Annotated in this window: 37 protein-coding genes and 2 pseudogenes; 18 read left to right on the top strand and 21 right to left on the bottom strand. The window is 71.5% G+C overall.

Annotated features, from left to right (window positions below; translation table 11 throughout):
* Positions 1-153: 153 nt before the first annotated feature.
* From ABZU99_RS18545 to ABZU99_RS18535, 3 genes are all read right to left on the bottom strand, one after another.
* Positions 154-2,679 (bottom strand): SpoIIE family protein phosphatase, encoded by a 2,526-nt coding sequence (locus tag ABZU99_RS18545; protein WP_355952072.1) that lies wholly within the window; start codon positions 2,677-2,679, stop codon positions 154-156.
* Positions 2,680-2,883: 204 nt separating this feature from the next.
* Positions 2,884-5,388, bottom strand: coding sequence for an MFS transporter (locus tag ABZU99_RS18540; RefSeq protein WP_355952075.1), 2,505 nt, complete (start codon positions 5,386-5,388; stop codon positions 2,884-2,886).
* A 210-nt stretch (positions 5,389-5,598) separates the two neighbouring features.
* The gene (locus ABZU99_RS18535; RefSeq protein ID WP_355952078.1) at positions 5,599-6,042 is read right to left on the bottom strand and encodes an SRPBCC family protein; all 444 of its coding nucleotides are present in this window, start codon (positions 6,040-6,042) and stop codon (positions 5,599-5,601) included.
* Positions 6,043-6,203: 161 nt separating this feature from the next.
* On the opposite strand from ABZU99_RS18535, the gene ABZU99_RS18530 reads away from it, so the two are divergent.
* Complete coding sequence (locus ABZU99_RS18530) at positions 6,204-7,238, top strand: Rv2578c family radical SAM protein (protein ID WP_355952245.1); 1,035 nt, start codon at positions 6,204-6,206, stop codon at positions 7,236-7,238.
* A gap of 23 nt (positions 7,239-7,261) precedes the next feature.
* Positions 7,262-7,831, top strand: a complete 570-nt coding sequence (locus ABZU99_RS18525; protein ID WP_355952081.1) for a GNAT family N-acetyltransferase — start codon at positions 7,262-7,264, stop codon at positions 7,829-7,831.
* 25 nt (positions 7,832-7,856) lie between these two features.
* Here the strand turns inward: ABZU99_RS18525 and ABZU99_RS18520 are convergent, their stop codons facing one another.
* Positions 7,857-8,504, bottom strand: coding sequence for a HEAT repeat domain-containing protein (locus ABZU99_RS18520; protein WP_355952084.1), 648 nt, complete (start codon positions 8,502-8,504; stop codon positions 7,857-7,859).
* 391 nt (positions 8,505-8,895) lie between these two features.
* On the opposite strand from ABZU99_RS18520, the gene ABZU99_RS18515 reads away from it, so the two are divergent.
* The 9 genes from ABZU99_RS18515 (at position 8,896) to pssA (ending at position 20,157) form a co-directional block, all read left to right on the top strand.
* Complete coding sequence (locus ABZU99_RS18515) at positions 8,896-10,746, top strand: 3-hydroxybutyryl-CoA dehydrogenase (protein WP_355952087.1); 1,851 nt, start codon at positions 8,896-8,898, stop codon at positions 10,744-10,746.
* Positions 10,747-10,831: 85 nt separating this feature from the next.
* Positions 10,832-11,659, top strand: a complete 828-nt coding sequence (locus ABZU99_RS18510; protein ID WP_355952089.1) for a TetR family transcriptional regulator — start codon at positions 10,832-10,834, stop codon at positions 11,657-11,659.
* A 784-nt stretch (positions 11,660-12,443) separates the two neighbouring features.
* Positions 12,444-13,781 (top strand): crotonyl-CoA carboxylase/reductase, encoded by a 1,338-nt coding sequence (gene ccrA / locus ABZU99_RS18505; protein ID WP_355952092.1) that lies wholly within the window; start codon positions 12,444-12,446, stop codon positions 13,779-13,781.
* A complete protein-coding gene (locus ABZU99_RS18500) occupies positions 13,781-15,799 on the top strand; it encodes a protein meaA (protein WP_355952095.1) in 2,019 nt (672 codons plus the stop codon). The genes ccrA and ABZU99_RS18500 overlap by 1 nt, the downstream gene beginning before the upstream one ends.
* A complete protein-coding gene (locus ABZU99_RS18495) occupies positions 15,796-16,776 on the top strand; it encodes a CoA ester lyase (RefSeq protein WP_355952097.1) in 981 nt (326 codons plus the stop codon). Before ABZU99_RS18500 ends, ABZU99_RS18495 begins: the two co-directional genes overlap by 4 nt.
* A gap of 5 nt (positions 16,777-16,781) precedes the next feature.
* On the top strand, positions 16,782-17,288 hold the full coding sequence (locus tag ABZU99_RS18490; RefSeq protein WP_355952099.1) for a MaoC family dehydratase: 507 nt from the start codon (positions 16,782-16,784) through the stop codon (positions 17,286-17,288).
* A gap of 1 nt (position 17,289) precedes the next feature.
* On the top strand, positions 17,290-18,492 hold the full coding sequence (locus ABZU99_RS18485; protein WP_355952101.1) for an acyl-CoA dehydrogenase family protein: 1,203 nt from the start codon (positions 17,290-17,292) through the stop codon (positions 18,490-18,492).
* 170 nt (positions 18,493-18,662) lie between these two features.
* On the top strand, positions 18,663-19,310 hold the full coding sequence (locus tag ABZU99_RS18480) for a phosphatidylserine decarboxylase (RefSeq protein WP_355952103.1): 648 nt from the start codon (positions 18,663-18,665) through the stop codon (positions 19,308-19,310).
* A complete protein-coding gene (gene pssA / locus ABZU99_RS18475) occupies positions 19,297-20,157 on the top strand; it encodes a CDP-diacylglycerol--serine O-phosphatidyltransferase (RefSeq protein WP_355952106.1) in 861 nt (286 codons plus the stop codon). The genes ABZU99_RS18480 and pssA overlap by 14 nt, the downstream gene beginning before the upstream one ends.
* Positions 20,158-20,247: 90 nt before the next feature.
* Here pssA and ABZU99_RS18470 read toward each other — a convergent pair whose 3' ends face one another.
* The 3 genes from ABZU99_RS18470 to ABZU99_RS18460 form a co-directional block, all read right to left on the bottom strand.
* Positions 20,248-20,631 (bottom strand): hypothetical protein, encoded by a 384-nt coding sequence (locus ABZU99_RS18470; protein WP_355952108.1) that lies wholly within the window; start codon positions 20,629-20,631, stop codon positions 20,248-20,250.
* A complete protein-coding gene (locus tag ABZU99_RS18465; RefSeq protein ID WP_138916906.1) occupies positions 20,628-20,885 on the bottom strand; it encodes a hypothetical protein in 258 nt (85 codons plus the stop codon). Before ABZU99_RS18465 ends, ABZU99_RS18470 begins: the two co-directional genes overlap by 4 nt.
* 88 nt (positions 20,886-20,973) lie before the next feature.
* Positions 20,974-22,104, bottom strand: a complete 1,131-nt coding sequence (locus ABZU99_RS18460) for a glycerate kinase (protein WP_355952249.1) — start codon at positions 22,102-22,104, stop codon at positions 20,974-20,976.
* A 173-nt stretch (positions 22,105-22,277) separates the two neighbouring features.
* Between ABZU99_RS18460 and ABZU99_RS18455 the strand changes: the two genes are divergently transcribed.
* On the top strand, positions 22,278-23,363 hold the full coding sequence (locus ABZU99_RS18455; protein WP_356044665.1) for an ADP-ribosylglycohydrolase family protein: 1,086 nt from the start codon (positions 22,278-22,280) through the stop codon (positions 23,361-23,363).
* Between the two features lie 14 nt (positions 23,364-23,377).
* Here the strand turns inward: ABZU99_RS18455 and ABZU99_RS18450 are convergent, their stop codons facing one another.
* Positions 23,378-23,644 (bottom strand): hypothetical protein, encoded by a 267-nt coding sequence (locus ABZU99_RS18450; protein ID WP_355952114.1) that lies wholly within the window; start codon positions 23,642-23,644, stop codon positions 23,378-23,380.
* 42 nt (positions 23,645-23,686) lie between these two features.
* Between ABZU99_RS18450 and ABZU99_RS18445 the strand changes: the two genes are divergently transcribed.
* A complete protein-coding gene (locus tag ABZU99_RS18445; RefSeq protein ID WP_355952116.1) occupies positions 23,687-24,433 on the top strand; it encodes a Sir2 family NAD-dependent protein deacetylase in 747 nt (248 codons plus the stop codon).
* A 1-nt stretch (position 24,434) separates the two neighbouring features.
* Here the strand turns inward: ABZU99_RS18445 and ABZU99_RS18440 are convergent, their stop codons facing one another.
* The 3 genes and pseudogenes from ABZU99_RS18440 to ABZU99_RS18430 all read right to left on the bottom strand — a co-directional run.
* Positions 24,435-24,974, bottom strand: coding sequence for a methylated-DNA--[protein]-cysteine S-methyltransferase (locus ABZU99_RS18440; RefSeq protein ID WP_355952119.1), 540 nt, complete (start codon positions 24,972-24,974; stop codon positions 24,435-24,437).
* 20 nt (positions 24,975-24,994) lie between these two features.
* Positions 24,995-25,227: pseudogene (locus tag ABZU99_RS18435) on the bottom strand (DNA-3-methyladenine glycosylase); the annotation flags it as partial.
* A gap of 219 nt (positions 25,228-25,446) precedes the next feature.
* A pseudogene (locus tag ABZU99_RS18430) lies at positions 25,447-25,675 on the bottom strand (Ada metal-binding domain-containing protein); the annotation flags it as partial.
* Positions 25,676-25,802: 127 nt separating this feature from the next.
* On the opposite strand from ABZU99_RS18430, the gene ABZU99_RS18425 reads away from it, so the two are divergent.
* The gene (locus ABZU99_RS18425) at positions 25,803-26,204 is read left to right on the top strand and encodes a CU044_2847 family protein (protein ID WP_356044669.1); all 402 of its coding nucleotides are present in this window, start codon (positions 25,803-25,805) and stop codon (positions 26,202-26,204) included.
* A gap of 117 nt (positions 26,205-26,321) precedes the next feature.
* Complete coding sequence (hemC, locus tag ABZU99_RS18420; RefSeq protein ID WP_355952122.1) at positions 26,322-27,281, top strand: hydroxymethylbilane synthase; 960 nt, start codon at positions 26,322-26,324, stop codon at positions 27,279-27,281.
* A gap of 50 nt (positions 27,282-27,331) precedes the next feature.
* On the opposite strand, the gene ABZU99_RS18415 is transcribed toward hemC, so the two are convergent.
* The 9 genes from ABZU99_RS18415 to ABZU99_RS18375 form a co-directional block, all read right to left on the bottom strand.
* Positions 27,332-27,895: a dihydrofolate reductase family protein gene (locus ABZU99_RS18415; RefSeq protein WP_355952124.1), complete on the bottom strand. Its 564-nt coding sequence runs from the start codon at positions 27,893-27,895 to the stop codon at positions 27,332-27,334.
* A 195-nt stretch (positions 27,896-28,090) separates the two neighbouring features.
* Positions 28,091-29,503 (bottom strand): NAD(P)/FAD-dependent oxidoreductase, encoded by a 1,413-nt coding sequence (locus ABZU99_RS18410; protein ID WP_356044888.1) that lies wholly within the window; start codon positions 29,501-29,503, stop codon positions 28,091-28,093.
* Positions 29,504-29,547: 44 nt separating this feature from the next.
* The gene (locus ABZU99_RS18405; protein ID WP_355952125.1) at positions 29,548-30,375 is read right to left on the bottom strand and encodes an inositol monophosphatase family protein; all 828 of its coding nucleotides are present in this window, start codon (positions 30,373-30,375) and stop codon (positions 29,548-29,550) included.
* Between the two features lie 115 nt (positions 30,376-30,490).
* Positions 30,491-32,020: an NCS1 family nucleobase:cation symporter-1 gene (locus tag ABZU99_RS18400; RefSeq protein ID WP_356044674.1), complete on the bottom strand. Its 1,530-nt coding sequence runs from the start codon at positions 32,018-32,020 to the stop codon at positions 30,491-30,493.
* A 274-nt stretch (positions 32,021-32,294) separates the two neighbouring features.
* The gene (locus ABZU99_RS18395) at positions 32,295-33,296 is read right to left on the bottom strand and encodes a TIGR03842 family LLM class F420-dependent oxidoreductase (protein ID WP_356044676.1); all 1,002 of its coding nucleotides are present in this window, start codon (positions 33,294-33,296) and stop codon (positions 32,295-32,297) included.
* A gap of 22 nt (positions 33,297-33,318) precedes the next feature.
* A complete protein-coding gene (gene hydA / locus ABZU99_RS18390) occupies positions 33,319-34,719 on the bottom strand; it encodes a dihydropyrimidinase (protein WP_356044678.1) in 1,401 nt (466 codons plus the stop codon).
* Complete coding sequence (locus tag ABZU99_RS18385; protein WP_355952136.1) at positions 34,719-36,044, bottom strand: aspartate aminotransferase family protein; 1,326 nt, start codon at positions 36,042-36,044, stop codon at positions 34,719-34,721. The genes hydA and ABZU99_RS18385 overlap by 1 nt, the downstream gene beginning before the upstream one ends.
* Complete coding sequence (locus tag ABZU99_RS18380; RefSeq protein ID WP_355952139.1) at positions 36,041-36,883, bottom strand: nitrilase-related carbon-nitrogen hydrolase; 843 nt, start codon at positions 36,881-36,883, stop codon at positions 36,041-36,043. Before ABZU99_RS18380 ends, ABZU99_RS18385 begins: the two co-directional genes overlap by 4 nt.
* Before the next feature lie 552 nt (positions 36,884-37,435).
* Positions 37,436-38,635, bottom strand: coding sequence for a hypothetical protein (locus ABZU99_RS18375; protein WP_356044680.1), 1,200 nt, complete (start codon positions 38,633-38,635; stop codon positions 37,436-37,438).
* A gap of 62 nt (positions 38,636-38,697) precedes the next feature.
* Between ABZU99_RS18375 and ABZU99_RS18370 the strand changes: the two genes are divergently transcribed.
* Positions 38,698-39,252: an isochorismatase family protein gene (locus tag ABZU99_RS18370; protein WP_356044683.1), complete on the top strand. Its 555-nt coding sequence runs from the start codon at positions 38,698-38,700 to the stop codon at positions 39,250-39,252.
* 35 nt (positions 39,253-39,287) lie between these two features.
* Here the strand turns inward: ABZU99_RS18370 and ggt are convergent, their stop codons facing one another.
* On the bottom strand, positions 39,288-41,057 hold the full coding sequence (gene ggt, locus ABZU99_RS18365; RefSeq protein ID WP_356044891.1) for a gamma-glutamyltransferase: 1,770 nt from the start codon (positions 41,055-41,057) through the stop codon (positions 39,288-39,290).
* Positions 41,058-41,283: 226 nt separating this feature from the next.
* Between ggt and ABZU99_RS18360 the strand changes: the two genes are divergently transcribed.
* Complete coding sequence (locus ABZU99_RS18360; protein WP_355952147.1) at positions 41,284-42,045, top strand: hypothetical protein; 762 nt, start codon at positions 41,284-41,286, stop codon at positions 42,043-42,045.
* Positions 42,046-42,265: 220 nt separating this feature from the next.
* Positions 42,266-43,888 (top strand): alpha/beta fold hydrolase, encoded by a 1,623-nt coding sequence (locus ABZU99_RS18355; protein ID WP_356044686.1) that lies wholly within the window; start codon positions 42,266-42,268, stop codon positions 43,886-43,888.
* The last annotated feature ends 109 nt before the right edge of the window (positions 43,889-43,997 follow it).

The following is a 43,997-nucleotide window of genomic DNA, read 5'->3' as shown; positions in this document are numbered from 1 at the left end:
GGCCTCGTAGTGGGCCTACTCGGTCGATTCGGCAACGCCGCAGATGGCCGTGCCAGGGCGGCGAGCGGGGTGAACCTTGGCTGACGCGGCACTAGCTGACTACCGTCACCACCCGGCGCGGACAAGGGCGCCGGCGCATGCGGGGCAATACCCTCACCCGGTGTTCGAGCCCCGGCGCGCCGGGCGGGGCAGCGCCTGCTCGAACCACACCGTTTTGCCCCGTCCCGTGCGGCTCGTGCCCCACTCCCGCGCCAGTTTGCTGATCACCCGCAGCCCCCGCCCGAACTCGTCGTCCTCACCGGCGTCCAGCAGCGCGGGCAGCTCGTGGTCGTCGTCCGAGACCTCGCACAGCAGGGCCTCGGTACGGACCAGCCGCACCATCACATGGTGGGTGTGGGCGTGCCGGATCGCGTTGGTGACCGCCTCGCTCACCAGCAGCTCGGCGGTCTCCACCGCCTCCTCGAGCCCCCATCGGGTCAGCCGCTCCCGGACCAGCCGCCGCGCCCGCCCCACCTCGCACGGGTCGAGCGCCAGCCGCCACTGGGCGACATGGCCGGCGGGAACGCCGCCCAGCCGGGCCATCAGGAGCGCCACGTCGTCCTTACGGTCGCCATGGCCGTCCTTCTGCCGGGAAGAGGCGGCGAACGCGCGGATGATGGTGTCGCACGCGTCGTCCATCGAGGCCGCCGGGTGCGCCGCGGACTCGCACAATGCCGCGATCCCGGCCCCGATGTCCTGGCCCCGCACCTCGACCAGTCCGTCCGTGCACAGCACCAGCCGGTCGCCGGGCGCGACCCGCACCGTGGCCGTCTCGAAGGGCACCCCGCCCACGCCTATCGGGGCGCCGGTCGGCAGGTCCAGCAGCTCGCTGCGGCCGTCCCGGGCCCGGACCAGCACGGGCGGGACATGGCCCGCGTTGGAGATCAGCAGCTCGGAGCCGATCGGGTCGTAGACGGCGTACAGACAGGTGGCCAGATAGTGCTCGCCGAGCCGCTGCGCCAGATCGTCGAGGTTGCGCAGCAGCTGCGCGGGCGGCAGTTCGAGGGCGGCCATGGTCTGGACGGCGGTGCGCAACTGGCCCATCATCGCCGCCGAGTTCAGGCCGTGCCCCATCACGTCGCCGACGACCAGCGCGGTGCGCGAGCCGGGCAGCTTGATGGCGTCGAACCAGTCGCCGCCGACCCGCCCGAGGCGGGTCCCGGGCAGATAACGGGTGGCGATGTCGCAGCCCGCCATGCGCGGCGCCACCTGGGGCAGCATGCTGTCCTGGAGCGTGTCGGCGACGTTCTCCTGGTAGGTGTACATCCGGGCGTTGTCGAGCACGAGCCCGGCGCGGGCGGCGAGTTCGGCTCCGGTGGTGCGGTCCATGTCGTCGAACGGTTCGCGCCCGGGGCGGCGCAGCAGCACCATGAAGCCGAGCACCACATTGCGCGCCTTGAGCGGCACGATCAGGATCGACCGGCCGTTGATCAGCGGTCTCAGATCGCGCTTCTCGAACTGGCCGGCGATCCGGTCGCCCACCTCGTCGCTGATGTACGGGATCAGCACCGGCTCGCCGGTGACCATGCACTGGAAGAACGGGGTGTGCTCGGGGAAGGCGATGGACTCCCCGACCGGCACGGTGTCGTCCCAGCGGCCCGGTTCGTCGTTGTGCTCGACCCAGACGCGGTGCCAGACGGTGGTGACGTCCGGCGGCCCGTCGGGGAACCCCTCCCCCGCCAGCACCTGGGCGCGCAGATGCGTACCGGCGAAGTCCGCGAAGCGCGGGACGGCGGCGCTGGTCACCTCGCGGATGGTGCGGGCGAGGTCCAGGGAGCTGCCGATACGGCCGCTGACCTCGTTGAGGAACTCCAGCCGCTCGCGGACGGCGGCGTACTCCAGGTCGACGTCATCGGGCTCCACCGGTGCGTCGGGGGCGTGCGGGCGGCCCGGCGCGCCGCTCCCCGCGCCCGCGCGCCGACGTGCTGCCTCTTGGCGTCCCTGGCGTCCCTGGCGTTCCAGGCGCGCCTGGCGCTCGCGGTACCGGGGCATGCCCCAGTCCGGCGTCACCGGGACGCGCTCATAACGGCTGATCTCCAGCACGGGGTAGCCCAGTTCGAGCACCTGGGAGACGATCCGTCCGGCGGTGGCCGGGCCCATGTTGGGCAGGATGTCCGGCAGCCGGCCGGCCAGCCGCTCGGCGCCGGGGAACTCGGTGTGCAGCGCGAAACCGGGCGCGAACCGCTCCTGGTCTCCCGCCGCGTCCCCGGCCAGCCCCATGGCGTCCGCCGCCAGCACCAGCAGCCGCTCGGGACCGGGCCCCACCAGCGGATACGCCCACCACAGGACATCGACCCGGCCATGTGCGGCGTCCGCCATACGGGCCCGGCCGGCGGTGGGGTAATACGTCGAGCCGAGGAGCGAGTCGTCGAGCTCGGGCCCTGCTCCGTCCGACCCCAGATCCGCGCCGCGCAGGGCGCCCGAGACCGGCATCAGATCGACGGCCGGAGCGCCGACGGCCTCTTCCCGGCCGCGCCCGAAGAGCCTGCGCGCCCCGGAACTCCAGTGCGTGACGCGCCCGTCCGCGTCGACGACGACCACCGCGAGCGGCATCCGGCCGGGCATCCCGGCGTCCTGCTCCGGCACCGCGGGCACCCGGCTCAGCTCGTCGTCGCCGCCGCGTGATGTGCCCTGCTCCATAGGCGGAAGACTCCTTCGCACACAAGATCTGCGACACCGCTCCCCACGGTACGACCGATGCGGATGACCGCGTGGGGCAATACCCGAATAGGTGTCACGTGCTGATGCGTGCGACCGCCGCCGCCTTCGCCCCGCCCCGGCGCCGGGAGGCGCCCCCGTCGGGGGAGCCTCCCGGCGCCGGGGCGGCCAGGTCATGTCCGGGCCTCAGTCCTCGTGGCCGAGTTGGAGATCCCGTTCGGTGCGGCCGCCGCCCGCCACCTGCAGGACGGTCGCCACCGGTGGATAGCCCGCCGCGATGACCGTGTACTCGCCCGCCGACAGATCGATGAAGCGGAAGGCGCCGTCGGGGCCCGTGGTGGCCGTGTCGACCACATTGCCCGCCGCGTCCAGCAGGGTCACGCGGGCATCCTCCACCAGGCGGCCGGCGGTGGCCCGGACGACGCCGCGCAGGACCGCGCCGCCGGCGAGTTCGATGTCCTGACGGGTCTCCCGGGCTGCCTGCACGGTGACCGGGAGGGCGGCGGGGCGGAACGCGGGGGCGCTGGCGGCGAGGGTGTATTCGCCCGCCACCAACTCGGCCATCACATAGCCGCCTTCGCGCCCGCTGCGGGTGGAGGCGACGACCTCGCCGCGCACATCGGTCAGGGTGACCGTCGCCTCCCGCACCGGGGTGCCGTCCGCGGTCAGCACGGCACCGGCGAGGCGGCCGGCCCCGCCGAGGACGACGTCCAGCTCGACCGGCCGGTCGCCGACGGTGACGCTGACCGCCCGTGGCTGATGGCCCCCGGCCGCCGCGATCAGGACGTACGAGCCGGTGCCCGGGGTGCTCAGCGCGTACCGCCCGTCCTCACCGGTGGCGCCGCGCCCGATCTGCCGGCCGGCGATGTCGATGAGGGTGAGGGCCGCCCGCGGGACCGTGGTGCCGTCGTGGTGCTGGACCGTGCCGCAGACCGGGATGCCCGCGGCGGGCGGTCCGGCGGAGCCGGTGGCGTGCCGGGGCCCGGAGGCGGTGCGCGCAGCCGGTACGACGGGGTCTTGCAGGTCTGGCTGAACGGCGTAGTCGGCGGGGGACACCAGAGGTTTCTCCTTCAGCAGGAAGGCGAGCAGGAAGCCCAGGACGAGCACCGGCACGAGGTAGAGGAAGATCCGCGGTATGGCGTGGGCGTACGCCGCGATGTAGCCGTCGCGCAGCGCGCCGGGCATGGCGTGCACCACCTGCGGGGTGACCGAGTCGGGGTCGGGCAGCGGGGAGCCGTCGCCGCCGCGGCCGGACGCCGCCCCGGAGGGGAGCTCGACCGCCAGACGGTCGGCGAGCCGGTTGGCGAAGAGCGTGCCGAAGACGGCCGCGCCGACGCTGCCCCCGATCTGCCGGAAGTAGTTGTTGGCGCTGGTGGCCGAGCCGAGGTCGGCGGCCGGCACGGAGTTCTGCACGGCGAGGACGAGCACGGGAAGGACGAGCCCCATTCCGAGTCCCAGCACGCCCATCCACAGGCTGTAGTCCTGCCGGGAGGTGTCTTCCTCCAGCCGGGAGAGCAGCCACATCCCGACGGCCGAGATCAGCCCGCCGGCCACGGGGAAGACCTTGTAGCGGCCGGTGGCGCTGATGAGCTGGCCCGAGAGGATGGAGGCCAGGACCATGCCGCCCATCATGGGCACCATCAGCAGCCCCGACTCGGTGGCCGAGACCCCGTCGACCATCTGCAGGAAGGTGGGCAGATAGCTGGCGGCGCCGAAGAGGGCGACGCCGATGACCGCGCCGATCAGCCCGCTGACGCAGAAGACCGAGTCGCGGAACAGCCGCATGGGGATGATGGGTTCGGCTGTGACGCACTCCGCGACGACAAAGAGGATCGCGGAGCCCAGCGCCCCCAGGGCGAGCCCGAGGATGACGCGGGAGCCCCAGGCGTACTCGGTGCCGCCCCAACTGGTCAGCAGGACGGCGCAGGTCGAGAAGACGGACAGGAACAGTGCGCCCATATAGTCGAAGCTCGCCCGGCGCGGCGGCTCGGGCACCTTCAGTACGGCGGCCACGACGGCGAGGGTGACCAGGCCGAAGGGGACGTTGACGTAGAAGCACCAGCGCCAGGAGGCATGGTCGGTGAAGAAGCCGCCGAGCAGCGGCCCGGCCACCGACGCGAGGCCGAACGCGGCGCCGATGAGCCCCATGTAGCGGCCGCGTTCCCGCGGCGGCACGATATCGGCCATGATCGCCTGGACGCCGATCATCAGCCCGCCGGCCCCGCTCCCCTGCACCGCCCGGAAGACGATCAGCTCGTCCATCGTGCGTGACCAGCCCGCCAGCGCGGAGCCGACGACGAAGACGACGATCGCGAAGACGAAGACACTTTTGCGGCCGATGAGATCGCCGAGCTTGCCGTAGAGCGGCAGCACGATGGTGACCGCGAGGAGATAGGAAGTGACGGTCCAGGACATCTTGTCCAGGCCGTGCAGCTCGCCGACGACCTCGGGAAGGGCGGTGGCCACGATGGTCTGGTCGAGCGCCGCGAGCAGCAGCGCGAGCATCAGCCCGAAGAAGACCATCCGGACCCGGGCCGGGCTGAGTGGGGCGGGCGCGGCGGCGTCCGCCGCCGGCGGCGCCGTGAGGGGCCCGTCGGCGGCGGGAGAGGGAGCGCCTGCCGGCTCGTACCGCCCGTGCCCCTGGTGCCCTTCTCGGCCCTTCGGCACGGTGGTGCCGGTGGTCCCGCCCACGTCCTTCTCCCCTCGTCAGGCCTGCGCCGCCGCCCATTTCTCGCATTACGCGCAACTACGGGCAAGCGCGACGAATCGCTGACGAGGGACCTCATGGGGCATCAGCCCCGGTGAGAGGGTGTGCGGGGCTATGCGCACCGCGAAGAAAACCACCCGAACCGGTGAAGGCGACGGCGACCCCGGACGGGGCCATTCCGCTCCCCGGTCAGGTCACTTGGCCACCTCGGCCGCGAGCTTGGCCAGGATCTCGTCGTAGATACGGGCCAGCCCCTTGGGCGCGAAGGTCCGCTCGAAGAAGCCACCGATGCCGCTCGCGCCGGTCCAGGTCGAGATGACGACGACCCGCGCCTTGCCCTCGCCCGCCGGGGTCACCGTCCAGGTGGTGACCATGGAGGAGTTGCGGTCCTTCTCGACCAGCTGACCGTCGGTCGGCTCGGAGACCTCCAGCAGGCAGTCGCGCACCCGCTTGCTGGTCGCCTGGAGCTTCCAGTGCACCAGGGTGCCCTCGCCGTCGCCGCCCTCGCGCACCTCGTACTCGCTGAACTGCTGCGGAAGCAGCCGGGGGCGGGTCTCGCGGTAGTCGGCGAGTGCGTCGAACACGTCCTCGGGCCTGCCCGTGACGATGCGCTCCGTGGTGGCCTCGACCTGCCCCATTGCTCTTCCTCCGTGATCGACGCGGCGCCCTCTGGCTCACGGCGCCCTTGGCTGCGGCAAGCCAACCACCTCCCCGCCACCCGCCCAAATTCAGGGTTGACGGAATCGAATGAAACATGTGTTCTATTGTGGTAGCGAGCGAGACCCCGGAGGTGCGCGCCATGCGCTGGGACAATCTGACCAACGGCGACGAGGCGGCCGCTCCGGCCCTCTTCGCGGCGGACGCGGTGACCACCCGCACCGACACCCCCGGGTTCCGCGGGATCACCTTCCACGAGATCCGGGCGCGCTCGATCGTCAACCGGGTGCCGGGCGCCTCGCGGATGCCGTTCGAGTGGACGGTGAATCCGTACCGCGGCTGCAGCCATGCGTGTGTCTACTGCTTCGCGCGCAAGACACACAGCTATCTCGACCTGGACACCGGGCTCGGCTTCGACTCCCAGATCGTGGTGAAGGTCAACGCCCCGGAGCTGCTCCGCCGCGAGCTCGCCTCCCGGCGCTGGGACGGCGAGCACATCGCCATGGGCACGAACGTGGACTGCTACCAGCGCGCCGAAGGCCGGTATCAGCTCATGCCCGGCATCCTCCGCGCGCTCGTGGAGCGCGCCAACCCGTTCTCGATCCTCACCAAGGGGACCCTGATCCTGCGCGATCTGGAGCTGCTGCGGCAGGCCGCCCGGGTCACCGACGTCGGCGTCTCCGTCTCGGTCGGCTTCACCGACCGCGAGCTGTGGCGCACCGTCGAGCCGGGCACGCCCTCGCCCGAGCGCCGGCTGGACGTCGTGCGGACGCTGTCGGACCACGGCATCCCGTGCGGGGTGCTGATGGCCCCGGTGATCCCCTTCCTCGGCGACTCCCCCGAGCAGCTGCGCGCCACCGTACGGGCGATCGCGGAGGCCGGGGCCACCTCCGTCACCCCCCTGGTGCTCCATCTGCGGCCCGGCGCCCGTGAGTGGTTCACGGCGTGGCTCACCCGCCACCATCCGCGGCTGCTGCGGCGGTACGACGCACTGTACGAGCGCGGGACGTACGCGCCCAAGTGGTACCAGCGGCGGGTGACCGGAATGGTCCACGACTTCGCCGCCGAGTACGGGATCGGCCCGTACAAGGCGGGCGCGCACCGCAACGTCCGCGAGCCCGAGGCCGCTTCGCCGCCCTCCGCTCCCCCGGAACCGGCCCAGCTGACCCTGCTGTGAGGCGGTGACCCTAGGGTGGACGGATGAACGGGGTGCGGGTCAGGGAGATGACCGAGTCCGACATCGACGCCGTGGCGGCGGTCCGGGTCCGGGGGTGGCAGAAGGCGTATAGGGGGCTGATGCCGCAGGCGTATCTGGACGGGCTCAGCGTCGAGGAGGATGCCGAGCGCCGGCGGGAGTTCTTCTCACGCGGCGTCGGCGATGTCGTCAACCTTGTCGCGGAGACGGACCGCGGCGAGGGTGTGGTGGGCTGGTCCTGCTTCGGACCCTACCGGGACCGTGATCTGCCCTCCGGGGACGCCGAGTTGTACGCGCTCTACATCCGCCCGGCCCTCGTCGGCACGAGCGTCGGCCGCGCCCTGCTCACCGAGTCCCTGCGCCGCGTCACCGAACGCGACTTCCCCCGCCTGCGCCTGTGGGTCCTGCGCCACAATGCCCGCGCCCGCCACTTCTACGAGCGGGCGGGCTTCCGGCCGGACGGTGGCGAGGAGGCGTACAGGGTCGACGGCATCGCCGTCCCCGAGGTCCGCTACGCCCTGAGCCTCACCCCGGCGGTCGGCTTGAGGCCCGCCGGGGTGAGGGGCGGGGCGTAGGGGGCGGCAGGCGCGTCGCCGCGGGTCACCGCACGCGCGCTTTACCGGCCTTGCCCTGGGGCGCGCCGCCACCGCCGCCGCCGCTGATGCGGGCCAGGGCGGCGGCCGCCGCGGCGCTGAGGCGTATGTGCTTGCCCGCCGCGGTCAGGGCCGGGATGGCACGTTCGTCGCCGATCGCGCCCAGACCCTCCACGCACGCACGGGCGATCACCCAGTGACGGTCGCGGGCGGCCAACTGCCGCTCCAGGGCGGCGACCAGGGCCGGTACGGACTCTGGGGCGCGCAACTCGACCAGCAGCCGGATCGGGTGCAGGGAGTAGGCGGTGCGCAGCGGGTTGGTGGCCAGGGCCGCGGCGGCGCGGGCGGTGCGCGGGTCACCGAGGCGGGCGAGGACGCGGGCGGCGGTCGCGCAGCGGGCGGGCTCGCGGTAGTTGAGCAGGAGGACCAGGGTTTCGAAGGCCCGGCGGTCGCCCGCGCTGCCGAGCACGAAGGCCGCGGTCTCCCGGGCCCACAGCGGCTGCTCCGGCGCGACCAGGATGCGGGCCAGCTGTTCGCGCGCGGCAGGGGTGCCCTGGCGTACGAGCGCGAGCAGCGCGGCGTGGGCCGCCGTTTCCTGCGGGGTTGCGAGCGAGGCCCGTACCCGCTCCGTCAGCGTCCGGAATTCATCGTCCATGCGAGGTCTCCCCTCCCCGGTGATCTGCGCCACGGCGCAGCCTCACTTCGAGCTCTGGCATCTTGGTTACCCGCCGGTTAATATGGCGACACGAGCAGCACCCCTGCTCTGGCGGCCTGGTGACGCAGCCGCCTTGTGTGACGTCGGTTCGGCAGTAACAGCAGCAGTACGGCGTGGCCCCGGGACAGGGCCGGCCGCGTGTCTCCCACGGGCAGTTTCCTCCGTGCGGCGCTGTCCGCCAGGGAGCGTGCAAGCCCTTCCGTCGGAGTTCTGTGTCAACCGTGTCAGCCCGCAGCGCATGCGTGGCGTGAGCGGCAGCAGCGGCATGACCCGAGCTCCTCTCAGTCGTCACTTCATCCCCGTTCCCGGGGAACACCCTCTGGAGTCCGCGATGGACCGTCTACCGCACACCGGCGTCAGCTCTACGTCCTCCTCTGATCTCTCCCCCTCCCGGGCCCCGCTCACTACTGTCGCCGTCGTCGGGCTCGGCACCATGGGCACCGGCATCGCCGAGATCCTGGCCCGCGCGGGCCGCGAGGTGATCGGCATCGACATCAGCGAGAGCGCCGGCCGCCGGGCCGTCACCGCGCTCGAGGTCGCCACCGCCCGCGCCGTGCGGCGCGAGCGGATCAGCGAGCAGGAGCGGGCCGACATCCTGTCCCGGTTCCGTATCTCCACCGATCTGCGCGCCGCGGCCGGCGCGGAGCTGGTGATCGAGGTCGTGCCCGAGGTCTACGACATCAAGCACGAGGTCTTCACCGAGCTGGACACGATCGTCAGCCCCACCACGATCCTGGCGACCGGCACCAACGCGCTGTCGGTGACCCGGCTGGCCGCTGAATCCGCCCACCCGGAGCGGGTGCTGGGGCTGCACTTCTTCAACCCGGCGCCCGCCATGAAGCTCGTCGAGATCGTCTCCAGCGTGCTGACCGCGCCCGCGGCCATCGAGACGGTCACCGCACTCGCCCACGACCTGGGCAAGGAGCCGGTGGCGCTCGGCGACCGGCCCGGATTCGTCGCCGACGGGCTGCTGTTCGGCTATCTCAACCAGGCCGCGGCGATGTTCGAGGCCAAGTACGCGGCGCGCGAGGACATCGACGCCGCGATGCGGCTCGGCTGCGGGCTGCCGATGGGCCCGCTCGCCCTGCTCGACCTGATCGGCGTCGATACGGCCCGCACCGTCCTGGAGGCCATGTACGCCGCCTCGGGCGACCGGCTGCACGCGCCCGCGCCCATCCTGGGGCAGCTCGCCGAGGCCGGTCTCACCGGCCGCAAGGCGGGCCGCGGCTTCTACACCTACGAGGCGCCGGGCAGCGGCACCGTCGTCCCGGACCCGGCCGCGGCCGGCGCGGCGGCGGACCAGGCGCAGGCGGTGGACACCGCGCGCCCCGTGCACGCCGTCGGGGTCGCCGGCTCGGGCACGATGGCCAGCGGTATCGCCGAGGTCTTCGCCAAGGCGGGCCTCGATGTGGTGCTGGCGGCCCGGTCCCAGCAGAAGGCCGATGCGGCGAAGGCCCGTATCGGCAAGTCGCTGGGCCGGTCCGTGGCCAAGGGGCGGATGACGCAGAAAGCGTGCGACCAGGCGCTGGCGCGGATCACCCCGGCCGACTCGCTCGACGCCTTCGCCGAGGTGGACCTGGCCGTGGAGGCGGTGGCCGAGGACCTGGCCGTCAAGCAGGACCTGTTCACCGTGCTCGACAAGGTCTGCAAGCCCGGCGCGGTGCTGGCCACGACGACCTCCTCGCTGCCGGTCATCGCCTGCGCCCGCGTCACCTCGCGCCCGCAGGACGTGGTCGGGCTGCACTTCTTCAACCCGGCGCCCGCGATGAAGCTCGTCGAGGTGGTGCGCACCGTCCTGACCGCGGACGATGTGCGCGCGACCGCGCACGCCGTGTGCAAGACGGTGGGCAAGCACCCGGTGGACTGCGGCGACCGGGCCGGATTCATCGTCAACGCCCTGCTGTTCCCGTACCTCAACAACGCGGTGAAGATGGTCCAGGAGCACTACGCCACGCCCGATGACATCGACGCCGCGATGAAGCTCGGCGGCGGCTATCCGATGGGCCCCTTCGAGCTGCTGGACGTCGTCGGGCTCGATGTCTCGCTCGCCATCGAGAAGGTGCTGCACCGCGAGTTCCGCGACCCGGGGCTGGCGCCGGCGCCCCTGCTGGAGCATCTGGTCGCGGCGGGCTGCCTCGGACGCAAGACCGGGCGCGGCTTCCGCGAGTATGCGAAAGCCTGAGGACGGCTCGGGGTGGGGCGGACTGCTGGAGCCCTCCGTCGGTCCGCCCCCGCACCGGCACTCACAAGCGTGTTACGTTCCCCACATGTCCCAGCCCGTGAAGGCCGCTCGTACGAAGCGTACGAACCGATCCAACTCCGCCGACGGCGGTCAGAGCGCCGGAAGTCGCCGCGCCGCCGCCCAGCGCCTGTCCATGCGCCGCAAACTGGCGGCCGCGGCGATGGAGTTGTTCGCGACCCAGGGATACGAGGCGACGACGGTCGACGAGATCGCCGCCAGGGCCGGGGTGGCCCGCCGCACCTTCTTCCGGCACTTCCGCTCCAAGGAAGAGGCGATCTTCCCGGACCACGACGACACGCTGGTACGGGCCGCGGCGGTGCTCGACGTCGCCCCGCCGCACGAGAACCCCCTCGACACGGTGTGCCGGGGCATCAAGGAGGTCATGCGGATGTACGCGGCCTCTCCGGCGGTCTCCGTGGAGCGCTACCGGCTGACCCGCGAGGTCCCGGCGCTGCGCGAGCGCGAGATCGCCTCGGTGGCCCGCTACGAGCGGCTTTTCACCCGCTATCTCCTGGGCCACTTCGACGAGGGGGCCCACCACGACGGCGATGACGACCCCCTGCTGGCGGAGGTCGCCGCCTCCGCCGTGGTCACCGCCCACAACCATGTGCTCCGGCGCTGGCTGCGGGCGGGCGGCGAGGGCGACGTGGAGACGCAGCTGGACCACGCCTTCGCGATCGTCCGCGAGACCTTCGGCACGGGCATCGGCGCGGGCCGCCCCGCATCCGGCCAGGAGCGTCCCGCGGCGACGGTGTCCACGCAGGAGGACGACGAGGTGGTGGTGATGGTGGCGCGCACGGACGCCCCGCTGAACGAGGTCATGCGGACCATCGAGCGGGCCCTGAAGCGGTAGGGCGGGGGCCCGCGACAGGCCCGTACGCGCCGGGAGGCGGGGTACGGGGCCCGCGTCCTCCAGGCCCGGTTCGGGCCTGGAGGACGGCGCCGTGCGACAGCACCGCCCGAAGCCGTTCGACGCTGGTGGGCTCGTCGGCGTCGGGGGTGTCCGCCTCGTCGTCCGCCGCCCATCGCCCGTGCTCCCGCACCATGCGAGCCGCGCAGAGGGTCCGGCCGCGCTCTGCGTCGACGCGGTATTCCTTCATGACCCGGACACCGGCACCGGCCCGGTAACTCGCTGAAGGCCCGCGGGCGCACGGTTGCGCCGGGCGACCGGAAGCTGCCGTCCGTGTCGCGGCCCGGTCCCTTGCGGTACGTCGGCCAGCCCCCGGTGCTCCCCGCCCGGTAGAAGGTCATGCCCGTGATCATCAAGTCCCCGGGGCGCCCCGGCCCTCGGGCCAGACGCACCGTCTCGCCGTCCGCCCAGAGCCACAGCCATTGCTCATGCGTGCACCCCGGATGACAATTGAGAGAAATTGTTGGCACGCAGTGTCTTGCGGGGTGGCACAGGGTGCCATACGGTGAGGATGTCCGGACGGCCGGCGCGCTGCACACCCCGTGCGCCGGCTGTCCCCGCAAAACGTTTTGCGCGTCCGGACAGCGCCTGCGTCACCAGGCGTTCCCGGCGCTACCCGCGCCCATCGAGCAGCACCTCCGCCGAACCGACGGCACAGCAAACACCACCCGTCATGAGTCCAGCGTTCCCTCAAGCGTCCCTGAGCGACGCTTCGCCGGAGGCACCGATGAACGAGATACTTGACGCGATCCTGGCGTCGGACACAGCACCCGAGGACTTCGCGGCACTGCGCATCCCCGAGTCGTACCGCGCGGTGACCGTGCGCAAGGACGAGGCCGAGATGTTCGCGGGCCTCGCCACCCGGGAGAAGGACCCCCGCAAGTCGCTGCACGTGGACGAGGTGCCGGTGCCCGAACTGGGCCCCGGTGAGGCCCTGGTCGCCGTGATGGCCAGCTCGGTCAACTACAACTCGGTGTGGACCTCCATCTTCGAGCCGGTGTCGACCTTCAGCTTCCTGGAGCGGTACGGCAAGCTCTCCCCCCTGACCAAGCGGCACGACCTGCCGTACCACATCATCGGCTCCGACCTCGCGGGCGTCGTGCTGCGCACCGGACCGGGCGTCAACGCCTGGAAGCCGGGCGCCGAGGTCGTCGCGCACTGTCTGTCGGTGGAGCTGGAGAGCGCCGACGGCCACAACGACACCATGCTCGACCCCGAGCAGCGCATCTGGGGCTTCGAGACCAACTTCGGCGGGCTCGCCGAGATCGCCCTGGTCAAGACGAACCAGCTGATGCCCAAGCCCAAGCACCTCAGCTGGGAGGAGGCGGCGGCGCCCGGTCTGGTCAACTCCACCGCGTACCGGCAGCTGGTCTCCCGTAACGGCGCCGGGATGAAGCAGGGCGACAACGTCCTGATCTGGGGCGCGAGCGGGGGCCTCGGCTCCTACGCCACCCAGTTCGCGCTGGCCGGCGGGGCGAACCCGATCTGCGTGGTCTCCTCGCCGCAGAAGGCCGAGATCTGCCGGAAGATGGGCGCCGAGGCGATCATCGACCGCACCGCCGAGGACTACAAGTTCTGGAAGGACGAGCACAACCAGGACCCGCGCGAGTGGAAGCGGTTCGGCAAGAAGATCCGCGAGCTGACCGGCGGCGAGGACGTGGACATCGTCTTCGAGCACCCGGGCCGGGAGACCTTCGGCGCGAGCGTGTACGTCACCCGCAAGGGCGGCACGATCGTCACCTGCGCCTCCACCTCCGGCTACACCCATGAGTACGACAACCGCTATCTGTGGATGTCGCTCAAGCGGATCGTCGGCTCCCACTTCGCCAACTACCGCGAGGCGTGGGAGGCCAACCGGCTCATCGCCAAGGGCAAGATCCACCCCACCCTCTCCAAGACCTACCGTCTGGACGAGACCGGCCAGGCCGCGTACGACGTGCACCGCAATCTCCACCAGGGCAAGGTCGGCGTGCTGTGCCTGGCACCCGAGGAGGGCATGGGCGTGCGCGACCCGGAGATGCGGGCGAAGCACATCGACGCCATCAACCGCTTCCGGGACATCTGATGAGTGGCGAACCCAGCCCGAAGGACCGTCCGTGGCTGATGCGGACGTATGCCGGGCACTCCACCGCCGAGGCGTCCAACGAGCTGTACCGGCGCAACCTGGCCAAGGGGCAGACCGGGCTCTCGGTCGCCTTCGACCTCCCGACGCAGACCGGTTACGACCCCGACCACATCCTCGCCCGCGGTGAGGTGGGCCGGGTCGGGGTCCCGGTCTCGCACCTCGGTGACATGCGACGGCTGTTCCAGGACATCCCGCTGGAGCAGATGAACACCTCCATGACCATCAACGCGACCGCGATGTGGCTGCTGGCGCTCTATCAGGTCGTCGCGGAGGAACACGGCGCCGACATCGGCAAGCTCCAGGGCACGACGCAGAACGACATCGTCAAGGAGTACCTGTCGCGCGGGACGCATGTCTTCCCGCCGGGGCCCAGCCTGCGGCTGACCACCGACATGATCGCGTACACGGTCCACCACATCCCCAAGTGGAACCCGATCAACATCTGCAGCTACCACCTGCAGGAGGCCGGCGCCACTCCGGTGCAGGAGATCGCGTACGCGATGTCGACCGCCATCGCCGTACTGGACGCGGTGTTCGCGTCCGGGCAGGTCCCCGAGGACCGCAAGGGCGATGTGGTCGCGCGGATCTCCTTCTTCGTGAACGCGGGCGTCCGGTTCATCGAGGAGATGTGCAAGATGCGCGCCTTCGGCCGCATCTGGGATCGCATCACCCGTGAGCGCTACGGCATCGAGAATCCCAAGCACCGTCGCTTCCGCTACGGCGTCCAGGTCAACTCGCTCGGACTGACCGAGGCCCAGCCGGAGAACAACGTCCAGCGCATCGTCCTGGAGATGCTGGCCGTGACCCTCTCCAAGGACGCCCGCGCCCGCGCCGTACAGCTCCCGGCCTGGAACGAGGCGCTGGGCCTCCCGCGCCCCTGGGACCAGCAGTGGTCGCTCCGCATCCAGCAGGTCCTCGCCCACGAGAGCGATCTGCTGGAGTACGACGACATCTTCGCCGGCTCCCAGGTGATCGAGGCCAAGGTCGCCGCGCTCGTCGAGCAGGCCGAGTCCGAGATCGAGCGGATCCAGGAGATGGGCGGCGCCATGGCCGCCGTGGAGTCCGGCTATCTCAAGGCGCAGCTGGTGGCCTCGCACGCCGAGCGCAGAGCGCGGATCGAGGGCGGCCATGAGAAGATCGTGGGCGTCAACTGCTACGAGTCCACCGAGCCGAATCCGCTGACCGCCGATCTCGACACCGCGATCATGACGGTCGACCCGGCGAACGAGGCACGGGTGGTCTCGGCCCTCCACGAGTGGCGCGAGCGGCGCGAGGAGGGCCCCGCCCAGGAGGCCCTGACCGCGCTCCGCAAGGCCGCCGCGGGGACCGAGAACCTGATGACCGCGACCCTCGAATGTGCCCGTGCGGGCGTGACGACGGGCGAGTGGTCCTGGGCGCTGCGCGACGTCTTCGGCGAGTTCCGCGCCCCCACCGGGGTCGGCGGTGCGCCGATCGCCGTCGCGGCCGAGACGGGCAGCCCGCTCGCCTCCGTCCGCGAGAAGGTCGACAAGACCGCCGCCGAGCTCGGCGGCGGCCGGCTGCGGCTGCTGGTCGGCAAGCCCGGTCTCGACGGCCACAGCAACGGAGCGGAGCAGATCGCCGTACGGGCCAGGGACGCCGGCTTCGAGGTGGTCTACCAGGGGATCCGGCTCACCCCGGAGCAGATCGTCTCGGCGGCGGTCGCCGAGGATGTGCACTGCGTCGGCCTGTCCATCCTCTCCGGCTCACACGCCGAGCTGGTGCCCGATGTCCTGGAGCGGCTGCGTGCCGCGGGCGCCGGGGACATCCCCGTCATCGTCGGCGGCATCATCCCGGCCGCGGACGCCACCGCACTGCGCGCGGCGGGTGTCGCCGCCGTTTTCACCCCCAAGGACTTCGGTATCACGGAGATCATCGGACGTATTGTCGATGAGATCCGTACCGCGAACACCCTTCCCCCTCTGGAGGTTCCCGCATGACCGCCCCCGCCGCCTCCGCCGGTCGCGACCGGCTGCGCCCCCGCCGCTCCTGCCTGGCCGTCCCCGGGTCCAACCCGCGCTTCCTGGAGAAGGCCCAGGGACTCCCGGCCGACCAGGTCTTCCTGGACCTGGAGGACGCCTGCGCCCCGCTGGCCAAGGAGGACGCCCGGCACACCATCGTCAAGGCGCTGAACGAGGGCGACTGGACCGGTAAGACCCGGGTGGTGCGGGTCAACGACTGGACCACCCACTGGACGTACCGGGACGTCATCACGGTCGTCGAGGGAGCGGGCCCCAACCTCGACTGCATCATGCTGCCGAAGGTGCAGGACGCGCAGCAGATCGTCGCCCTGGACCTGCTGCTCACCCAGATCGAGAAGACCATGGGCTTCGAGATCGGGCGGATCGGCATCGAGGCGCAGATCGAGAACGCCAAGGGCCTGGTGAACGTCGACGAGATCGCCGCCGCCTCGCCCCGGCTGGAGACCATCATCTTCGGCCCGGCCGACTTCATGGCGTCCATCAACATGAAGTCGCTGGTCGTCGGCGAGCAGCCGCCCGGCTACCCGGCCGACGCCTACCACTACATCCTGATGCGGATCCTGATGGCGGCCCGCACCCATGACCTCCAGGCGATCGACGGCCCCTACCTCCAGATCAAGAACGTGGACGGCTACCGCGAGGTGGCCGGCCGCGCCGCGGCGCTCGGCTTCGACGGCAAGTGGGTGCTGCACCCCGGCCAGGTGGAGGCTGCCAACGAGGTCTTCTCCCCCTCCCAGGAAGACTACGACCACGCCGAGCTGATCCTGGACGCCTACGAGTACTGCACCTCGGAAGCGGGCGGTATGAAGGGCTCGGCGATGCTCGGCGACGAGATGATCGACGAGGCCAGCCGCAAGATGGCGCTGGTCGTCGCGGGCAAGGGCCGCGCGGCCGGAATGACCCGCACCTCCTCCTTCCAGCCCCCGGAGGCGTGAGAAAGATGCAGTTCGGCCGTACCTATGAAGAGTTCACGGTGGGCGACGTCTACCGGCACTGGCCGGGAAAGACGGTCACCGAGTACGACGACCACCTCTTCTGTCTGCTCACCATGAACCATCACCCGCTGCACATGGACAGCAACTACGCCGAGAAGACGACCGATTTCGGCAAGAACGTGGTGGTCGGGAACTACATCTACTCCCTGCTGCTGGGCATGTCGGTGCCGGACGTCTCCGGAAAGGCCATCGCCAACCTGGAGGTCGAGTCGCTGAAGCATGTGGCGCCGACCTTCCACGGCGACACGATCTACGGCCAGACGGAGGTCCTCGACAAGACCCCGTCGAAGTCCAAGTCGGACCGGGGCATCGTGTATGTGGAGACCAAGGGCTACAAGCAGGACGGCACCCTGGTCTGTGTGTTCCGGCGCAAGGTGATGGTGCCGACGGCGACGTACATCAAGGAGCGCGGCGGCGAGCAGCCGGGCCGCCCGGAGCTGGGAGAGCAGTGATATGAGCCGTCTCGCGCAGACCGAGGGACTGACCGACATCCAGCGGGAGATCCTCTCCACGGTCAGGGATTTTGTCGACAAGGAGATCCTGCCGGTCGCGACCGAGCTGGAGCACCGCGACGAATATCCGACCGCGATCGTCGAGGGGCTGAAGGAGCTCGGCGTCTTCGGGCTGATGATCCCGGAGGAATACGGCGGTCTGGGTGAGTCACTGCTCACTTACGCACTGTGTGTGGAGGAGATCGCCCGCGGCTGGATGAGCGTGTCGGGCATCATCAACACGCACTTCATCGTGGCGTACATGCTGAAGCAGCACGGGACACAGGAGCAGAAGGACTACTTCCTGCCCAAGATGGCGCTGGGCGAGATCCGGGGCGCCTTCTCGATGTCGGAGCCGGCACTGGGCTCGGATGTGTCCGCGATCACCAGCAAGGCGGTGCGGGACGGCGACGAGTACGTCCTGAACGGGCAGAAGATGTGGCTGACCAACGGCGGCACATCGACGCTGGTCGCGGTCCTGTGCCAGACCGGCGAACGGCAGGAGGGCGTAGCCCCGCACAAGTCGATGACCACCTTCCTGATCGAGAAGGAGCCGGGCTTCGGCGAGGTCAGGCCCGGGCTGACCATCCCCGGCAAGATCGATAAGATGGGCTACAAGGGGGTCGACACCACCGAGCTCATCATGGACGGACTGCGCATTCCGGCCGATCGGGTACTCGGCGGGACCCCCAACCGCGGTTTTTACCAAATGATGGACGGAGTCGAGGTCGGCCGGGTCAATGTCGCCGCCCGTGGCTGCGGCGTCGCGCAGCGCGCATTCGAGCTGGGCGTTGACTACGCTCAGCAGCGCCACACCTTCGGAAAGCCGATCGCCCAGCATCAGGCCATTCAGTTCAAACTGGCAGAAATGGGAACGAAGGTCGAGGCGGCTCATGCGATGATGGTCAATGCTGCCCGGAAGAAGGACTCGGGGCAGCGCAACGACCTCGAGGCGGGAATGGCGAAGTACCTGGCGTCGGAGTACTGCAAGGAGGTCGTGGAGGACGCCTTCCGTATCCACGGCGGGTACGGGTTCTCCAAGGAATACGAGATCGAGCGCCTCTACCGCGAGGCCCCGATGCTTCTCATCGGCGAAGGCACCGCTGAGATCCAGAAGATGATTATTGGACGACGACTCCTGGAGGAATACCGAACCCAAGGCTGAACGTCCCTTTTGGGGTGGTATCCGAGAGAAGAGGGTCACACCGCGTCAAGGGTCTTCGGCCATCGACAGGCCCTGGCGCTTGCCCAGTTACCGCTCGCAACCGATACCATCCGGGAAAGCCGCCGTCCCCTAGTCTCGCGTCGCGGCATCCTCCGCTACGAAGGTCATCCATGCCCCACAGCCATTCCTCTGCACAACGCGGCCGCGTCCGCCTCGCGCGCGGAGCGTCGCCGTGGCTCCTCCCGACCGTCGCCACCGCGGCGGTCAGCCTTACTCGCGCGCGCCGCTCCGGACGCTGGGCGGCGGTCGCCGTGCCCGCCACCGCTCTCGCGGCGGGCATGCTGTGGTTCTTCCGCGACCCCGAGAGAGAGATCACTCAGGGCCGTGTCATCTCCCCGGCCGACGGTGTGGTGCAGAGCATCATGCCGTGGAAGGACGGGCGCACCCGCGTCGCCATCTTCATGAGCCCGCTCAATGTCCACGTCAACCGCGCCCCGCTGGCCGGCACGGTGACGTCCGTCGAGCACATCCCCGGCGGCTTCGTTCCCGCGTTCAACAAGGAGAGCGAGAACAACGAGCGGGTCGTCTGGCACCTCGACACCGAACTCGGCGACATCGAGATGGTCCAGATCGCCGGCGCCGTCGCCCGGCGTATCGTGCCCTATGTGCCGCAGGGCACCAAGGTCGAACAGGGTGAGCGGATCGGTCTCATCCGCTTCGGCTCGCGCGTCGACGTCTACCTCCCCGAGGGTGTCGATATCGCGGTCGAGGTCGGCCAGACCACCACCGCGGGGGTGACTCGCCTTGACCGTGATTGATCCCGATACACAAGCCGCCTGGGTCCCCGAGGCCGAGATGGACGCCGTCGACGAGACGGACGACATGCCGCTGTCGACGCGACTGTCGATAGCCGACACGCTCACCCTCGGTAACGCCACCTGTGGCTTCCTGGCGGTGTACTTCACCACCACCGGCGTCCTCATCCCGCACCTCACGGGCAGCGAGGACGGCGGCATGACACGGCACAGCGCCGCCTCGGCCGTCATGCTGATGCTGCTCGCGTCCATCTTCGACCTCTTCGACGGGCTCGTCGCACGGAAGCTGCGCTCCTCGGCGATGGGCGCGGAGTTGGACAACCTCTCCGACCTCATCAGCTTCGGACTGGCCCCCGCGTACTTCGTCCTGGTCTGGGGCATGGTCGCCGACGACGCGTATCAGCGGGTCTCGGCGGTGGCCGCGATCGTGGTGCTGCTGGCGGTGGTGCTACGGCTGGCCAGATTCTCCTGTGTCACGCTGCGTGACGGAGTCTTCCAGGGCATGCCGAGCCCCTTCGGCGCGCTGACCGTCGTCTCGGTCGTGCTGCTGGGCCTGCCCTTCGTGCCGACCCTGCTGGCGATCATCGGCGTGGCGTGGCTGATGGTGAGCCGCGTGGAGTACCCCAAGCCCCGCGGCCGCCTCGCGGTGGCCATGCTCGGCTGGATCGTGACCAGCATGGTCCTCCTGGCGGCCTGGGCCTTCGAGGCCCCCGGCGGCGAGCTGCTGCTCCAGTCGGCCTGCGCCCTGCAGGTCGTCCTGGGCGCGGTGATCCCCCTCTTCGCCACCGCCCGCCGGGTCAACGCCTTCCGCGACAACCGCCGCGAGGCGCGGGCGACGCAGCTGCCGTAGCGGCCTTCGGCCGCCCGTCCTTCGACGAAAACGCCGTGGGGCCCGAGCTTCCCGCTCGGGCCCCACGGCGTTTTCGGGTTCCGGCCGGGGTTACGGCCCCACGTCGAGGATCCGCACCGGCTGCCCCTTCCACCCATCCGCCGCAGCCGTCGCGACCACCGCCCCGGCAGGGCGCTCAGGAGTCGGCTGGGCCACGTACGCGGTGTGGGCAGCCGCCCATCCGGCGCGAGCGCGTGCCACCGCCAAGGCGGCAGGCAGGTCGAGGTCCAGGACGGTGAGGCTGGGCAGGGCGGCGATGTGCTCCGCCGTTCCGGGACGGGCCCGGTCGGCCTCCACAAGGGCACAGGCGGGAGCGTAGAGGAACCAGCCCGGCTCGGCATGAGCACGGTGGATCAGGCGAGAGAGCAGGATATTGCCGCGCCCGGCGGCCACCATGGCGGTGTCGTCCAGCACGATGTGCAGAGCTTCGGTCACCGGGCGTCCGCCTCGGCCAGACGCCGATCCAGGTCGGCGTCCAAGTCTGCGATCTCGGCTTCGCTGGGGTTGTACCCGTTCCACTCCTGCAACACGGCGCGAGCTCGCTCAGCGCGCTCGGCCCGCTCGGCCGGGGTGAGCAGGGTGTCGGCGAGGCGGGCCAGATACGCCCGCAGGGAAAGCCCCTCCGAAGCCGCTATCTCGGCCAGCCGGTCTCGTGCCTCGGTGGGAATTCGTACGTTGGCATCGGCCATGATGAGGCTCCCTCCACTCATGACACCAGGGTACGGGTACGCACCCATACCCGTACCTGAATTCGGGAAGATGCGCCGAAAGCCGAAATCAGCCGAGGAAGTCCGCTGCCAGGCGTGCCGCGGTGCGTTCCAGGAGGGGGCCGGCTTCGGCGATGCAGCGGGCCGGGTCAGGTTCCAGGTCCGTGAGGGGGTAGGCGCGGCGGATGCCCGCCTTGTTCAGGGCCTCCGGGGAGAGGGCCAGGCGGCCGCAGACCGCGGCCACCTCGATGCCGTGCGCTCGGGCCGCCGCCGCCACGCCTGCCGGGGCCTTGCCGTGGAGGGTCTGTGCGTCCAGGGAGCCCTCGCCCGTAATCACCAGGTCCGCACCCTCCAGCGCGGCGGCGAAGCCGAGGACGTCGAGCATGACGTCGATGCCGGGGCGGAAGGCCGCGCCGAGGCCGACGAGGGCGCCGAAGCCGATGCCGCCCGCCGCGCCCGCACCGGGCGCGAGGGCGGATTCGGCGACCCGGGAGCCCACCGCGCGCTCCAGGACGCGTGCGTAGTGGGCGAGGGCGGCGTCCAGGGCCGCGACGTCGTCCTCGCTCGCCCCCTTCTGCGGGCCGTAGACCGCCGCAGCGCCCTTCGGCCCGGTCAGCGGGTTGTCGACGTCGCTGGCCAGGACGATCTCCGTGGCGGCGAGCCGGGGGTCCAGGCCGGACAGATCCGCCGTGGCCAGGTCGCGCAGCGGTCCGCCGCCCGGGGCCACGGGCGTGCCGTCGGCCCGCAGGAGGTGGGCGCCGAGCGCGCTGAGCATGCCCGCGCCGCCGTCGGTGGTGGCGCTGCCGCCCACCCCGAAGACGATCGTCCGGGCGCCCGCGTCGAGCGCCGCGCGCAGCAGCTCGCCGCTGCCGTACGTGGTCGCGGTGAGCGGCGCGAACACCCCGTCCGGTAGATGACGCAGCCCGGACGCCTCGGCCATCTCCACCACGGCCGTGGACCCGCGCAGCGCGTACGCCGCCGTCACCGGGGCACCCAGCGGCCCGGTGACCCGGACCTCGCGCCGTTCGAACCCGGCCGCGACCGCCGCGTCCACCGTGCCGTCACCGCCGTCGGCCACCGGCAGCGCCTCGACCCGCAGCCGGGCGCCGCCGCCGGGGGCGCCCCGTCGCAGCCCCGCCGTCACCCGCTCGGCGACCTGTACGGCCGTGAGCGAGCCCTTGAACTTGTCCGCGGCGATCAGTACGCGCGTCGGCCGTGTCGGTGTCGTCGTCCGCCCCCGTGCCGCAGCCTCAGCCCTCGTCGCAGCGTCCGTCACCGTGGTAACCCCTTGCTTTCGAACAGGCAGTCGCGCCGCTGTGACCCTATCCGGGGCGGCTCACCGGTACACCCATCCCAGGGGGGTACACCTCACACATGGGGCTCAGCGCGAGCACACTCGCGGACCGCATCCACGGCGGCTGGCTCGGCCGCATCGCCGGGAACATGCTCGGCAAACCCGTGGAGCGCGGCGAGCACTGGACCCGCGACCGCATCGACCGCTATCTGCGCCGCGCCGACGCCCTGCCGCTGACCGACTACCTCCCGGCGCTGGATCCGCCGCCGGACCCGGTGGAGTTCGAGCTGCGCCCCGAGTGGCAGGAGTACACCCGCGGCCGCATCCACGGCAGCTGCCGCGACGACGACGTGGACTACTCCATCCTCGGGCTGCACCTCCTGGAGACCCACGGCTTCGACTTCACCACCGAGCAGGTCGGCGAGATGTGGCTGCTGCGGCTGCCGTATCTGCAGACCTTCACCGCCGAGCGGGCCGCGTACCGCAATCTGGCGGCGGGAGTGAAGCCGCCGCTCAGCGCGACCGTCGACAATCCGTACCAGGAGTGGATCGGCGCCCTGATCCGCGCGGACATCCACGGCTGGGTCAACCCGGGAGATCCGCGCCGGGCCGCCTCGATGGCCCGCCACGACGCCGTCCTCTCGCACACCGGCAACGGCGTCTACGGAGCGATGTGGGCGGCCGCGCTGATCGCCGCCGCGTTCACGGCCGAAGGTCCGGACGGCCCGCGCGCGGCGGTCGAGGCCGCGCTGGAGCGGATCCCGCCGCGCTGCCGCCTGGCCCGTACGGTGCGCCGTGCCGCATCCCTGCACGAGGCCGGGGTGGGCTGGGCGGACACACTCGACCAGCTGGAGCGGGAGACGGCCGGGCTGCCGTGGATCCATGTCGTCCCCAACGCCGGCGTCCTCACGGCCGGGCTCCTCTACGGCGCGGGCGACTTCACCTCGACCATCGCGCTGACCGTGCGCGGCGGCCTCGACACGGACTCCAACGGCGCCACGGCCGGATCCGTCGCGGGCGTCCTGTGCGGGGCCGAGGCCATCCCGCCGCAGTGGGCCGAGCCGCTGGAGGACCGGGTGCACAGCGCCGTCTACGGCTTCGACGGCGCGCGCATCAGCGACCTCGCGGCGCGGACGCACCGGCTGGCGGTGGCGGCGGGCGTCTAGGTCCGCGCGGCGGATCAGCGGGCCAGCGGGCCCCGGTCGGCGATCCGGTCGAGCCACTCCCGCATGAGGCCGCGCTCGGGTGCGGCGAGAGCGTGGGCGGTCTTGCCGGCCAGGTAGTCCGCGGAGCCGTGCGCGACGACCGCGTCGAGCGGCCCCTCCGCAAAGGAGTCGAGCAGCCCCTCCGCGAAGGAAGGGCCGGACGCGGGCGTGTCAGCGCTCTGCCGCGTCCCACGCGTGGCCCAGCCAGCTGTCGTGGCTGCGGACTCTACCCGTCCGCCCAAACGCGTTCGCCGCCGTCTGCGCCCCGTGCGTACGCTCGCCCCATGAGCAGCGAGACCACCCACCGACCCCTGGTGGCGATCCTGAGCGGCGCCGGGATCTCCACGGATTCCGGGATCCCCGACTACCGCGGTCCGCAGGGCCTGTGGCGGCGGGATCCCGAGGCCGAGAAGCTCGTGACGTACGACTACTACATGACCGACCCGGAGATCCGCCGCCGCGCATGGCGGATGCGGCGCGACAGCAAGGCCCTGCGCGCCCGGCCCAATGGCGCGCACGAGGCCGTGGCCCGCCTGGAGCGCTTGGGGGTCCCGGTCCGGGTGATCACCCAGAACGTCGACGGGCTCCACCAGCTCGCCGGGCTGCCCGCCCGCAAGGTGCTGGAGCTGCACGGCACGGCGCGGGCCGTCCAGTGCACCCATTGCGACGCCCGTTCCGGCATGGAGGAGGCGCTCGAGCGGGTGGCGGCGGGCGATCCGGATCCGGCGTGCCGCAAGTGCGGCGGGATCCTGAAGTCGGCGACGGTGATGTTCGGGCAGAGCCTTGACCCCGAGGTGCTGACCGAGGCGGTGGCCGTCGCCCAGGCGTGCGAGATCTTCATCGCGGTCGGCACCAGCCTCCAGGTCCAGCCCGCGGCCTCGCTCGCCGGGATGGCGGCCGAGCACGGCGCCCGCCTGATCATCGTCAACGCCGAGCCGACGCCGTACGACGAGCTCGCGGACGAGGTCGTCCGCGACCCCATCAGTACGGCGCTGCCGGCCCTGCTGGACCGGATCGCGGCGGGCGGCTGAGTCACCGTCCGGAGTTCCGTCCGGCCTTCCAGAAGTCGGCGAGCCCGATCAGCGCCGCCTCCCGGCTCTCGAAGTCGAGCAGTTGCCGCTTGCGGCCGAGCCCGCCGCCGTAGCCGGTGAGGCTGCCGGTGGAGCCGACGACGCGGTGGCAGGGGACGATGATGCCGACGGGGTTCTTGCCATTGGCCAGGCCGACGGCGCGGGAGGCGGTGGGCTGCCCGATCCGGTCTGCGAGCCCGCCGTACGACAGCGTCTCGCCGTACGGGATGCGGCACAGCTCGGCCCAGACGCGGCGCTGGAAGGGCGTGCCGGTCAGCTGGAGCGGCACGTCGAAGTCGGTCAGCTCGCCCGCGAAGTAGGAGTCGAGCTGGCGGATGGTCTCGGCGAACGGCGCGTCGCCGGGGCCGCCCGGCGCGCCGAAGGTCTCCTCGGACGGGCGGTGGCGCTGCTCGGTCATGTACAGGCCGCTCAGGGCGCCGTCGGTGGCGACGAGGGTGAGCGGGCCGACCGGGCTGTCGACGACGGTGTGAAGACGGTTCATGGCGGAGTCTCCCTGGTGGGTCAGGCCGCCGGCAGGCGGTTGATGGCGTGCGCGCCGTCGGTCGCCCAAAGGTAAAGGTATGGGACGGCGTGGCGCGCCAGGGCCGCCAGCGGGCGGAGTGGCGGGTGAGGGCCCCGGGTGGGGCGGGCAGGTCCAGTTCGGCGGCGGCCCGCCGCACCCCGAGGTCGGTCGGCAGAAAGACGTCCGGGTCGCCGAGCGCGCGCATCGCGATCAGCTCGACGGTCCACGGCCCCGCGACGAACAGGGGCTGGCGTCGGGCCGGCACCGCTCGCAGCCCGGAACCCCGCCTGCCAGGGCCGCCAGCGGGCGGAGTGGCGGGTGAGGGCCCCGGTGTGGCGGGCAGGTCCAGTTCAGCGGCGGCCCGCCGCACCCCGAGGTCGGTCGGCAGAAAGACGTCCGGGTCGCCGAGCGCGCGCATCGCGATCAGCTCGACGGTCCACGGCCCCGCGGCGGAGCCGGGGCCGGCGTCGGGCCGGCACCGCTCGCAGGTCCGGAACCCCGCCTGCTGCGCGGGCACCGCGCTCGGGCACAAACCGCGTGTGCTCGGGCTCGGGCCCCACGACCGGGCAGCTCGGACGGCAGCGGATCCCGGTCGTCACGACCGCGGTGAAGAACCATCCGTCGAAGCGGGCGTCCTTCGCCTGCGCGGCCCGTAGGCCCCGGTCGGTGTCGGTATCCATGGCTCAAGCATCCGGCAGCGGACGGGGCGAAGCTGGCGGGAATGCGACATCGACGTCCGGCGCGACCCGCACGGGATATTGCGGCAAACGGGAGGCCTCGCACCCCGGGCCTCGGCATCATGGGGGCGTGACGGACTACGCCGAGTTCCCGCTTCCCGACGGCACCCCCGTACGTCTGGAGCTGGCCCCCGTGGCCACCACCACCGCTACCCCGAACGGCACGGGCGAGGGCGGAGCGGGCCCGGGGCTGCCCGGGGGGATCGGCGGTGTGACCCCGGTGTCGCGGGCGCCTCGGAGCGCGGCGGCGCTGGCCGCCGAGGGGCTGCGGGCCGTACTGAAACCGCTGGGGCCGCTGTTGCAGGAGGTGCACGACGCGGTGGCCGCCGCCCCGAATCCGCCCGATGAGGTCCAGGTGCAGTTCGGGGTGCAGGTCGGCCAGGACCTCAAGCTCGGGATCGTCGGGGCCAACGGCCAGGCCAGTATGACCATTTCGGCCACCTGGCAGCTGTCGGGTCCGCGCACGGCCTGACCACGGCGGCCGCGGCACACGCGGGAGCGACGCCCGCGGGAGCGACGGGGTGAGAGCTGCGGCACAGGCCCCGGGCCGCGGCTCGGGGTGTGCCCGGGACGCCCTATGGTGTACGGCATGTCTTCCGCCCCCGGCTCCGGTTCCGGCTCCACAGATCTGATCCGCATCGTCTCCCGCTCCTCCCCCATGGCCCTGGCACAGGTGGAGCGGGTCCGTGCCGAGCTCGCCGCGCTGCGACCCGGGATCCGTACGGAGGTCGTGCCGGTCACGACGTCGGGTGACCGCTGGATGGGGGATCTGTCGGTGCTCGGCGGCAAGGGGGCGTTCACCAAGGAGGTGGACGCCACGCTGCTGGCGGGCGAGGCGGATCTGGCGGTGCACTGCATCAAGGACGTACCCGCCGACCGGCCGCTGCCCGCGGGCACGGTCTTCGCCGCGTACCTCAAGCGGGACGACATCCGCGACGCCGTGATCCACCCCGAGGGGCTGACCCTCGATCAGATGCCGGAAGGGTCACGGATCGGCACCTCCTCGGTCCGGCGGATCGCCCAACTCGCCATCTCCCACCCGCATGTGCGGTGCGTGCCGATGCGCGGCAACGCCAACCGCCGGCTGGAGAAGCTGGACGCGGGCGAGGCCGACGCGCTGCTGCTGGCCGTCTCCGGGCTGGAGCGGATCGGGCGTACGGACCGGATCAGCGAGATCCTTCCCGTCGACTCGATGTGCCCGCCGATCGGGGCGGGGGTGCTCGGGCTGCAGTGCCGTGAGGACGACACCACGACGATCGAGGCGGTCGCCGGGCTCGGTGACGCCGACACGTGGAAGGAGATCACCGCGGAGCGGATGCTGCTGCACGTCCTGCAGGGGCACTGCAACTCCCCCATCGCGGGCTACGCCAAGGCCGAGCGCGACGGCCGGCTCTCACTCCGCGCCCGGGTCTTCAGCCCGGACGGGAAGACGGTGCTGGACGCGCACGAGTGGGCGGGCCCGCTGGATCCGGCCACCCTCGGTACCTCGGTGGCGGTGGCGCTGCTGCGCCAGGGCGCCCGCGAGGTGATCGACACCATCCCGCACTGAGGGAACGGGCCCACACCGAGGAGAACGGCCCACACCGGGGAACGTGGGGGTCAGGCCGTCCGGTAGCGCAGCAGCACGACGCCCGACCGGAACGGCCGCGACTCCACCAGCCGCAGCCGGGCGAGCCCCGGGGCGTCCGCGAACAGCCGCTCGCCATGCCCGAGCACGACCGGGTGGACGAACAGCCGGTACTCGTCGACCAGCCCGGTCGCGATGAGGCCGCGCACCAGGGTGATGCTGCCGGTGGTGACGATGTCCTTGCCGGGCTGGGACTTCAGCGCCCCGATGTCGTCGCGGAGCGCACCCCGCAGCACCGTGGTGCGCTCCCATCCGGGATCGCCGAGGGTGCTGGAGACGACGTACTTCGACACCGCGTTGAGGTAGTCCCGGACTCCGGTCGGGTCATCGGTCCGCAGCGGCCAGTAGCCCCGCATCTGCTCGAAGGTCACCCGTCCGACGAGAAAGGCGTCGGCGGCCTCGGCCTGCGCGCGCAGCGCCGCCTCGAGGTCGGAGTGATCGTCCTCCACGCCGTCACCGGCCGGGGCGAACCAGCCCTCCGCCGCGTCGATGACGCCGTCGAGCGTGATGTTCTCGGTGACGATCAGATCGCGCATACCAGGACCTCCAAGAGTGGTGGGTACCACCTTGGACCGTTCGGGCGCGCGCATCTCATCGATGGACCCGCCCGACCGGTGGATCGGCTAAGCGGTTACGGCGAAGTCACGTGCTGATCCTTCTCGGCGTCCAAGCCCGCGGCCCGCGGCCAGGCCGAACGGCGAGGGATCAGCGGCGAACTTCACCGCATCCGCTTAGCGCCCCCGAAGCCGCCGCCACACCGCCCGCGCCGCGTGGTGGCCCGACATCCCGTGGACGCCCGGCCCGGGCGGGGTGGCCGAGGAGCACAGGAAGACCGCCGGATGGGCCGTCGCGTACGGCACCCGGGCCAGCTTGGGCCGTATGACGGCCTGGATGCCCTCGAAGGCGCCGCAGGCGATGTCGCCGTCGACATAGTTGGCGTTGCGGGCGGCGATCTCGGGCGGTCCGGCCACCGCGCGGGCGAGCACCAGATCGCGGAAGCCGGGCGCGAAGCGCTCGATCTGCCGCTCGATGACGTCCGTGGCGTCGCCCCTCCAGCCGCTGGGCACATGGCCGTAGACCCAGAAGGTGTGCTTGCCCTCCGGGGCGCGGGACGGGTCGACCAGGCTCGGCTGGGCGGTGATCAGGAAGGGGCGGGACGGGTCGCGGCCCTCGACGGCGGCCCGCAGCGCCGCGGCGATCTCGCCCGAGGTGGGGCCGATGTGGACGGTGCCCGCGCGCCGGGCGGCCGGCGCGGTCCACGGCACCGGGCCGGACAGCGCGTAGTCGACTTTGAAGGTGCCGGCCCCGTACCGGTAGTGGCGGTACGCGTTGCCGAGACCGGCGATGCGGGCGAGCGCGTGCGGCGAGGTGTCGAAGATGTACGCCCGCGCCGGCGGCAGCTCATCGAGCCGCTTGACCTCCGTGCCGACGTGGATCGTCCCACCCTGCTCCCGCAGATACGAGCCGAGCGCGTCCGCGATCGACTGGGAGCCGCCGCGCGGAATGGGCCAGCCGACCTCATGCGCCGCGAGCGCGAAGAGCAGGGCTGGGCCGGAGGTGGCCAGGCCGGTGGGGGGCGCGATGGCGTGCCCGGCCAGCCCGGCGAACAGGGCGCGCGCCTTCTCGTCACGGAAGCGCAGCCGCCCGGCGAGCAGCGTGACCGGCTGGAGGGCGTGCAGTCCGAAGCGGACCCAGGTGACCGGGTCCCGCGGCACCCCGTCCCACTGGGTGCGCAGCACGTCCGGCGCGAAGGTGGTCCACTTCCCGAGGTAGGGCGTGATGAGCCGCCGGTACGTACCGGCGTCGCGCGGCCCGAGCGACATGGCCGTCTCGCCGACCGAGCGGGCGAGCACCGCGGCCGTGCCGTCCGGGAAGGGGTGGGCCAGCGGCAGCTCGGGGTGGAGCCACTCCAGGCCGTGCCGGGTCAGCGGCATCCGGTCGAAGGCCGGGGAGCCGACGGCGAGCGGGTGCACCGCGGAGCAGGGGTCGTGCCGGAATCCGGGGAGCGTCAGCTCCTCGGTGCGCGATCCGCCGCCGATGGTGTCGCCGGCCTCGAAGATCTCCACCGCGCAGCCGCGGCGCGCGAGTTCGACGGCCGCGGTCAGCCCGTTCGGCCCGGCACCCACCACAACCGCGTCGAGCATGGACGGCACGTCGGCCTCCTCATCCTTGAGGATCAGTGGAACGATCAGCCGGCGGCGGCCAGCAGGCCCAGGATATGCCGAACGGTCGCCTCGTCCCGCGCCGCTGTGAAAGGAAGCTCGTTGCCTCCGGCGATCCGGAACGGCTCGCCGCTCAGCGTCGCGTTCGCACCGCCCGCCTCGTTGACCAGCAGCAGCCCGGCGGCGTGGTCCCAGGCGTTCTCCCAGGTGAAGGCGATCGCGTCGAGCTTGCCCTGGGCCACATGGAGATATTCCAGACCGGCCGAGCCGCAGGGACGCGGCTGGACCCCCGGCGTCCGCAGCCCGGAGAGGGCACGCTTCTCCCTGTCGGTGGTGAAGTCGAAGTGGGAGACGGCGACTTCAAGGGTCTTGCCGGGAGCCGGGGAGCCGGAGCGGATCGGCTCACCGTTCAGCACCGCGCCCTGGCCGCGGCGGGCGATGGCCATCTGGTCGAGCGCGGGGGCGAAGGTCCAGGAGGCGAGCAGCTCACCGCGGTGCGCAAGGGTGACGAGCGTGGAGAAGCCCTGGTTGCCGTGGACGAACTGCCGGGTGCCATCGACCGGGTCGACGATCCATACGGGGGCGTCGCCGCCGAGGTGGGCCAGATCGGACGGATCGGCGTGAACCCCCTCCTCGCCGACCACCGCCGAGCCGGGCAGCAGGGCGGTGAGGGAGGCGGCCAGATGCTCCTCGGCCCGCCGGTCGGCGGTGGTCACCAGGTCGTGCGGGCCCTTCTTCTCAACGATCTCGTGGCGGGCGAGCTGCTGGAAGCGCGGCATGATCTCGTCCGCGGCCGCCTTGCGGACCGCCTCCTCCACATCGGAGAGATCACCGGCGAGAAATTGATCGATCATGCGTTCATCGAACCATGCCTGTCCGACAGCCGGTGAGCCGGCGAGGGCCGGACGGTGTCATCGACGTGAACCCCGTCGATGTGGACCTGTCATGCCCGGAGCAGGTCTGCGCAGCTCATGGCTTGCGCCCGGCCCCGGGCAGCATCAGCGCCGTGTAGAGGACGAGGGACACCCCGAGGCCGACCGCCCAGCCGTAGTCGGCCAGCGGCTGGAGGAAGGGGATCAGCCCGTCCTCGGGGAAGGGGCCCTTGCCGGGATGGGAGGAGGAGCCGCCCACCGCGAGCGCACCGCCGACCGCGAAGGCCGCGACGGCCCGCCAGTTCCAGCCGGAGGCGTACCAGTAGCGGCCGCCGGGCCGGTAGAGGTCGGCGAGGTCGAGCACGGTGCGACGGATGATCCAGTAGTCGGCGATCAGCACGCCCGCGACCGTGCCGAGCAGTCCGCCGACGACGCCGAGCCAGGTGAAGATGTACAGCTCGGGGGTGGAGGTGAGCTTCCAGGGGAAGATCACCACACCGACGATGCCGGTGATCAGCGCCCCGGTACGGAAGGTGATGAACTTCGGCGCGAGATTGGCCAGGTCGTACGCGGGCGAGACCACATTGGCCGCGATATTGACCGAGAGGGTGGCGATCAACACCGTGACCAGGGCGAAGAGCAGGCCGAAGACATTGTCGGTCTTGCCCGCCAGCGCCACCGGATCCCAGATCGGCTCGCCGTAGACGGCCTCCGAGCCGGAGGTGACGAAGACGGAGAGCAGCGCGAAGGCGGTCATGGTGGTGGGCAGCCCCAGCGTCTGGCCCCACACCTGGGCCCGCTGGCCCGCGCCGAAGCGGGTGAAGTCGGGGATGTTCAGCGAGAGAGTGGCCCAGAAGCCGATCATGCCCATGAGGGAGGGAAAGAAGACCGGCCAGAAATCGCTGCCCCAGCCGAGCTTGGAGGGCTGGTCGAGCAGCGAGCCGAAGCCGCCCGCCTTGATGGACATCCAGACCAGCAGCGCGACGGCGCCGACGAGAACGAAGGGCGCGGCCCAGTTCTCGAACCGCCGCAGGGTCTCCATCCCCCGGTAGATGATCGCCAGTTCGAGCGCCCAGAAGACGAGGAAGCACAGCCACAGGGTCCAGGGGTAGCCGCCGATCTGCCCGGCCCTCTCCCAGCCGCCGCCGAAGACCTTGCCCAGCAGGATGTAGATGCCCTGACCGCCGATCCAGGTCTGGATGCCGAACCAGGCGCAGGCCACAGCCGCACGGATCAGCGCGGGGAGGTTGGCCCCGCGCAGCCCGAAGGAGGCGCGGGCCAGCACGGGGAAGGGGATGCCGTACTTGGGTCCGGCGTGGCCGGTGAGCAGCATCGGCAGCAGCACGATGAGGTTGGCGAGGGCGATGGTGAAGACGGCCTGATTCCAGTCCATGCCGAGCGCGACGAGGCCGGAGGCGAGGGTCCAGGAGGGGATGTTGTGGGCCATGCCGATCCACAGCGCGGTGAAGTTGTAGGTGGTCCAGCGGCGTTCGGCCACCGGCACCGGGCGCAGATCGGCGTTGCTGTAACGGGGGTCGGCCGGCGTGGTGCCGGGCGGGAGTTCGACGCGGCCGTCCAGGTGGGTGGTCCGGCCCGGCTCGGCAGGGGGCGGTGCGGTAGCGGTCATGGGGACCCTCTTCGTTCGAGCGGTGATGGGGAGGGGGACGGGAGATCGAACGAGGCCGTGCGGGGCCCGGGGCCGGGCCGGGCCGGGCACGGGAGATCGAACGAGGCCGTGCGGGGCCCGGGGCCGGGCGGCGGTGGGCCGACCGGCCGGTGGGGGGTGAGCCGGAGGGCGGACTAAGCGGTTACGGCGAAGTCAAGTGCTGATCCTTCTCGGCGTCCAAGCCCTCGGCCACGCCGAACGGCGAGGGATCAGCGGCGAACTTCACCGCATCCGCTCAGCCGGCGAGGGCGGGGATGATCCGCTCGCCGTACGCGTCGATCGTGGACTCCTTGGCGTCGTGCATCGCGTAGACGGCGAACTGGTCGACGCCCAGCGCGCGCAGCCGCTCCAGCTTCTCGATATGCGCCTCGGCCGGGCCGAGCAGGCAGAAGCGGTCCACGATCTCGTCTGGGACGAAGGCGGTGTCGGGGTTTCCGGTCCGGCCGTGGTGGCTGTAGTCGTAGCCCTGCCGCTCCTTGACGTACGCGGTCAGGGACTCGGGGACGGCGCCGGAGCCCTCGCCGTAGCGGGAGACCAGATCGGCGACATGGTTGCCGACCATCCCGCCGAACCAGCGGCACTGCTCACGGGCGTGGTCGAGGTCGTCGCCCACGTACGCGGGAGCGGCGACGCAGATGGTGACCTCGTCCGGATCACGCCCGGCCACGGCGGCGGCGGTCCGTACCGCCATGACCATCCACTCCGTCAGGAAGGGGTCGGCCAGTTGCAGGATGAAGCCGTCGGCCTGCTGCCCGGCCAGCGCGAGCGCCTTGGGGCCGTACGCCGCCATCCAGACGGGCAGCCTGCTGTTCTCGATCCAGGGGATGCGCATCGGGCTGCCGTCCACGACGGCCTCCCTCCCCTCCGCCAGGTCGCGGATGGCATCGATGGCCTCGCCGAGGCGGGTGAGGGTGTTGGGCTTGCGCCCCGCCACCCGCAGCGCGGAGTCGCCGCGGCCGATGCCGCAGACGGTGCGGTTGCCGTACATCTCGTTGAGGGTGGCGAAGGTCGAGGCGGTCACCTCCCAGGTGCGGGTGGAGGGGTTGGTGACCATCGGGCCGACGATCAGCCGCTGGGTCTCGGCCAGGATGCGGCTGTAGATGACGAACGGCTCCTGCCACAGCACGGCGGAGTCGAACGTCCAGCCGTAGTGGAAGCCGTTGTTCTCGGCGCGACGCATCAGCTCGACGACGCCCGACGCGGGTGGATCGGTCTGCAGGACGAGTCCGAAGTCCATGCTCGCTCCCAGGCTCGATGGGTCAGGTGAGGTACTGACAGGTGTCGCGCGGGACGTACTGGCCGTGCCCCGCGCGCCCGGTGTACTGCCGCTGGTCGATGACGGTGACCCCGCGCGACAGCACGGTCTCGACCTGCCCGGTGATCTGCTTGCCCTCGTACGCCGAGTAGTCGACGTTCATATGGTGGGTCTCGGCGGAGATGGTCTGCTGGGCCATCGGGTCGTAGATGACGATGTCGGCGTCGGCGCCCGGGGCGATGGTTCCCTTCTTCGGGTAGAGGCCGAACATCCGGGCCGGGGTGGCGCAGGCGATCTCGATCCAGCGACGGCGGGACATGTGGCCGTCCACGACGGCCTGATGGAGGAGGTCCATCCGGTTCTCCACACCCGGCATCCCATTGGGAATCTTGGAGAAGTCGCCGCGCCCCAGCTCCTTCTGCCCGGTGAAGCAGAAAGGACAGTGGTCGGTGGAGACGACCTGAAGGTCGTTGGTGCGCAACCCCCGCCACAGCGCCGCCTGGTGCTCGCGCGGGCGCAGCGGTGTGGAGCAGACGTACTTGGCGCCCTCGAAGTCCGGCTCGGCGAGGTTGTCCGTCGACAGGAACAGATACTGCGGACAGGTCTCGCCGAAGACGGGAAGCCCCTTGTCGCGCGCCTGGGCCAGCTCCGCGACGGCCTCCTCGGCCGATACATGGACGACGTACAGCGGGGCTCCGGCCACCCGGGCGAGCTGGATGGCGCGATGGGTCGCCTCGGCCTCCAGCAGCGCCTTGCGGACCTCGCCGTGGTAGCGGGGGTCGGTCCTGCCCTCGGCAAGGGCCTGTTCGACCAGGACGTCGATGGCGATGCCGTTCTCGGCATGCATCATGATGAGCCCGCCGTTGGCGGCGCCGCGCTGCATGGCGCGCAGGATCTGCCCGTCGTCGCTGTAGAAGACGCCCGGATAGGCCATGAAGAGCTTGAACGACGTACAGCCTTCGTCGACGAGAAGATCCATTTCCTTGAGCGAGCTGTCGTTGACATCGGAGAGGATCATGTGGAAGGCGTAGTCGATCGCGCAGTTGCCGCCCGCCTTGAGATGCCAGGCGTCCAGGCCCTCGCGCAGCGCGTGGCCCGCCGTCTGGATCGCGAAGTCCACGATGGTGGTCGTCCCGCCCCAGGCCGCCGCGCGGGTGCCGGTCTCGAAGGTGTCGGCGGCGAAGGTCCCGCCGAACGGCATCTCCATATGGGTGTGCGGATCCACCCCGCCCGGAATCACGTACTTCCCCGCCGCGTCGATCGTCCGGTCCGCGCTCCACCCACGGGCGCAGTCACTGTCGGACGCGGCGAGGGCGGCGACCTTGCCGTCCTCGATGAGCACATCGGCGTGGGTCTCTTCGGCAGCGGTGATCACGAGCCCGCCGCGGATCACGGTACGGGTCATCAGCCCGCGCTCCTTCCCTGGGTGGCCTGCATTCCCTGGGTGGCCCGCAGGGCGGCTTCGAGGATCTCCGCGCCCTCCTCCGCCTCGGCGACGGTGAGGCTCAGCGGCGGGGCGACGCGCAGCACGCTGCTGTTGTGGCCGCCGCCCTTGCCGATCAGCAATCCGCCCTCGCGGGCAGCCTCCAGCACGGCCGACGCGGCCTCGGGAGACGGCCGGTCGGTGCCGGGCTCGACCAGTTCGATGCCGATCATCAGCCCCCGGCCGCGTACCTCGCGCACGGTGTCCACCCCGGCGGACGCGGCACGCAGCCGCTCGATGAGCAGCCCGCCGACCCGGCGGGCGTTGCCCTGGAGGTCGTGTTCCACCAGGTGAGTGAGGTTGGCGAGCCCGGCGGCCATGGTGATGGGGCTGCCGCCGAAGGTGGAGATGGAGTTGGCGCCCAGGCAGTTCATGACCTCCGCGCGGGCGACGACACCGCCGATCGACATGCCGTTGCCGATGCCCTTGGCGAAGGTGAGGATGTCGGGCGGCCCCGAGCCGTCGTGGGCCTGCCAGCCCCAGAAGTGGTCACCGGTGCGGCCCCAGCCGGTCTGCACCTCATCGGTGATCCACAGAATGCCGTGCCGGTCGAGCACCTCGCGGAACGCGGCGAAGAGCCCGTCGGGCGGGGAGGTGAAGCCCCCGACCCCCTGGATCGGCTCCGCGATCAGCGCCGCCACATTGCCGTGCGCCTGGCCGAGAAGATCCTCGAGGTCGGCCACGCAGGCAGCGATGAACTCGGTGTCGGTGAGCTCGGCGAACGGCCCCCGGGCCCGCACCCCGCCGTGCACGTACAGCGTCTGCAGCGGCGACAGACTCGTCGGCGACCAGGAACGGTTCCCGGTGATCCCGACGGCCGAGAAGGACCGGCCGTGGTAGCTGTTGCGCATCGCCAGGATCTGGTTGGAGCGGCGGTACGTGGTAGCCAGCAGCAGGGCCGTGTCATTCGCCTCCGTACCGGAGGTGGTGAAGAAGACCCGCGCGTCCGGAATGCCGGACAGGGCGGCGACACGCTCGGCCAGATCGACCATCGGACGGTCGAGATAGAGCGTGGAGGTGTGCAGGATCCGGCCCGCCTGCTCGCTGATCGCCTTGGTCACCTCGGGGAGGGCATGGGCGGTCATGGTGGTGAGGATGCCGCCGAAGAAGTCGAGATAGCGATTGCCGTCGGCGTCCCAGACATGGCGTCCCTCGCCATGCGTGATCTCGATCGGGCGCCGGTAGTAGAGAGCGAGCCAGTCCGGCAGCACGGCCTGGTGACGCGCGTGGAGCCGCTCGCTGGTCACGGCTTCACCAGCCCCTCGTAGGCGTCGGGCCGCCGGTCGCGGTAGAAGGCCCACTGCTGGCGCACCTCGTCGATCAGACCGAAGTCGAGGTCGCGGACGATCAGCTCCTCCTCCTTGTCGCTGGCGACCTCGCCGACGAACTGGCCCCGCGGGTCGACGAAGTAGCTGGTGCCGTAGAAGTCGTTGTCGCCGTACTCTTCCACGCCCACACGGTTGATCGCGGCGATGAAGTACTCATTGGCGACCGCCGCCGCCGGCTGCTCCAGCTGCCACAGATACGCCGACAGCCCCCGGGAGGTGGCCGAGGGGTTGTAGACCAGCTGCGCCCCGGCCAGCCCCAGTTCGCGCCAGCCCTCCGGGAAGTGGCGGTCGTAGCAGATATAGACGCCCACCTTGCCCACGGCGGTGTCGAACACCGGCCAGCCCACGTTGCCCGGCTTGAAGTAGTACTTCTCCCAGAACCCCTTGACCTGGGGGATGTGGTGCTTGCGGTACTTGCCCAGATAGCTGCCGTCCGCGTCGATCACGGCCGCGGTGTTGTAGTAGAAACCGGACTGCTCGGCCTCGTAGACCGGCACCACGATCACCATCCCGGTCTCCCGGGCCAGCGCCCGCATCCGCCGCACCGTCGGACCGTCCGGCACCGGCTCCGCCCACCGGTAGTGCTCCGACTCCTGCACTTGACAGAAGTACGGAGCGTTGAACACCTCCTGGAAGCCGATCACCTTGGCGCCCTGAGCGGCCGCCTGCCGGGCGTGCTCCTCATGCTTAGCGATCATCGATTCGGTGTCGCCGGTCCAGGTGGCCTGGACGAGAGCGGCTCGTACGACGTTGGCCATGATCAGCTCCTTCACAGCAGTGCCGCAGGGGCATGTCCGCCCCGTCGTCAACCTGTGTCTACGCACGTAGAATGTGGCTGTGGTGAAGAACGTAGAAGCGCACTGACCACTCTGGCAATACCGCCGCCGTTACTCAACAAAGACGATCCCGTTTCGCGTCTTGTCAGGTGCGGGGGACGCCTTCGGCGCCTGGGGCTCGGGCGGGCGGGGGCCGGTCCCGCACTGTTGCCGGGTGCCGGTGAGGCGGGGCGGGCGCCGACCCCGACCCGCCGCGCGGGGCCAACCCGCCGCGCGAGGCCAAGGCCGGCCACCGGCCCGCACTCCCGCAGCGAGACGCCGCCCACACCGGCCACCCGGCAAGCCGCTGGACGGCGACGGCGCGGGACCGGCCTCCACCCCGCCCGATGCTCCAACCACCCCGCCCGATGCTCCAACCACCCCGCCCGATGCTCCAACCACCCCGCCCGATGCTCCAACCACCGCACCCGAGGCGACACCCGCACCAGCCACGCATCCCCGGCTGCCACCTACAGCCGCTGGGGCACCAGCGCCTCACCCCACCACCGGCAGGCCCGCCGCGCGCAGAGCGTGGGCCAGATCGTGGTGGCTGCTGGACGACACCCCGCTCGCGGCATCGAGCAGCAGCGGGACCAGCGTGGTCGGGTCCTCGGCCGCCGCCTGGGCCGTTTCCTCCGGCGTACGGGTCCGTACGAGCGCCCCCAGCAGGAAGGCCGCCTCGTCGGGGGCGTCCGCCGCGAGCAGCGCGAGGGCGGTGTGTGCCACTTCGGGAAGGGGTCGCGCGACACTCTGCCGCAGCAGCCGCTCGCTGTCCGCCGCCCGGTCCGCCGCGACGAGCGCGTCGGCGGCGGCGGCGAGCGGGGCCGGTGGCAGGCACGCCATCTCCCACAGCAGCGTGGACACGTCGGCCCCCAGCCCGGCCCGCTCCAGCTCTGCCGCCAGCACCGGCAGCCGTGGAGCGGGCCAGGCGGCCGTCTCGCACAGCACGCCATGCGCCTCACCGCTCCGGCCGGCGGCCCGCAGCCGTCCGAGGCGCGTCACGGCCTCCTCGGCCGCACGCCGGGCCTCGGCCCGCGCCGCCGCGTCAAGAGCGAGCCGTTGCCTGCCCTCCTCCGCCGTGTCGCCGCGCTCGCGTCGCTTGGGGCCGCCGCCCCCGTACGCCCCGGCGAACCGGGCGCCGCGAGGTGTCGCCGGGACCGCGGGCACGGCCGCCGCGGGCGGCGACGGTGCCACTGCCTCACCACCGCCCCCGTCCTCGGCCAGGGCCCCGGCGAACCGCGCCCCGCGGGGTGGCGGCGCCTCGGCCACCTCCTCCAGCCCCGCGAACCGTGCCCCACGCGGCCGCGGGCGTGGCGCGGGGGCCGGGGCCGGGGCCGGGACCGCGGTGGGCCGTTCGGGGGCTGGAGCCCGCGCGTCGGCCCCGGACCCGGCCTCGGCGGGCGTACCGACGGACGGCACGTCATGCGAGCCGGAGCGCCCGGAGGCCGCACGCCGTGGGAGAGCCGCCAGGCGGGCGCGGAGCTCGTCGCAGCGGGCCGTCGCGCGCTGGTGGTCGTCATGGGCCCAGGCGAGGTCCGCGGTGAGGGGTGTGCGGTCGGCCGCGCCGCCGGCGGACCGTACGGCCGTCTCGAGGTCGCGTTCGCGCGCCGCGGCGTAACGCTGTTCGCGGAGCATCACGTCGAGGCGGTCCTGAAGGGCCTCGCGGGCGCCCGGCCCGGCGTCGTGGGCCGCCACGGAGGCACGGTAGAGAGAGGCAGCGCGGGCCGCGGCCTCCTGGGCGACCTCGGGGCCGCCCTGTGCGGAGAGGTCCTGGAGGAGGGCCTGGACGACATCCCAGGGCGGAATCTCGTGGCCGTCCAGGCAGGCTTGCAGACCGTCGGGGTCGCGCTGCGCGAAGACGCCGTACCAGCCCGCCCCCGGGTCCAGCCGTCTCGTCAGGGCACGCAGATACCGCGCGAACTCCTCAACCGCTTCGGGGAGTTGCTCACCTGCCATCACCACCCTCGCATTGGACACCCGGCGTGTTACGAATCCGGTTACGAACGCGCTACAGGCGCTTTTCCGGCCCCTCACACGACAGGCAAACTTGCAAGCGCGCCTTCCACGGCACGGACCTCGACCTCCGGCTGCGCCGCCGCGGGGTGACGCAGGTGGTACTGGGGGGCGTCGCGACCAGCATCGGGGTGGAGTCGACGGCCCGTTCCGCATACGAGCACGGCTATCACGTGACCCTCGCGACCGACGCCATGACCGACATGGACGCCGAAGCGCACCGCAACAGCGTCGAGAAGACCTTCCCGCGGCTCGGGGAGGCCGACTCGACCGACGCGATCCTCGCCCTGCTCGGCTGAGCCCAGCAGGGCGAGTCACGTCCCGGTGGGCCGCGTCAGCCCGCCGGGCTGACCACCATCGCCGAGCCGCCGCCCCGCCGTGCCTTCTCGGCCGCCGCCAGCCACCGTCCGCCGGACAGCCGCTGCACGCCCGTGGCGGCCCCGATCTCGGGGTTCTGCTTGAAGGAGTGGCCGAGCGCCTCCAGACGGGCCCGCTGCGGGCCGTTCCACAGCCCCGGTTCCAGCTCCGTCTGGGCGGCGTTGCGCTGGCTGGCGCGCGGCGCGGCGATCGCGTCGACCAGCGGCATGCCCCGCTCGAGGTGGTTCAGGAGGGTCTGCAGCACGGTCGTGATGATGGTCGCGCCGCCCGGTGAGCCCAGCGCCAGCACCGGCTGACGGCCGTCGAGCACGATCGTCGGCGACATCGATGAACGCGGCCGCTTCCCCGGGCCCGGCAGGTTCGGGTCGTGGACGGCGGGGTCGGCGGGCGCGAAGGAGAAGTCGGTCAGCTCGTTGTTCAGCAGAAAGCCCCGGCCGGGCACGGTGATACCGCTGCCGCCGGTCTGCTCGATGGTGAGGGTGTAGGCGACGACGTTGCCCCACTTGTCGGCGACCGTGAGATGGGTGGTGTTCTCGCCCTCGTAGGTCGTCGGGGCGGCGTGGCCACGCGTGTCGCAGGAACCGGGCTTCGCCGGGTGGGTCGGGTCGCCGGGCGCGACGGGGCTCTTCAGCACCGCGTCGCCCTTGATCAGGCAGGCGCGGGAGTCGGCGAACCGCTGTGAGGTGAGGCCCTTGGTGGGCACGTCCTCAGCGGCGGGGTCACCGACCCACCGGCCCCGGTCGGCGAAGGCGATCCGGCTGGCCTCGATGTAACGGTGCAGATAGTCGCGCTCGCTGAGCTTGGAGAGGTCGGTCTTCTCCAGCATGTTGAGCGCCTGGGCGACGGTCGTGCCGCCGGAGGACGAGGGCGCCATGCCGTAGACGTCCAGCCCCCGGTAGGAGGTACGGGTCGGGGCCTGCCGCTTGGTGGCGTACCCGCGCAGGTCCTGGGCCGTCAGATCGCCGGCCCGTACGGTGCGCTGGGCCTTGGGATCGACGGGGGGCTTGCGCACGGTCGAGACGATGTCACGGCCGAGCTCGCCCTTGTAGACGGCGCCGACGCCCTTCTTGGCCAGCAGCGCGTAGGTCCGGGCGAGATCCGGATTGGTGAAGGTGGATCCCTCGACCGGGAGTTGACCACCGGGAAGGAAGAGCTTCGCGGTGGCCGGGAAGTCCTTGAAGCGGTCCTGGTTGTCGGCGGTCTGCTGACGGAAGGTGGAGTCGACCGTAAAGCCGTCACGAGCCAGCCGCTCGGCGGGCTTCAGCACCTGCGCCAGCGAGCGGCTGCCCCAGGTGTGGAGGGCGTCGTCCCAGGTGGCGGGGGTGCCGGGGGTGCCCACGCTGAGCCCGCTGGTGACGGCGTCCGCGAACGGCAGCGGCTTGCCGTCCTTGCCGAGGAACAGGTTCTGGTCCGCGCTGCGGGGTGCGGTCTCGCGGCCGTCCAGCGTATACACCTTGTGGTGCTTGGCGTTGTAGTAGACGAAGTACCCGCCGCCGCCGACGCCCGCCGAGTACGGCTCGGTGACCCCGAGCGCGGCGGCTGTCGCGACCGCCGCGTCCACCGCGTTGCCGCCATGACGCAGGACGTCGATCCCGGCCGCCGAGGCGTCGGCGTCCACGCTGGAGACCGCGCCGCCGTATCCGACAGCCACGGGGGTCTTGGCAGGCACGGCGGGGGCGGATACCCCGGCGGCATCGGCCGGGGCGACCCCGAGCACGGCGACCATCCCGGCCGCGGCGGCGAACGCGGGCAGTCGGCGCCGTACGGCCGGCGCGGTGGATGTGGACGTGGTTGCCGATGCGGCCGGTCGTGCGGCGTGGCCCATCCGTACCTCCAAGCTGACGACAGGTGGCGGAGCCTACCGGTGCCCTTCATGCCCACGACAGGGGTGAAACGAACCGTTCATCCATACGCTCGAATACCCACCTGGTGGACGGCTACGATGCGCGGCCATGACAGACACGCTGCAGGATCTGATCGCCGCCGCGGCGGCCCTGGTCGTGGGCCTGGCCGCCGGCTGGGCCGTCCACTCGGCGGCCGCGGGCCGCAAGCGCGCCCGCGAGCAGCGCTTCTTCGGTCTGCCGGACGGTTCGGAATGTGTGCTGGTCACCCACCGGGACAGCACCTCGGCACACTGGAGCATCCCGCGCCATGACGCGCTGGCGCTGCTCGGGCTGGCCTCCGTCGTGGAGAACTGCGGAGCGCATGCGGAGGTCGCCCCGCACGACACGGGGCTGCAGGGCTTCGGCGCGCGGACGGAGTTCTGCGTGGGCGACCCGACCGCGCACCGCCGGCTCGCCGCCCACATGACGAACCTGCTGCCGGGCGTCACCGTGCACCCGGGCGACGAGTCCGGGACGGACCGGGGCACGTTCACCATCGGCGGTACGGACTACCGCCCGGAGCCGGGCGCGGTCGAGCATGTGCTGCTGGCCCGGCTGACGGCGGGCGACGGCCGCCCCGTCTTCCTGGCCGCCGGCCAGCGTCCGGTCACCCATCGCGCCGCCATCCGCCATCTCGTCCGCAACCGAGCCCGTTTCGCCCGCAAGTACGGCGCGCAGGGCTCCTTCTGTCTGCTGCTGAAGGTGGTCAACTCCCAGGCGTACGGCCCCGATCTGGTCGAGGTTGTCGCGGATGTGACCAAGCCCGCGACCACCGCGACCGGTTCGTCCACCGGGACCGCCCGGCTGCGCACAACAGCCAAGGACGACTGAGGTCAACGGCCGAGGTCAGGGGGACGGGGCCGGACCCGTGGGGGGTCCGGCCCCGGGGCAGCGCCCCAGGCCGGGCCGGCCCCGGCAGCCGACGTCGGCCCTTATCGTTACCCATGCGTAACTTACCGCCCTATTACCAACGGTAAACACCCGAGTTACCGTCAGGTCACTCAGTACCGGTGCTCCCAGCCCCCCACGGCATTCCCCCTCAGGAGCGACAGTGACCCCTGCCCGCAGAGTCCTGCGCGCGACGACCGCCGCCACCGTCTCGGTGACCGTGCTGGCCGGTGCGGCCTTCGGCCTCGCCCCCTGCGCACAGGCCGGGACGCCGGCGCTGAAGACCGCCGCCGCCGCCACCGCCGCCGGAACCTCCGTACGCTTCGTCGACATCCCCGGCGCCGGCGGGATCACTCTGGCCGCCAATGTCGTCGCACCGGCGGACGCCGGCGGATCCGGCCGCCATCCCCTCATCGTGCTGCCCACCAGCTGGGGTCTTCCCCAGGTCGAATATCTCGCCCAGGCCAAGAAGCTCGCCGAGTCCGGCTACGTCGTGGTCAGTTACAACCCCCGTGGCTTCTGGCAGTCCGGCGGACGGATCGAGACGGCCGGGCCGCCCGATGTCGCCGATGTCTCCAAGGTGATCGACTGGGCGCTCGCCCACACCGCCGCCGACCCCGACCACATCGGCATCACCGGACTCTCGTACGGCGCCGGGATCAGCCTGCTCGCGGCCGGTTCCGACAAGCGGATCAAGGCCGTTGTCGCGATGAGCGGCTGGGCGGATCTGAACGACTCGATCTACAGCGGCCGCACCCCGCACGCCCAGGCCGCCGGGCTGCTCGGCGCGGCCGGGGCGGTGACCGGGCGGCCGAGCGAGGAGTTCAAGCAGACCATCAAGGATTTCCTCGGCTCCAACCTGGCCAAGGAAAAGGAGTTCATCGCCTGGGGCAAGAAGCGGTCACCCGCCACCTACCTCGACAAGATCAATGCCAATGGCGCGGCCATCATGATGGGCAACTCGTGGGGCGACTCGGTCTTCCCGGCCAATCAGTCCGCCGCCTTCTACGACAAGCTGACCGGCCCCAAGCGGCTGGAGCTGCGGCCCGGCGACCATGCCACCGCCGAGTTCGGCGGACTGCTGGGCCTGCCGAACGACACCTGGGCGCACGCCCGCCGCTGGCTCGACCGCTATCTCAAGGGCGAACGCAACGGCATCGACGCCGAGCAGCCGGTGCAGCTGCTGTCCCGTACGGGGGATGGCGACCACTACGAGGGCTACCCCAGCTGGTCGGAGGTGCCCTCCGCGCACCGCCGGATCCCGCTCGAGGGGACCCAGCGGATCACCGCGAACATCGACTCCGGCGCCGACGGCGGAATCGCCCTGCTGACGGGCCTCCTCGACCAGTTCTTGAAGATCCCGCCGCTGGTCTCGGTGCCACTGCTGCCGCGCTGGTTCGCGGCCGTCTGGCAGACCGAGGCTTACGACCGTGAGCAGCGCATCCGTGGCACCGTCAAGCTGCACACCACCGTGACCAGCGACAAGTCCAGCGGTACGGCGGTCGCCTACCTCTATGACGTCGGCCCGCTGGGGATCGGGAAGCTCATCACCAACGCCCCCGTCACCTTCCACGACCGCACCCCGGGCATGCCCTTCGGCGTGGATCTGGACCTGTTCTCGACGGCGTATGACGTCCCGGCCGGACACCGGCTCGCGCTGGTCGTCGACACGGTCGACCCGCTCTACATCGAACAGAACCCGGGCGGCGCCCATCTCACGTTCTCCTCCCCGGACGCGGACCCGTCGTATCTGTCGGTCCCGCTCCGCGACAAGGCCGGGGACTAAGCGGTTACGGCGAAGTCAAGTGCTGATCCTTCTCGGCGTCCAAGCCCTCGGCCAGGCCGAACGGCGAGGGATCAGCGGCGAACTTCACCGCATCCGCTTAGGGGCCCGG

Source organism: Streptomyces sp. NPDC005266 (genome assembly GCF_040607655.1).
Lineage (GTDB): Bacteria > Actinomycetota > Actinomycetes > Streptomycetales > Streptomycetaceae > Streptomyces.
This window is presented reverse-complemented; position numbering and strand designations above follow the sequence as displayed.

Coding starts and splice junctions, on each gene's coding strand:
- ABZU99_RS18415 (WP_355952124.1), bottom strand. CDS start 27,895: ATGCGCGATCTGATCGTCACCGAGAACATCACGCTCGACGGCGTCATC.
- ABZU99_RS18400 (WP_356044674.1), bottom strand. CDS start 32,020: ATGACCGCTACCGCACCGCCCCCTGCCGAGCCGGGCCGGACCACCCAC.
- ggt (WP_356044891.1), bottom strand. CDS start 41,057: ATGGTCGCCGTGCTCGGGGTCGCCCCGGCCGATGCCGCCGGGGTATCC.
- ABZU99_RS18480 (WP_355952103.1), top strand. CDS start 18,663: ATGCCCCACAGCCATTCCTCTGCACAACGCGGCCGCGTCCGCCTCGCG.
- ABZU99_RS18545 (WP_355952072.1), bottom strand. CDS start 2,679: ATGGAGCAGGGCACATCACGCGGCGGCGACGACGAGCTGAGCCGGGTG.
- ABZU99_RS18530 (WP_355952245.1), top strand. CDS start 6,204: ATGCGCTGGGACAATCTGACCAACGGCGACGAGGCGGCCGCTCCGGCC.
- ABZU99_RS18525 (WP_355952081.1), top strand. CDS start 7,262: ATGAACGGGGTGCGGGTCAGGGAGATGACCGAGTCCGACATCGACGCC.
- ABZU99_RS18500 (WP_355952095.1), top strand. CDS start 13,781: ATGAGTGGCGAACCCAGCCCGAAGGACCGTCCGTGGCTGATGCGGACG.
- ABZU99_RS18490 (WP_355952099.1), top strand. CDS start 16,782: ATGCAGTTCGGCCGTACCTATGAAGAGTTCACGGTGGGCGACGTCTAC.
- ABZU99_RS18455 (WP_356044665.1), top strand. CDS start 22,278: ATGGGGCTCAGCGCGAGCACACTCGCGGACCGCATCCACGGCGGCTGG.
- ABZU99_RS18485 (WP_355952101.1), top strand. CDS start 17,290: ATGAGCCGTCTCGCGCAGACCGAGGGACTGACCGACATCCAGCGGGAG.
- ABZU99_RS18465 (WP_138916906.1), bottom strand. CDS start 20,885: ATGGCCGATGCCAACGTACGAATTCCCACCGAGGCACGAGACCGGCTG.
- ABZU99_RS18405 (WP_355952125.1), bottom strand. CDS start 30,375: ATGATCGATCAATTTCTCGCCGGTGATCTCTCCGATGTGGAGGAGGCG.
- ABZU99_RS18520 (WP_355952084.1), bottom strand. CDS start 8,504: ATGGACGATGAATTCCGGACGCTGACGGAGCGGGTACGGGCCTCGCTC.
- ABZU99_RS18445 (WP_355952116.1), top strand. CDS start 23,687: ATGAGCAGCGAGACCACCCACCGACCCCTGGTGGCGATCCTGAGCGGC.
- ABZU99_RS18535 (WP_355952078.1), bottom strand. CDS start 6,042: ATGGGGCAGGTCGAGGCCACCACGGAGCGCATCGTCACGGGCAGGCCC.
- hemC (WP_355952122.1), top strand. CDS start 26,322: ATGTCTTCCGCCCCCGGCTCCGGTTCCGGCTCCACAGATCTGATCCGC.
- ABZU99_RS18510 (WP_355952089.1), top strand. CDS start 10,832: ATGTCCCAGCCCGTGAAGGCCGCTCGTACGAAGCGTACGAACCGATCC.
- ABZU99_RS18515 (WP_355952087.1), top strand. CDS start 8,896: ATGGACCGTCTACCGCACACCGGCGTCAGCTCTACGTCCTCCTCTGAT.
- ABZU99_RS18495 (WP_355952097.1), top strand. CDS start 15,796: ATGACCGCCCCCGCCGCCTCCGCCGGTCGCGACCGGCTGCGCCCCCGC.
- ABZU99_RS18440 (WP_355952119.1), bottom strand. CDS start 24,974: ATGAACCGTCTTCACACCGTCGTCGACAGCCCGGTCGGCCCGCTCACC.
- ABZU99_RS18395 (WP_356044676.1), bottom strand. CDS start 33,296: ATGGACTTCGGACTCGTCCTGCAGACCGATCCACCCGCGTCGGGCGTC.
- ABZU99_RS18360 (WP_355952147.1), top strand. CDS start 41,284: ATGACAGACACGCTGCAGGATCTGATCGCCGCCGCGGCGGCCCTGGTC.
- ABZU99_RS18380 (WP_355952139.1), bottom strand. CDS start 36,883: ATGGCCAACGTCGTACGAGCCGCTCTCGTCCAGGCCACCTGGACCGGC.
- ccrA (WP_355952092.1), top strand. CDS start 12,444: ATGAACGAGATACTTGACGCGATCCTGGCGTCGGACACAGCACCCGAG.
- ABZU99_RS18410 (WP_356044888.1), bottom strand. CDS start 29,503: ATGCTCGACGCGGTTGTGGTGGGTGCCGGGCCGAACGGGCTGACCGCG.
- hydA (WP_356044678.1), bottom strand. CDS start 34,719: ATGACCCGTACCGTGATCCGCGGCGGGCTCGTGATCACCGCTGCCGAA.